This window comes from Ectopseudomonas alcaliphila, from assembly GCF_900101755.1.
In the GTDB taxonomy this organism is placed as follows: Bacteria; Pseudomonadota; Gammaproteobacteria; order Pseudomonadales; family Pseudomonadaceae; genus Aquipseudomonas; species Aquipseudomonas alcaliphila.
In genome coordinates, this window is record NZ_FNAE01000007.1 from 1 (window position 1) to 53,634 (window position 53,634).

Genomic DNA, 53,634 nt, shown 5'->3' on the forward strand with positions numbered 1-53,634 from the left:
AGGAGCAAAGGCAAAGGCCAGACGCCGCCAATTCCAATTCCGCAAAGATTACGCAAGCTCGCGACCTGGTCCCCTTCAGGAGGCCGAGTGGAGGTGTTGCGTAGGGGAGCGAGCCGCATGGATGCGGCGAGATACCGACGGCGGCCCCGCTTAAAGGGCCAGGGATGGCCCTTGTAAGCCGGCCCCGGAGCAGCACCGGAGCGAGGGAAGTTTCGCGTAGCGAAACCCGGATGTCGGGGTGCCCTTCTTTGGCACACCTTTCTTGGGCAAGCAAGAAAGGTGTGGCGCCCGTAAGGGGCGCAACCCAAACGCTCAGTACACGCGGTAATGGATAGTGCTAAGTCAGCAAGCGATGCGCACACAAACTTGCCAGTCCGGTGTCAACCCGCACTTTCCCCCAAAAATATGCGAAGAACCATAAAAAAACCGGCGCTCCTTACGGAGGCGCCGGCTTCTTCAGCCCACTACGTCGATCAGAATTCGTGATCGGCGGTGTCCGGGTTCAGATCGCTGATGCCCAGCTTGCCGGCAGCCTGCTCGATGGCGCCGGTCTGCTTGACCAGTGCGGCGATGGCGTCACGTACCAGTTGCTGGCCTTCGGCGTTGCCTTCCGCGATCAGCTGGTCGAAGTGCACGTTGTTCTTCTCGGCGCTGTCGACCAGTGCCTGCAGCTTGGCTTCGGTTTCCTGCAGGTCGGCCTTGAGCGTGGCATCGGCCTGGGCGTCGGCCTTGGCCACCAGCTCGGACAGGCTCGGGCCGGTCAGGGTGCTGCCGTCGACCTTCTTGTACTCGCCCAGGTAGACGTTGCGAATGCCTTTGCCGTTGTAGAAGTGCGAGTTGTGGGTGTTGTCGCTGAAGCAGTCGTGCTCATCTTCGGTGGAGTTGGCTTCCAGCGCGACCTTCATGCGCTCGCCAGCCAGTTCGCCGAGCGACAGGCTGCCCATGCCGAACAGCATCTTGCGCAGACCGTTCTCGGCCGACTCGGCAACCAGCTCGCTGCGGTAGTTGTCTTGCACGCCGTCCTTCCACTGTTCGACCATGTCATCCAGGTCGCTGACCAGCAGGTCGGTGGCCGCCTTGAGGAAGGCGCGGCGACGCTCGTTGTGGCCGCCGGTGGCGCCTTCGCCCACCACGTAGTCGGTGTAGGGACGCTCGCCGGCGCCCGGCTCGGTGCCGTTGAGGTCCTGGCCCCAGAGCAGGAATTCGATGGCGTGGTAGCCAGTGGCGACGTTGGCCTCGGAGCCGCCCAGCTCGTTCAGGCTGGCCAGCAGCTCGCCGGTGATTTCGCTGACGTCGATCTTGTCTTCACCGACCTGGATCTCGGTGTTGGCGATGATGTTGGCCTGCGCGCCCGGGTTGCCCAGTGCGTGCTGGTAGTCCTCGGCGACGTAGTCGATCAGGCCTTCGTCCAGCGGCCAGGCGTTGAGCTGACCTTCCCACTCGTCGACCACCGGGTTACCGAAGCGGAACACTTCGGTCTGCATGTAGGGCACGCGCGCGGCCAGCCAGGCTTCGCGGGCAGCGTTCAGGGTCGCTTCGCTGGGATCGGCGAGCAGCGCATCGATTGCGGTCTGCAGGGCCTTGCCGGTGCTGGCGGCATCGCTGAATACGGCCAGTGCCAGGTCGGCGTAATGGTTGACCACCGCCTTTGCCGCAGCCTCGTCGATTTTCGCCGCAGTAGCTGGGGCTGCGCTCTCGGTAGCGGCAGCAGGCGCTGCTGCCTGGGTAGCGGGGGCTTTGTCTTCGCCACAGCCAGCGAGGGAAATGGCGATGGCCAGCAGGCTGGCGGAGGCCAGAGGCATACGAATCATGGCGGGGTCCTTTGCATGTACGAAATGGGGACGGTACTCAGAGGTACCTGAAAAACTGCGACATAATGCAAATGTTTCGCATTATGTGTAAAGGCCATTATTCGGCACTGTGCGGGATATCGCTGCCGAGCCACCTCGATGCCGTTAGAATGCCAGCACCCGATTCGCAGTTCTGCATGGAGAAAACTGCATGAGCCTGACCGCCGTGATCATCATCGTTGTCCTCGTCCTGCTCTGCGCCTATGCGGTGTCGTTGTACAACGGCCTGGTACGCCTCAAGCATGGCGTGAGCAAGGCTTGGTCGAACATCGACGTGCTGCTCAAGCAACGGCACGACGAACTGCCCAAGCTGGTGGAAACCTGCAAGCAGTACATGCAGTACGAAGGCTCGACGCTGGAGCGAGTGATTGCAGCGCGCAGCGCCGTTGCCAGTGCTCGTGAGCAACATGATGTCGGCGCCCTGGGCAAAGCCGAGAGTGGTCTGCGCGCAGGCCTCGGTCAGCTCTTTGCCCTGGCGGAGAACTACCCTGAGCTGAAGGCCAACGACAGCTTCCAGCACCTGCAGCAGCGCATCAGTGGCCTGGAAAACGGCATCGCCGACCGCCGCGAGCTGTACAACGAAGCGGTCAACCTCAACAACGTGCGCATCGAGCAGTTCCCCGACGTGATCATCGCGCGCATGTTCAACTTCCAGGCTGCCGAGCTGCTGGTGTTCAGCGAGGCGGAGAAAGCCGACGTAGACATGAAATCACTGTTCAACTGAGAACCTGCCGATGATGCAGGTCGACCCCTTCGGCTTCTTCTTTACGCTCACGTTCACCCTCGGCGCATGCCTGGGCGGCGCCTGGTGGTGCCTGCGACGTTGGTCGCAGGCGCGTCATCTGCTCGACACGCCCACCTCGAAGATCCGCTCGGCGGCGCAGGGGTATGTCGAACTCTACGGTGTGCTCGAAGCGTTGCCGGACCTGCAGTTGCGCGGGCCGCTGACTGGCAAGCCCTGCCTGTGGTGGCGCTTTCGTATCGAGGAATATCGTTCCAGCGGCAAGAAGCGCAGCTGGCGGGTGATCGAGAGTGGCGCCAGTGACGCCTGGTTGCGCCTGGTCGATGGCACCGGCGAATGCCTGATCGACCCGCGTGGCGCCGAGATCCATACCGCGGTGCGTGAGGTTTGGGAGGGTAACTTGCGACACCCGCTGGGTCCGGCCAAGAGCGGATTGTTCGGCTTTCTCACCAGCGGCCAGCGCTATCGCTACAGCGAGGAACGCTTTCATGTCGGCCAGCCGTTGTACGCCATCGGTGATTTCCGTACCCGCGGCGCCGCGCAGCAGGGGTTCGACAGGCACGCCGCTCAGGGCGAAGTGATCCGTGAATGGAAGGGCGATTACGTTGGCCTGCTGCGGCGTTTCGACAGTGACGGCAACGGGGAGCTCGACGAGCAGGAATGGAATCGCGTGCGTCTCGCGGCGCAACTGGAAGCCGAAGATCGGCACCGGCAAACGGCGTCCGAACCGGCGCGGCATCAGATGGCCAAGCCCAGTGAGCGGCAGCCGTTCATTCTCTCCAACAGCGGAGAGGACGAATTGGCCCGCAACTTCTACTGGCAGGCCGCTGGTGGCGCTGTGCTGTGCGTGGTTGGTGCGCTGGCCACCGCCTGGCTGTTGGGGGTGCAGAACTGGTGAGCGGGTGTTCTGCGCTCGAACAAAAACGCCGCGTCGAATCGCGGCGTTTTTTTTGGGGGTGACGCTCAGAGTGTCGCGGCTGAGCTCAGTCGTCGCGACTGCTTGAGGAACAGGGTCAGCTCGCGTGCTGGCAGCGGCTTGCTGTACAGGTAGCCCTGACCCTCATGGCAGCCCTGGGCAATGATGTAGGCCTCCTGTTCGATGGTTTCCACGCCTTCGGCGATGACCTGCATGCCCAGGCTCTTGCCCAGCTGGATGATGGCGCGAACGATGGTGGCGTCGTCTTCGTCTTCGAGCAGGTCCTGCACGAAGCTCTTGTCGATTTTGATCTTGTCCAGTGGCAGGCTCTTCAGATAGCTCAGTGACGAATAGCCGGTACCGAAGTCGTCGATGGCGATCAGCGCGCCGGAGCGGCGCAGGCTGAGCAGGTGCTGGGCGGCGGTGCTGATGTCTTCCATCAGGCCGGTTTCGGTGACTTCCAGCTCCAGGCTTTTGGGCGGCAGGCGGTAGACCTGCATCAGGTTGTTGACCACGCGCGGCAGCTCGGCGTGGTGCAGCTGCACGGTGGACAGGTTGATGGCCATGCGCAGCTCGCTGAAGCCCTGATCGTGCCATTCACGCAGTTGGCGGCAGGTCTGGTCGAGAATCCATTCACCGATGGCAATGATGGTGCCGTTCTGCTCGGCCAGCGGGATGAACAGGTCCGGTGCTACCAAGCCATGTTGCGGATGCTGCCAGCGCAGCAGTGCCTCGACGCCGACCACCTGATGGTCGCGATAGTCTATCTGTGGCTGGTAGACCAGATGCAACTGGTTCTGTGCCAGGGCATCGCGCAGATCCTTTTCCAGCTCACGACGGCGACGCATCTCGCTGTCGACGCTGGCGATGTAGAACTGGTAGCGATTGCGCGAACGACTCTTGGCCAGGGTCATGGTCTGCTCGGCTTTCTGCAGCAGCTTCTCGGTGCTGTCGCCGTCTTCCGGGAACAGGGTGATGCCGATGGTGGCACGCAGGCGCACTTCATGCTGATCGAGCAGGAACGGCTGCTCCAGATCGTCGAGCACGCTCTGCGCCAGTTCGGCGGCTTCGTAAGGTTGTTCGATGTCGGCTTGAACCAGGGCAAACTGGTCGCCGCCCAGACGGGCCAGAGCGCCGAGACGGCCGCTATGGCTGCGCAGGCGGTCGGACAGCGCGAGCAGCAACTGGTCGCCGCTCTGGTAACTGAATTGTTCGTTGATGCCCTTGAAGTCATCCAGGCCGACGCAGAGTACGGCGACGCGGCGCTGCAGGCGGCCGGCATCTTCGAGAATCTGATCGAGTTGCTGTTGCAGTTGCTGGCGGTTGGGTAGGCCGGTGAGGAAGTCGTACTGAGCCATGCGCAGCAGGCTGTTTTCGGCTTCACGGCGTAGGTGGGTGTTGCGCTCGATGGAGGCCAGCAACTGGTTGGCGGTGTTGATCCACAGGCCCAGCTCGTTCTTCTCGTTGCCCTTGAGCATGGGCAGCTTGTGTTCGCTGGGGCGGTCGGGATTGATGTTGGTGAGGTGTTCGATGATCTTCGACAGCGGTTTGGTCAGCAGCCAGTGATAGACCAGATAGAGCACCAGACCCATGGCCATGGCGCGCAGCACACCTGAGATGAAGATGATCACCGAGTTGGTGACGAAACTCTCGCCGTAAGGTGCCGTATCGAGGGTGATGTTGAGGTCGCCGTAATACTCGCTGTAAGGGCCGCGGCCGACCAGTTTGGTGGCGAACAGCTGCTCCTGACCGAGGATCGGGTCGGTCAGCCAGCGAGTGGGCATCTGCGCCAGATCGCGTGTTCGCTCGGCCAGCATGGGTTCGTTGGGGTGACCGATGGAGGCGTAGCGCACCGACTCGTGCTGGAACAGGCCCTCGATCACCTGCATGCCCATCTCGCGGTCCAGGCTGTATACCGCCTGAGTCGACGGGTCACGGAACATACCGAGGATGCGATGGGCATCGTTGGCTACCGCCTGACGTGTCTTGTAGGCGTCGAAGACGATCTGCGCACAACTCAATACCACCCCTACTACGAGTGCTGACAGCAGCACCACGCGGAGCAACTTGAGTGACAAGCTGTTTTTCAATTCCAGCTTCAAAGGCAATTCCTTATGTCGATGCATGCAGCGTCAGTCAGACGAGAGTATTGGCAATCTAGCCCTGGCCGTCAAAGGGCCATCATGCCTGGTGGCACTATTTATCCCACAAGGAACGCTCCTGGTGCGAATCGCCGCTTCGAAGCCGACTCGCTGCTCTGTGTCGGTGCGATTGCGCCGTACTTGAGCGCCTTTGGTCATATTGACCGTTCATCGTCGTTGCGCCTTGTGACGCGCCATCTGCTGTCCGTTTCACGGCTGGCACAAGAGTTGCGAAGGCCGGGCATCGACCAGGAGGGGACTCGTGATGAAAACGCTCATGCTGTTGCTCGTCGCTGTCAGCTTTGCCCCACAGGCCCATGCCGCCAGCGAGGAGGCCGCCAATACGGCCTGGCTGGTGTTGGCCAGCGTGCTGGTGTTCTTCATGCAGGCGGGTTTCGCTCTGTTGGAGAGCGGCATGTCGCGGGCCAAGAACGCCGTCAACGTGATGATGAAGAACTACATGGATTGCTGCGTTGGCGGCATCGTGTTCTGGCTGATCGGCTTTGGCCTGATGTTCGGCGCCAACGTCACTGGCTGGTTCGGCATGAGTCACTTCGCGCTGAACGACGGCGAGCCCTGGGATTACACCTTCCTGCTGTTCCAGATGATGTTCGCCGCCACCGCAGCGACCATCGCCAGTGGCGCCATGGCCGAACGCACGCGGTATGGCGCCTACCTGATTGGCGCGGTGCTGATCAGCGGTGTGATCTATCCGATATTCGGCAGCTGGGTGTGGGGCGGTCTGTATGGCGGCCAGGGCTGGTTGGCCAAACTCGGATTCATCGATTTCGCCGGCTCGACCGTGGTGCACAGCATCGGTGCTTGGTGTGCGTTGGCGGGGATTCTGGTGCTCGGCCCACGCCTCGGTCGCTTCGCCCCTGATGGCAAGGCGCGCCTGATTCCGGGGCACAACCTCGGCCTGGTGGCATTGGGCGGTTTCATTCTCTGGGTGGGCTGGTTCGGCTTCAACGCCGGCAGCAATCTGCAGGTCAGCAGCAGCCTCGGGCTGATTGCCTTGAATACTCATCTGGCGGCGGTCGCTGGCGCGCTCGGCGCTCTGTTGGCGCAACGCAGCACGGCCAGCCCGGTGCTGTTGACCACCACGGTGAACGGTTCGATTGGCGGGCTGGTCGGCATTACCGCCGGTTGCGCCAGCATGGCGCCGGGTTTCGCTCTGCTCAGCGGTCTTGTAGCCGGCTTCGTCGTGGTGTACGGCATGCGTCTGCTCGATCGCCTGCAACTCGACGATGTGGTCGGTGCGATTCCAGTACATGGTTTTGCCGGCATCTGGGGCACCTTGGCGGCGGGGCTGTTCTATCAGGGCGACCTGTTCAACTGGGAGCGTGTCGCCGTGCAGGCATTGGGTGCTGCGGCGGCCTTTCTCTGGGCCTTTCCGGTTGCCCTGGTGTTCTACTTCCTGCTGGCCAAGACCATCGGGCTGCGGGTTTCGACCCAGCATGAGCAGCGCGGGCTGGATTTCGCCGAACATGCCGAGGTCGGTTATCCGGAGTTCAACTCGACGCAGACCTTCGACAGCGAGCAATGGTCGAGGAGGGGCTGAGAATGAGATTGAGCTTGCGTCGTCGCGCGATCTACACCGGCCTGGCCGGACATTTCTCGGACGAGGAGGTCTGGCCATTGCTGGCGCTGTGGGAGAACAAATACGCCGAGCAACCGCCGTTCGCTCTCAATGAATTTCTCGCCGAGGTGGTGCTGCGCACCGAGCGCAAGCTCGAACGCGCACGTCTGTATCGCGAGCTGGTCGGCGCCCTGACGGGGCCGCCCTCGCAGCTGTTGCCTGACCCGGAGGCGCAACTGGCTGCTTGGCGCCAGGGACGCAATGAGGCCGTAAGGCAAGTGGCGACCCCGGATAGTGCCGCGCAAACGACCTTCCTGGTCCTGAACCAGGCTTTGCTGGAGCAACTAGATGGCGCTCAGCAGGCGGCGCTGAGGCGTTTTGCCGCCGGCAACCTGTCCGGTATGGGCGTGAGTTCGGAACTGTCGACGCGCTTGCGCATCTGGCTCGAGCAGGGCGGGAGCGACGGTATCGCCAGCCTAGGACTGGAGCAACTGCGCAAGCTGCTGAACCTGCTCTATATCGGGCTCTGCGAGTTTCTCGGGCCGGTACGTGCCGACCGCGTGCTGAGCCAGGCGGTCAGCCGAGTTGAGCAACAGGGGGTGGAGTTTTCACCGCGCCGGCTGCTCTAGCTGGCTGTTGAAAAACTACCTCGGCTTTGGCCTCCTGCATCCATGCAGGCGTCGCCTGCGTTTTTCGACGGCCTGCTGAATGCCCGCGTCAGAAACGAAAAACCCGGCCATGAAGGCCGGGTTTTCGTATTACGGGGCTGTAATTCAGGCCGCGTAGTTCTGGGCGACGAAGTCCCAGTTCACCAGGTTCCAGAACGCCTCGACGTACTTCGGACGCAGGTTGCGGTAGTCGATGTAGTAGGCGTGTTCCCAGACGTCGCAGGTCAGCAGCGGGGTGTCGCCGGAAGTCAGCGGGCAGCCGGCGCCGATGGTGCTGGCCAGAGCCAGGGAGCCGTCAGCTTTCTTCACCAGCCAGCCCCAGCCGGAACCGAAGGTACCGATGGAAACCTTGCTGAACTCTTCCTTGAACTTGTCGAAGGAACCGAAGGCCGCGTTGATGGCGTCAGCCAGAGCGCCAGTGGGCTGGCCACCGCCGTTCGGCGACAGGCAGTTCCAGTAGAAGGTGTGGTTCCACACCTGAGCGGCGTTGTTGAAGATGCCGCCCGAGGAAGTCTTGACGATTTCTTCCAGGCTCTTGCCTTCGAACTCGGTGCCCGGCACCAGGTTGTTCAGGTTCACGACGTAGGTGTTGTGGTGCTTGTCGTGGTGGAATTCGAGGGTCTCGGCGGAAATGTGCGGCTCGAGGGCATTCTTTTCGTAAGGCAGCGGCGGCAATTCAAAAGCCATGGTCTATCTCCTACTCAGGTCGTGTGCGGTATGCGCAAGGCCGATCACGGGCGGCCTATAGGCGGCGTCGAGTTTGTACTCTTTGCGCCGCAGACTCGGGATCATAGCACCCGACCACGGCCATAACCACGCAACATCTGTGTGGGAAAGCCGGTGCCAGGGCCTTTGCAGCATTGGGTTCGACAGCCGCAGGCGCCAGCAGTTGCCTCTAAAGTGCGCCGGCTTTCTTCCAGGCCAGATAACTGCTCACCAGTTCCGGGCCCAGTTCGCCCGGGCGGGCATCGAGCACCGGCACTTCGTGAGCGGCCAGGCGTTCGTGCAGGTCGGCGCGGGCATTGAGGTAGTCCAGCGTGCCGCAGTAGGCCAGGGCCTGGTCGAATTGCTCAACGGGTGTCTGGCGCAGGCGGTCCAGCGCTTCCTCACGCAGGCTGGCGATCAGCACACGATGCTGGCGCGAAAGACGGCGCACGGCGGCGAGCAGGTCCTGATCGTCTTCGTCGCGCAGGTTGGTCACCAGCACCACCAGCGAGCGACGCCGCTGACGTGTCAGCAGCAGATCGGCGGCGGCGCTGAAGTCGGCAGGTTGCTGGCTGGTATCGAGGTCGTAAACGGCGTTGAGCAGCACGTTCAGCTGAGCGGGGCCTTTGACCGGTGCCAGGTAACGCGACTGGTTGCCGGCGAAGGTCGCCAGACCCACCGCATCGCCCTGGCGCAGCGCCACGTAGCTGAGCAGCAGGCAGGCGTTGAGGGCGTGGTCGAAGTGCGACAGCTCGTCGTCCTGGCTGCGCATGCGCCGGCCGCAGTCGAGCAGGAAGACGATCTGTTGGTCACGCTCGTCCTGATACTCGCGCGCGATGGGGGTGCGCTTGCGCGCGGTGGCCTTCCAGTCGATCTGGCGCAGGGTGTCGCCGTCACGAAACTCGCGTAACTGGTGAAACTCCAGACCCAGGCCGCGCCGCGGACGCTGGCGTACCCCCAGTTGACTGAGCCAGTCGTCCACCGCCTTGAGCTGCGCGCCATAGAGGCGAGCGAAGTCCGGGTAGACACGGCTTTCGCCAGCCAGCGGCAGCAGACGCTTGGCCTGCCACAGGCGTAACGGGCTGGGCAGTTTCAGTTCGCACAGGGCGAAGTGGAAATGTCCACGGATAAGCGGTTTAAGGCGATAGCTGACCTGGGTTTGCTGGCCTGGGTGCAGGGTGATGCGCTGCGGCAGGAAGTCGAAGGCCATGCCTTCGGGCACATGATCGAAGACCTCGATTTCCTGGGTATGGGCGAAATCGTGATGGGTGATCAGTTGCACCTCGCTCCAGCGCCCGAGCGGCAGATTGCCCGGCAACACGCGCTCCAGGCGCGGCGAGGGCTGGCGCCGCAGCCACAGGGCATCGACGACGGCGACCAGTGCCAACGCCAGCAACAGTCCCCAGGCCAGCGGCATCAGGCTGTCTGCCAGGCGAATGCCGAGCAGGGGCAGGGCGCCGAGCAACACGGCGGCGGCGAACAGGCCGCCGAGCAGCCCGATGAGCAGGCGCGAAGGTTTCATAGACGCGGAGCCGGCACCTGATCGAGCAACTGCTGCAGAACCTGATCCACCGACAGGCCTTCGATATCCAGCTCCGGCGCCAGGCGTACGCGATGGCGCAGCACCGCCAGGGCGCAGCTCTTGATGTCATCCGGCAGGACGAAGTCGCCGCCGCGCAGCAGCGCGCGAGCACGGGCACCGCGCACCAGGGCGATCGACGCGCGTGGTCCGGCGCCCATGGCCAGCCCCGGCCAACTGCGCGTGGCGCGGGCCAGGCGTACGGCGTAATCGAGCACCTGGTCATCCAGCGGCAGATCGCTGGCGATCTTCTGCAGCGCCAGCACGTCCCTGGCCTGCAGCAGGGTGCGCAGCGGGCTGACTTCGAGCATGTCGGCCTTGGCCGAGCGGGTCACCTGGCGCACCATGTTCAGCTCTTCGTCCTGCTGCGGATAATCCATGCGCAGCTTGAGCATGAAGCGGTCCAGCTCGGCTTCCGGCAGCGGGTAGGTGCCTTCCTGCTCGATCGGGTTCATGGTCGCCAGCACCATGAACGGCAGCTGCACCGGCAGGGCGCGGCCTTCCAGGGTCACCTGGCGTTCCTGCATCACTTCCAGCAGCGCGGCCTGGGTCTTGGCCGGCGCGCGGTTGATTTCGTCGGCCAGCAGCAGGTTGGTGAACACCGGGCCCTTGCGCAGTTTGAACTGCTCGCTCTGCATGTCGTACACGGCATGGCCGGTGACATCGCTGGGCATCAGGTCCGGAGTGAACTGGATACGTGCGAACTCGCCGCCGAAGCAACGCGCCAGGGCGCGTACCAGCAGCGTCTTGCCGAGTCCCGGTACACCCTCGACCAGCACGTGGCCACCGGCGATCAGTGCGGTGAGCACGTCGTCGATCACCGCGCTCTGGCCGATCACGGCCTTGCGCAGCTCGGCGCGCAGAGCCTGGGCCAACTGGCTGGCACGCTGGCGCTGCTGCGCTTGCGGGTTGCTCGGCGCGGCGGCCGGGGTTTCCTGCACCGGCAGGTTGTCGTTCTCGGGGATCTCGCTCATAGGGCATTCCTGAGGGTTTGCAGGTGGGCGACCTGGCGGGTGAAGTCACTGGCGGATAGGCGCTGCGGCGGCAATGGGCGCATGGCCTGGCTGATGTCCTTGGCGGGCAGGCGGGTCATGCGACCAAGGACCTGCCACTGCTCGGCGACGGCGAGCTTCTCGAAACCGGGGTGGCGGCGGCGCGCACGGCGATTGATATCCTGTTGCAGGCCTTTGAGCAGGCTGTGCTGGCCGCTGCGACGGAGCAGGAAGTCGGCGCCGCCACGCAGGTGTTCTTCGAGCTGGCGGCGGGCACGGCTGGCTGGCGCCTGCATGGGTCCGTGGCGCATGCCGACGTGCCACAGGGTGGCGATGATCAGCAGGGCCAGTACCAGCAGGGCCAGCGGGAAATGGCGCAGCAGCAGGCGGGCCAGGCCGTCGCTGTCGGCGTGGTAGAGCAGGGTCACGGCACTGTCCTGGCTCAGATACCAGAGCAGCCAGGCGTGGTCGTATTTGTCGATGGTGCGGTTCTGCCAGATCCACGGATCGCTCAGTACGGTGATCAGACCATCGCCGTGGTACAGCTGCAGCAAGTGCGTGGCGGCTTCGCTATTGGCCCAGACGTGCGCCCGATTCTGCGCATCGTACAGGTGGAAATCGGTGTCGAAGGCGATGTAGGCCGGCGCCTGCTCGTTTTCCAGATAGAGCTTGGTGAGTTGCGGATAGGCCTCGCTCTCCTCGTTCTCCTGCTCCGACTCGCTGCTCTCGTCGTCATCCAGTTCGTCGCTCATGTACTGCTGGACGCCGAGCAGATCGAGCAGCAGGTCGCCGCTCTTGCCTTCCTCTTCGTCCCACAGGCGTTCGGCGATGAACAGCAGATGGCCGCCGTTTGCCGTCCACTGCAGCACGCGTTCGACCTGGCGCGGCGTCATGTTGTTGCGGTCGGCCAGCAGCATCAGGGTCTGGCCCTCGCTGGGCAGGCCGTCCAGCACCTCCAGACCTTCGGCGCGGCGGGCGGCGATGCCCTGCTTGCGCAGGAAGTGCTCGGCGGCCAGGTAGGGGCTGCTGGCAACCTCGGGGGAAGGGCCGTGCTCGATCACGTCTTCATAAGGTTCGAGTTTGCCCAGCACATAACTGGCGAGCAGCCCCAGCACCAGCAACAGGGCCATGGCGAGGATGAAACCGGCGCGCCGACTCATGCCACACGCTCCTGGTCGAACAGGCTGCGCCAGCCCTGGCACAGGCCCTGACGCAGCGCTTCGGCAGGCAGGCGATGACCATAGGCCAATGCTTGCCAATGCAGCGTGAGTTGACGACTGTAGTCCTCCAGATTCTGCTGCCCGAGGCCGGCGACCAGGTGCAGCACCTCGCCTTCGGTGTGCGATTGCTTCAGGGGCAGGCGCTGTTCATGCAAAAGGCGGCTGAGCAATGCGCGGTAGAGCAAACCGAGTGCGGCGCGCGGTTGCTCGGCCCAGAGTCGCTCGGCTTCGCTGGCGACGTCGTCGGGCAGCGTCTCCGGTGCCAGTTCCAGACCGAACAGCTGTTGCGGTGCGACCTGCCGGCGTCGCGTTGGCAGGCCGATGCGTTCGCCAAAGGCCTGCAGCCACTCGCGGTAGCGCCACAGGACGAAGGCCAGCAGCGCGGCCAGCGCCCCCCACAGCAGCACTTCGAATATCTGCGCGACGACATCCAGGCTCTTCCACCACTCGCCGAGCTTGAGCAGGTTCTTGAGCATCTCGAGGAAGGCTTCGACGTCTTCCGGTTTGGGCTCCTCGGCAGGTTTTTCCTCGCCCAGGCGCCAGCGTGTAACGGTTTCGCGGTGCTGGAAGGGCGGCTCGTCGAGCAGGGCTTCGATGCTGGTGCGCGCGGCCTGGCTGGTCAGAGGCTGCTGGAGCAGGCGCGGTGCGTCGGGGCCTTGCGGGTCGGTCTGCTCGGCTTTCTCGCTGGCGGCTGGCGATGTGTCGGCCCAGGCATCGTTCGGCAGCTGCGTCAGCAGCAAGGCGCAACCGAGCAGCAGGGCATAGGCGCTGCCGCTCAGGCGCTGGCGCAGGCGGCGAAAGGTCAGTTCGATATCCCAGGCTTCCAGGGCGGTGCGGCGGTTGAGGTAGAGGGTGAAACCGCAGGCGACATAGACCGGCTCCCAGATGATCAGCAGCAACACATAAAGCAGGTTGGACAGATGCTCGAGCCACATCCATTGGCCGCTGCTGGCGGCGATCAGGCTTTCCCAGGTCCAGTTCAGTTCCACCTGCTGCGGCAACATCAGATAGAACAGGGCGACCAGGCCCATCCACAGGGCGATTTCCAGATGCATACCGACGAGCGTCAGCCAGGTGGCGGCGGCGCTGTCGCGCTGACCGAGTACCACCAGGCGCTGGCTACGCGCCTGTCCGGTCAGGCCTTCGAGTTGCAGTACCGGCAGATCGAAACTGCGCGTCGGGCTCAGTCGGCGCCAGGTCAGGCTGGCCAGCAATTGCGGTCGCAGCAGTCTCGGCAGTGCGCGCAGGGCCTGTTTCAGCGAGGGTGTGTTGCCGAACAATGCGTGCGACAGGATGTACAGCGGCAACCGTTCATAGGCCGGTTTGAGCCACCAGAACAGGAAGATGGCCCAGCCCGGATACTGCCAGAGCAAGGCGCAGAGCAGGGCGAACAGCGGCAGCGTGACCAGTGCCCAGCTGGCCATCAGCAGGCCGGCATGACGACGGGCGAGCAGCACGCCGAGGTCGATGGCTTCCCAGGCGCTGCGGGGGCGAATGGCGACGCTGGCTTCAGTCAGGCGCATGCTGCCTCCGACCGGCCAGCAGCAGATAACTCAGTACCAGCGCCCAAAGCCCGGTACCGACGGCGTATTTGATGTTCGGGCTGGCGAAGGTGGTGGAGGACCAGAACGCCTCGATGAAGGCGGCCAACAGGAGGAACAGGATCACCCCGGCCACCAGCTGTATCGCCTTGCCGGCAGCCAGACGCAAGGCCTCGCCACGGGGCAGGCGGCCGGGTGCGAGCAGTGCCCAGCCGAGCTTGAAACCAGCCGCGCCGGCCAGGGCGATGGCCGTCAGCTCGAAGGCACCATGACCGATGACGAAGGACCAGAAGGGCTCACCATAGCCGATGCGCGTCAGGTGACCCGCCACTGCGCCGATCATCAGACCGTTGAACAGCAGGAAGAACAGGCTGCCGAGACCGAGCAGCAGGCCGCTGGCGAAGGTCTGAAAGGCGATGCCGATGTTGTTCATGATGTAGAAGCCGAACATCACCCAATCTTCACCGGAGCCGCGTTCGCTGAAGCGGCCGAGACGGCGCGCGTCGGGATCGTACATGCCTTCCATTTCGCTGACCTGATCGGGGCTGACCAGGCTGAAAATCAGCTCGGGATAGAGGTAGGTCAGCAGCCCCATCAATGCCAGGCTGCCGAAGAACAGCAGGCTGGCCACGCATACGCTGCGCCACTCGCTGCGCACCAGGTGTGGGAAACCGCCGAACAGAAAGCGGATCATCTGCGCGCCAAGGTGGCTGCGATGGCGGTAGAACTGCTGGTGGCCGCGCATGGCCAGCTGTTGCAGCTGGTCAATGAGGTGGCTGCTGTAGCCGCGCGCCTGAGCCAGCGCCAGATGCTGGCAAAGCTGCCGGTAGCTGGCGGCAAAGCCCTGGCAGGTCTGCGCTTCGGGCTTGCCGCGCTCGAGGGCTTCGAGTTGGTTGTTGAAGGCGTCCCAGTCCGGCTGATGGCGACTTTCGAACAGGCTCTGTTTCAAGGTGCGCTCCCCAGCAGGCCGCGAGCGATGCCGTTGAGACGCGGTTCCGCCTGCTCGACAGGCACTTGCAGTGGCTCGGCCAGCAACGCCGCCAGCTCCGCTCTGCGGGCGGCAGACAGCTGGCCGCCACGTTCGGCAAAACCGAGGATGGCACGTTGCTCGTCAAGGCTGAGCGGGAAGGGCGCTGGCAACGGTTCGGCGTCGGCGAGCAGTGGTTTGCTCAAAGGCGCATCGCGATAGACCACCAGCGTGCCGGCGGCGATATCGCCGAGGCGCTTGAACGCCGGATGGTTCAGGCAACTGATGATGCCCAGGGTGTAGCCGAACGGCAGGATATCGACGAAGCGCAACAGGTTGCGGGTCAGCGAAGCGGCCCAGCCGATCGGCGTACCGTCATCGTGCACCACGCGCAGGCCGAGCATCTGCTTGCCGGGGGAGCGACCCTGGTTGAGGACTTCGAACAGCACCATGTACCACCAGGTCACGAGAAACAGCAGGATGGTGCCCAGGCCCATGCCGAACTGACCGAGCAGGCCGAGAACGATGAACGTTACCATCAGGATCAGGCCGCGAATGGCCAGGTCGATGGCGAACGCCAGGGCGCGTGGTACCAGCCCGGCTGGCCGCAGATGCAGATCGATACCTTCCGGCGTTTCGACCTCATAGCGAGTATCCAGGGGGTGCTGGTTGAGCGGAAGGCTTGCGCTTGAGCGTGAGGACATCGGCGGACTGCATCAAGGAAAGCCCGATGCTAGCGAGCAGCGGGCCACTAACGCAACCGGGCCAGTGAACTGGCCCGAGCTGCATCGGCTTATTGGCTGGCCTTATTGGGCGGCAGGCAGCACGCCAAAGATAGTGCGATACAGCACGCCCATGGCTACGACCATCAGCGGAATGCTCCACACCAGACCGATACCCAGCGGGATGGCGCTGACCATGACGATCAGGCCGAGCACCAGGAACAGGCCGAAGACCTTGAACCAGTGCTGGGTGATGGCCTTGCGCGAGGCTTCCAGGGCCTGCCAGGGCGACAGGCCGCGCTCGACCACCAGCGGGACGGCCAGCAGGTAGGCCACACTCAGGTAGATGCCGGGGATCAGCAGCAGGATGATGCCGAGGTAGATCAGCAGCATCATCACCACGGCGGTGATGATCAGCGGTACGGTGCGGCCGAAGTGGCTGAAAATCTCGTTGAAGCTCAGCGGCTGGTCGGCGGCGCGGCGAATGCCGACCATATTGATGCCGGCCATGAAGGGGTAGGCCAGGGCCGAGGCCAACAGCGAAATCAGGATCTCGCCGACGAATACCAGAAACAGGTTGTCGCTCAGGGCGCCAAAGATGCCGACCACGCCGCCGAGGATGAAGGTGGCGGCCAGCAGCACCACGTAGAACACCAGAAAGCCGCCGATGATGATGCCTTTGGTGCCCTTGACCTTGCTCCAGGACTCGCTCAGCAGTTCGCCGATGCTGAAGTCATAGCCGCGTGCCAGCGCTTCTTCGATGCTCGGTGTCTGGTTCGACGGCGTTTGTTGCAGATCGCTGCTGGGAGCAGCATAGGGATTGGGGGTGATCGCGTCACTCATGGTTGCATCCTTGTATGTAGAGTGGGGGGCTGCCAATGCTAGTGGTTACGGCGCTTGCTCCACAAGTGCAGCGCACCTGGCGCTGCAGCAGCTGTGCGCTGGTTCATGCTTTGGCCCGCAGCGGTGAGCCTGGAAGTGGATGATAGACTGCCGACAACTTTACGTCAGGTACGGAGCCGCCAATGACTTCCAGCATCTTCTGGTACGACTACGAGACCACCGGTATCAATCCGCGGTGTGACCGTCCGCTGCAGGTGGCGGGTATCCGTACCGATGAGGCGCTGAATGAGATCGGCGAACCGCTGAACATCTACTGCCGCCCCAGCGACGACATCCTGCCGCACCCCGCAGCCTGCCTGGTGACCGGCATCGATCCACAGCGCCTGCAGCAGTTGGGGCTGGATGAGGGCGAGTTCATGACCCGTGTGCATGCCGTGCTCTCGGCGCCCGGCACCTGTGGCGCCGGCTACAACAGCTTGCGCTTCGATGACGAGGTGACGCGCTACAGCCTCTATCGCAACTTCTTCGACCCTTATGCGCGCGAGTGGCAGGGCGGCAACAGTCGCTGGGACCTGATCGATCTGGTGCGCACCGCTTATGCGCTGCGGCCCGAGGGAATCGAGTGGCCCGAAGACGAAGGGCGCGTATCGCTCAAGCTGGAGCGGCTGACTCAGGCCAACGGCATCGACCACGGCCAGGCTCACGATGCACTGTCCGACGTACGCGCCACCATCGGTCTGGCGCGGCTGCTGCGCGACCGGCAGCCAAAGCTATACGACTTTCTTTACCAACTGCGTAGCAAGCAGCGAGTGCTGGATCAGATTCGCCTGTTACAACCGCTATTGCACATTTCCGGACGCTTCTCCGCTGCGCGCCACTATCTGGCGCCGGTGCTGCCGCTGGCCTGGCATCCGCGCAATCGCAATGCGCTGATCGTCTGCGATCTGCAGGCCGACCCGTCGCCCTTGCTGAATCTGGACGCCGATACGCTGCGTAGTCGTCTCTACACCCGCCGCGAGGACCTCGCCGAGGGCGAGTTGCCAGTGCCGCTGAAGCTGCTGCATATCAATCGCTGTCCGGTAGTGGCGCCGCTTGCGGTACTGCGCGAGGCGGATCGGCAACGCCTGCAACTGGACTGGTCGATCTGCGAGCGCAATGTCGAAGTGCTGAAGAATGAACAGCCGCTTTGGCGGGACAAATTAGCGGCCATTTACCGTGAAGAAGCCTTCGCAGGCAGTAACGACCCCGAACAACAGCTTTACGATGGTTTTATCGGTGATCGTGACCGTCGTTTGTGTGAGCAGGTGCGTAGCGCTCCACCCGAGGCATTGGCCAACGACAAAAAATGGCCATTCGATGATGCGCGACTGCCAGAGTTGTTGTTTCGTTATCGGGCGCGCAATTTCCCCGCCAGTCTGTCAGCGGCTGAATCTCAGCGTTGGGCAGAGTTCTGCCGGCAGCGTCTGAGCGACCCAGAGTTCGGTGCTCCCAATACCCTGGCGCAATTTCACGCGGCGTTGGAGCAGTTGCGCACGGACTGCAACCCAGGCCAATTGCAACTTCTGCAGCAGTGGCAGGCGTATGCGCAGGCGCTGCAGACGCGTTTTGCCGAGAGTCCCGCAGGCGTTTAAACCGGAGAGAGACAGCCAGGACAATGCGCAGGGGCGATGGTTCTCGTCAGCTTTGATAAGAAAAATGCAGGGGCCGGGAACTTTTCGCCCGCTTAGCGTTGTTGCTGATGCCAACAATTGCCCAAAACTGTTACGTCTGAAAAAAACATAGGCAATAAAAAACGCCAGCATGGCTGGCGTTTTGGGTGTCGCTCAGGAGTTAGCCCAGCAGAGTGGCCCAACCTTCGACGACATCGGCGCCCCACTTGGCTTTCCACTCTTTCAGGGTCTTGTGGTTGCCGCCTTTGGTTTCGATCACTTCGCCGCTGTGCGGGTTCTTGTACTGCTTGACCTTGCGCGCACGCTTGGCAGCAGCAGGCTTGCTGGCGCGTACGCCTTTGCCGGTTTTGGCTTCAGGGTCGAGCAGGGCGATGATGTCGCGCAGCGACTTCTGATATTCGCCCATCAGGGTGCGCAGCTTGCCTTCGAATTCCAGTTCTTTCTTCAGCTTGTCGTCTTGCGACATGTTCTTCAGACGCTCTTGGAGCTCTTTGATGCTTTCTTCGATGTTGCGGTATTCGTTGATCAGCGACATGGGCATTACCTTGGCGTGAATAAGTCTGTGGTAGTCAACAGTGGCCTAATAATAGTCACGCACTTATAACAAGTAAACAGCAGGCCACAAAATAACCGCAATGCAATGCAACCCTTTGTGTCGCTCAGGCTTAATTAAATCGGCTACTGCAACGAGGTCATGAAGTTGTCGGTGCGCTCAAATAGTGCGCGTTCTGAGCACTCGGCCGCAGGCTTTTGCAGGCGCATGGCTGCTGCAGTTTTGCCAGCATATCGTTAGAATGGCCGACTTTGCGCCGCCATTGGGGTTTTAGTTATGCGCACGTTCAGATTAGTCATCTCCTGCCCTGACCGCGTCGGCATCGTTGCCAAAGTCAGTAATTTTCTAGCGACCTATAACGGCTGGATTACCGAAGCCAGTCACCACTCCGATACACAGAGTGGCTGGTTCTTCATGCGTCACGAAATCCGTGCCGACTCGCTGCCGTTCGATCTGGATGGCTTCAAGCAGGCGTTCTCGCCCATTGCCCGCGAGTTCTCCATGGAGTGGCGTATCACCGATTCGGCGCAGAAGAAGCGCGTGGTGCTGATGGCCAGTCGCGAGTCGCACTGCCTGGCCGATCTGTTGCACCGTTGGCACAGCAATGAACTCGATTGCGAGATTCCCTGCGTGATCGCCAACCATGACGACCTGCGCAGCATGGTCGAGTGGCATGGCATTCCGTACTTCCACGTTCCGGTCGACCCCAGGGACAAGGCTCCGGCCTTCGCCGAGGTCGAGCGTCTGGTCAAGGAGCATCGGGCCGATGTCATCGTCCTGGCGCGCTACATGCAGATCCTGCCGCCCGCGCTGTGCGCCGAATTCGCCCAGCGTGTGATCAACATCCATCACAGCTTCCTGCCGTCGTTCGTTGGCGCCAAGCCCTATCACCAGGCCTCGCTGCGCGGTGTCAAGCTGATCGGCGCCACTTCGCACTACGTCACCGAGGAGCTGGACGCCGGCCCGATCATCGAGCAGGACGTGGTGCGCGTGACCCATCGCGACGATATCGAGGAAATGGTGCGCCTGGGCAAGGATGTGGAGAAGATGGTGCTGGCGCGTGGGCTACGCTATCACTTGGAAGACCGAGTGCTGGTGCACGACAACAAGACGGTGGTGTTCGACTGATCTTGCTGCGTGGGCCGGCCCGATGTACGTCAGAGGAGAACGCTCATGCTCAAGTCCATCAAGGTGCGCGACTACATGACTCGCCATCTGGTGACCTTCAGGTCGGACACCGATCTGTTCACCGCCATCAACCGACTGCTGGAACACCGGATTTCCGGGGCGCCGGTGGTCGACTCCCAGGGCCATCTGATCGGTCTGCTGTCGGAGGGCGATTGTCTGCGTGGCATTCTCTCCGGGGCCTATTACGAGGCGACGGGCGGGACGGTCAGCACTTACATGACCACCGAGGTGGAAACGGTGACGCCCGAGGCCGACATCATCGAGTTGTCCGAGCGTTTTCTGCGGGGGCGGCGGCGGCGCTTGCCGGTGATCGAGCACGGTCGTCTGGTGGGGCAGATCAGTCGTTGCGACGTGTTGCGCGCCGTCAAGGAGTTTGCCCAGCACGAGCAGGGCTCCCTGGAAGTCAGCTGATGGAGGCTCGAACGGCATGACCGATCCACTGGAAAAGGCCACCTCAAAGGCGCCGCCGACCCTAGGCGAAGGATGCGTACGGCGATACGATCCCGATGCCCTGAGCGAAGAGGATGGGACCGAGTTCGCCGAGGCGGCCGAACTGTGGCGTCAGCTGCAGGAGCAGGCCGAAGACAAACCTGAGCATGAGCGATAACCAGAAAGGGCGCCGCGGCGCCCTTTCTGTGACTGGCTGTTTCAGATTCGGAAACTGTCGACCATCTGCTTGAGGCGTGCGGCCTGCTGTTCCAGATCGCCACAGGCGCGCAGGGTGGCCTGCAGGTTTTCCACGCCCTCCTGGTTGAGGGTGTTGATCTCGATGATGTCCATGTTCAGGGACTCGATCACCGAGGTCTGCTCCTCGGTGGCGGTGGCCACCGACTGGTTCATCCCATCGATCTCGCCGATGCGGGCGGTCACCGTGCCCAGCCGTTCCCCAGCCTGATTGGCGATTTCCACGCTTTCTTCGCTGTAGCGCTGGCTTTCGGTCATGGTGGTGACCGATTCTCGCGAACCGACCTGCAGTTCCTCGATCATTTTCTCGATTTCCTGCGCCGACTCCTGAGTGCGATGCGCCAGGTTGCGCACCTCGTCGGCGACCACGGCGAAACCGCGTCCCGCCTCGCCGGCACGAGCTGCCTCGATGGCGGCGTTGAGCGCCAGCAGGTTGGTCTGCTGGGAGATGCTCTTGATCACTTCGAGAATCTGGCCGATATCAACGGTCTTGCTGTTGAGCATCTCGATCTTGGCGCAGGCGTCGCTGATCTTGTCCGACAGCTCGCTCATCGAGCGGATTGCCTGCTGTACCACCTTGCCGCCGTCTTCTGCCTGATGACGCGCATCCGATGCTTGATTCGAGGCATCGGCGGCGTTGCGGGCAATTTCCTGTGCGGCGGCGCCGAGCTGGTTGATGGCCGCTGCCACGCTGTTGGTGCGGCTGGCCTGTTCGTCGGAGTTGGCCATCGACGAGTTGGAGGCGTTGACCACCAGCTTGGCCACTTCGTTGACCTGGACGGTGGCCGATGACACTTCACGGATGGAGCTGTGGATGCGTTCGACGAACTGATTGAACGAGCGCGCGAGGGCGCCGAATTCGTCATTGGACTGGATCGCCAGGCGCTTGGTCAGGTCGCCGTCACCTTGTGCGATATCTTGCATGGCCTTGCCCATGGCGGTCAGCGGCTGCATCAGCACACGGATCAGCAGGCCGAGCAGGGCGATGATCAGCACCACGGCAATCAGCGTGGCGATGATGGCCGAGGCGCGAAACTCGGTGAGCATGGAATAGGCCTTGGCCTTGTCGATCGACAGGCCGATATGCCAGTTGACCGAGGGCAGGCCCTTGACCTGCCTGAAGGTCAGGATGCGGGTGTTGCCGTCGAGCTGCGCCTCGCTGAATTCGCTGCTGATGCGTGGTGTGTTCTGCGGGTAGATGTCCTTGAGGTTCTTCATCACCAGATTCTTGTCCGGGTGCACCAGAACCTTGCCATCGGCGCTGACCAGAAAGGCATAGCCGATGCCGTCGAAGTCCAGCGCGTTGATGATGTTGACCAGGGTTTGCAGGCTCAGGTCGCCGCCGACCACGCCGGCCGGCCTGGCCGGCGTGGCGATGGTGATGATCAGCTCGCCGGTGGCGGCATCGACGTAAGGCTCGGTAAGGGTGGTGCCGCCAGCGGCCAGGGCGTCCTTGTACCAGGGGCGGCTGCGTGGGTCATAGTCGGCGGGCATCTGCTCGTCCGGGCGCATGGTGAAGCCGCCGCTTTCGGTGCCCAGGTAGGTGAAGGCGAAGGAGGAGGTCAGCGCCTTCTGCTCCAGCAGTTTGACCACGCGATCGGGCTCGCTGTCGTTGCTGATCGACTGCGCTGCACTTTCCACCAGCAGGATGCGTCCGGACAGCCAGTTCTGGATGTTGCTGGCGGTCACGTTGCCCATTTCATGCAGATAGCTTTCCAGGTCCTCGCGGATGGCGTTGCGTTGCAGGTAATCGTTGTACAGGGTGAACAGCGAGAAGGCGGCAATCACCACCAGGGAGGCTGCGAGCAGAATCTTGTGGCTGAACTGCAGGTTTTTGCTCATGTCGTCTTGCGTCCGGATGGCTCTGGAACCAGTCTTGTATTCCACGGCTGCGCTTGCAAGAGCGTTTTCGCGGGCTGTTGCGGCAGATGGAGTGGTGTTGCTCTGCTGTTTGTATCGGCATATCTGCAGTAAAGCTTTAACCCAGGGGATGGCAAGATGCCTTTGAATTCACAGTTCGTATTGGGTGCCGGCAGTGAGGGGCAGGCGGTTGGTCAGCCTTTGCGCCTGGCCAACCGTCACGGTCTTGTTGCGGGTGCCACCGGTACCGGCAAGACGGTGACCCTGCAACGGTTGATCGAGACGTTCAGCGACGCCGGGGTGGCGGTGTTCGCCGCTGATGTCAAAGGTGATCTCTGTGGTCTGGGCGCTGCCGGCGCGCCGCAAGGCAAGGTCGCTGAGCGCATCGCCAGCATGGCCTGGTTGAACCATCAGCCGCAGGCTTATCCGGTGACGCTGTGGGACGTGCATGGCCAGAGCGGCCACCCGCTGCGCACCACGCTCAGCGAAATGGGGCCGTTGCTGCTTGGCGCCCTGCTCGAGCTGACTGACAGCCAGCAGGCGGCGCTCTACGCAGCGTTCAAGGTGGCTGACCGCGAAGGTTTGTTGCTGCTCGACCTGAAAGACCTGAAGGCGCTGCTCGGCTACCTCAAGGACAATCCGCAAGTGCTGGGCGAGGACAGCGCACTGTTCACCAGCACCTCGGCGCAGGCGCTGTTGCGTCGTCTGGCAGGGCTGGAGCAGCAGGGCGCCGAGGCCCTGTTCGGTGAGCCGGCGTTGCAGCTCGAAGACCTGCTACACCCTGACCGCGATGGCCGCGGGCGCGTGCATCTGCTCGATGCCTCCCGCCTGATTCATGAGGCGCCCAAGGTGTATGCGACGTTCCTGCTGTGGCTCCTGGCCGAACTGTTCGAGCAACTGCCGGAGCGCGGTGATGCCGACAAACCGGTGCTGGCATTGTTCTTCGACGAGGCGCACCTGTTGTTTCAGGGGACGCCCAAGGCGCTGCAGGAACGCCTGGAACAGGTGGTGCGGCTGATTCGCTCCAAGGGCGTCGGGGTGTATTTCGTCACGCAGTCGCCGAGTGATCTGCCGGACGATGTCCTGGCTCAACTTGGCCTGCGTATCCAGCATGGCTTGCGCGCCTTCACGGCCAAAGAGCAGAAGGCCCTGCGTGCAGTGGCCGATGGTTTTCGACCGAACCCGGCGTTCAGCACGCTCAATGTACTTACCGAACTGGGGATTGGCGAAGCCCTGGTCGGCACGTTGGAGGAAAAGGGCACGCCGGCCACGGTACAGCGTGTGGCCATAGCACCACCGCAGTCGCGTATCGGCCCGCTGAATGAGTCCGAACGTGCGACGTTGGTGCGCCAGTCACCGTTAGCTGGCCGCTACGACAAGCCGGTCGATCGCGAATCGGCCTATGAGCTGCTCACCGCGCGTGCCGAACAGGCTCGCAGTGAGGCATCAGCCAAGGTGGCGGGACAGCAGAAGGCGGAGCCGGGGTTGGGCGACATGGCCAGCGACCTGATTGGCAGCGCGATGAAGAGCGCGCTGCGTCAGGCCGCCAACCAGATTGGCCGGCAACTGGTGCGGGGGCTTTTGGGTTCGCTGACGGGTGGCAAGAAGCGTTAGGCAAGCGCTGAAATCTTCGTCATTCCCGCACAGGCGGGAATCCATAACTTCAGCGTAATCGGACTCCCGCCTTAGCGGGAGTGACGGTAGAAAGCCTTTTTGCAGGGCGGGTGAATCTGGGGCGGCGTGTCGCTAGCTGGCAGCTTCGTCGGCAGCGTCCTGCTTGTCCTGGTGTTCTTTCTCGATTTTCTCGATTTCTTTCTCGAAGGCCTGGTCGAGCAGGCTGGGCTTCTTGCGCCAGGGTTTGCGGTCGGGGTCCGGTTGAGCGGCGTAGGTGATGACTTCTCCGCCGTACACATCCTTGTAACGCTGCGCCTGGCGCTCGAGTTCGGCGCGCAGTTCGTCTTTCGTCACTGTTTTTACCTGTAGGTTGTGATCGACCCACGCGACAGCTGAAACACCAGGTTTCGCTGTCGCGCTAAGGGATCAATCTAAAGTGCTTCGCCATGGTTGGCTGGGAGAACAGTTTGCAAAGTTTCACGCTTTGCATCTTTCTCCTTTCTCTTCAGTTACTTATCTATCTGTAACTTTTTTCCGAGAAAAGTTGCATTGGGCAACTGGCGCGTATTATCGCCAACGCCCCTTGAATGTCCAGTGATCAGCCGGCAAGCGCCTGGTAGTGCAGGCTGAAACTCATCTGCAAACTTTGCTCCGCTGCCAGTAATTTTAGCCCCGGGCGCCCCGCTAGATGATGGGCGTTGACCGGGTGAGTGACGGGCTCGAAACAGAAGAAGTTCTGCGCCTCTGGGCAGAACAGCAGAAACACATCGCTGCCCTGTGCTTCACAGACGAGCTGATACCCCGCGTCCGCTTGAATGATGCGAGCGCGCCCCGGCCATTGGGTAAAAGCATTATCGACAACTTGCTGCGGCAACACGGTGGGCTCGGCGAAGTTCCAGGCGTGCGGTAATTCGACCCACTGACTGGAAAGTTTGTCTTCGCTGCATAACCAGACGCCGCCTGCTTGTACCTGCAAGCGCGTGTGCGCAGTGCGCGGCAGATAAGGATGCAGGCCGAGTCCATACCAGCTGGGCTGCTCGCCAAGATGGGTGGCTTGTAACGTCAGGCGCAGATGGCCCTCAGTGAGCTGTACGTGGAGAGTGGCGTGATAGGGAAAAGGCGATTGGCTCTGCAGTTCCAGGCTGGCGCTGTCGGACGTCGCATTGACTATCTGCCAGGGTTGTTGCCAGGCACTGCCATGTATCGGCAGAGGTTCGTGTGCGGTGTTGGCGTCAAGCGCTTGCCAGCCGGTGGGCGTAGCGAAACCACCGCCGCCAATGCGGTTGGACCAGGGCAGCAACGGGTAGCAGGCCAGGCGTCTGGGATTGGCGGCAGTCAGCGCCTGCTCGTCGCTGTGGCGGAGCAGTGCTCGGCCATCGCTGAGGCGTACCCAATTGACCAGGCTTGCGCCCAGTTCCGGGGCGAGGGTCAACTGTGTCAGGCTATCGCTCAGGGTCAGCAGAGTCGTTGGCATTTGGCGCTCCTGGGGCGTTAATTGTCGGGAATTCATAGTGTCATCGTACAACTGCTGGGCTATCATTACGGCAAAGCCTCAAGTCTTAAGTCGAGAACTCGTCCACCATGGAAATGCAAAACGCTCAACCTCGTGCTCGTCGCAAGCACCGCAGCCTGGCCCAGGAGCTGGTCGCTGAGCTGTCGCAGCGCATTCGCGATGGGCTGATCAAGCGCGGTGAGAAGCTGCCGACGGAGTCGGCGATCATGGAAGAGCAGGGCGTCAGCCGTACGGTGGTGCGCGAGGCCTTGTCGCGCTTGCAGGCCGCAGGTCTGGTGGAGACTCGTCATGGCATCGGCACTTTCGTGCTGGATACGCCCAGTGCCAGTGGTTTTCGCATCGACCCGGCGACCATCGTCACGTTGCGCGACGTGCTGGCCATTCTTGAACTGCGTATCAGCCTCGAGGTGGAGTCTGCCGGAATGGCGGCTCAGCGTCGTAATGATGTGCAGCTGAAGGCCATTCGCGAGGCGCTGGATGCTATCAACGAGAGCGCGATGCATGCCAGCGACGCGGTTTCCTCGGACTTCCAGTTCCATCTGCGCATTGCCGAGGCCACCGGCAACCGCTACTTCACCGATATTCTCAGTCATCTGGGTACCAGCATCATCCCGCGCACCCGGGTCAATTCCGCCAGCCTGGCGCGTGACGATCAGACCCACTACATGGCGCGTCTGGAGCGTGAGCACGAGCAGATCTTCGAAGCCATCGCGCGCCAGGATGCCGAGGCGGCGCGGGCAGCGATGCGTCTGCACCTGACCAACAGCCGCGAGCGCCTGCGTCAGGCGCACGAAGCGGCCGAGGCCGAAGCGCTGCACGGCTGAGCAGCCGCTAGCGACGGTAAGCCAGCAAGACAATCCCGCCCACCACGATCAGCCCGCCGAGCACCTGCAGCGGGCCGAGCAACTGGCCGAGCACCAGCCAGCCCAGCAGCATGCCGGCCACCGGCTCCATGTTCATCACCGGCGCGTTGCGGGCAATGTCCAGGCGCGGCATCAGGATGAACAGCATCGAGAACGCCGTGCCATAGAGCAGCACCAGGCATGCCAGGGCGACCCAGCCGGCCGCCGCGTTGGGCAGGCCCAGGCCGCCGGGCAGCGCACCGCTGGCGCCGGCCAGGGCCGAGGCGCTGAATACCACCGCCATGGTCAGCATGCTGCGCACCCGCCCGGGCATGACCGACAGTCGATGCTCGGTAATCCACAGCGCAACGGCGAATACCCCCGCCGCAGTCAGGCTGAACAACACCCCTTCGATCCAGCGTGCGTCGAGCTGAGCCTCGCCGGACAGGCGCGCCGGCACGTCCAGCACCAGCACCAGACCGAACAGAATCAGGCCCATGATCATCGCGGCGCGGCCGCTTGGCGCCGCGCCACCGAGCGCCCAGGTGAGCAGCGCCAGGAGAATCGGCGAGAGGTTCACCACCAGCAGCGCCAGGCCTACCGGAATGCGTGCCACGGCCGAATAGATGCAGAAGCTCTGCACCGCGATCAACAGCCCCAGCACCAATTGCCAGATCCATGTGGCGCGGCTCAGGCGCAGCGAGTCGCGTTGCCACAGCACCAGAGCGGCGAGCACCAGCAGGGTGCCCCCGGAGCGGCAGAGCATGGCCATCAGCAGACCGGTGTCGTGGTCGAAGGCGATACGCGCGGCGATGTGGTTGCCGGCGAAGGAGCAGGCCAGGGTGGCGAGGATCAGCGCAGCGATATGCCGGGGGAACGGGGTTGCTGACATGGCAGGGCGATACGTCCTTATAAAGCGAGAGCCGCCAGGCGGCGGCTCGGGTTGGATGAGGTAGCCCCGCAAGCGGGGCGGCTAGTCAGCGCATGCGATCACTGAATCAGAGCACGACGCTGGGCAGCCACAGCGAAATGGCAGGGATGTAGGTAACGGCCATCAGCACGGCGAACAGCGCGATGTAGAACGGCAGCAGCGCCTTCACGGTGTTTTCGATGGTGACCTTGCCGATCGCGGCGCCAACGAAGAGTACCGCACCTACCGGTGGCGTGATCAGTCCAATACCGAGGTTGACCAGCATGATCATGCCGAAGTGCACCGGATCGACGCCGAAGGAGGTCACCACCGGCAGCAGAATCGGGGTGAGGATCAGGATCAGCGGCGCCATGTCCATCAGCGTGCCCAGCACCAGCAACATGAAGTTGACGCACATCAGGATCACGTAGCGGTTGTCCGAGAAGGTCAGGAACGCAGTGGTGATCTTCGACGGAATCTGCATCAGGGTCATGATGTAGCCGAAGCTGGCGGCGAAGGCGATGAGGATCATCACGATCGACAGTGTGCGCACCGTGCGGTGCAGCATCTTCGGCAGTTCACGCCACTTGTAGTCGCGGTAGATGAACATGGTCACGAAGAACGCCCAGACCACCGCGACAGCCGCCGATTCGGTGGCGGTGAACACGCCACTGAGGATGCCGCCGAGGATGATGAACATGGTCATCAGGCCCCACAGCGCTTCCACGCAGATCTTCAACGCCTGGCGTAGCGGAATCACTTCGCCCTTGGGGTAGTTGCGCTTCTTGGCGAACCACAGACACAGCGTGGCCAGGGTTACGCTCATCAGCAGACCCGGGCCGATACCGGCCACGAACAGCGCGGCGATGGATACGGTGCCACCGGCCGCCAGCGAGTAGATCACCGAGTTGTGGCTGGGCGGGGTGAGCAGCGCTTGTACCGAACCGGAGACGGTGACGGCGGTGGCGAACTCACGCGGATAGCCCTTCTTTTCCATTTCCGGGATCAGCACCGAGCCGACCGAAGCGGTATCAGCCAGGGATGAGCCGGAGATGGCGCCGAAGAAGGTCGAGGCGGTGATGTTGACCAGTGACAGGCCGCCGCGGACGAAGCCGATCAACACCCCAGCAAACGCCACCAGGCGCCGGGCCATGCCACCTTCGGCCATGATCGCGCCGGCCAGGACGAAGAACGGAATGGCCAGCAGGGAAAATTTGTTCACGCCACCGGCGATCTGGATCATCACCGCGTGCAAGGGGATATCGATCCACCAGGCGCCGATCAGTGCGGAAACGCCAAGCGAATAAGCAACGGGGACGCGTAGCAGGATAAGGACAATGAAACTGCCCAAAAGAATGGCGGCATCCATTTATGCGGCCTCCTTGGAATCTTCGCAGTTCTCGTAGTCGACGACGCGGCGCTTATGTTGATCGCCGTACAGCAGTTGTTCGATGACGAACAGGAGGGTGATGAAACCGCCCACCGGGATTGGCATGTAGCTGATGCCGACGCGTACCGAGGGCAGGGTGCTGAGGTACTGGTTCCAGGTCGCTACGCAGAGCTTGTAACCCCAAATCAGCATGAACAGTGCGATGCCGCCCATGATCAGGCGCACGAACAATGTGATCAGCGGTGCCAGTGCTTGTGGCAGGCGATCGGTCAGTGAGGTCACAGCCATGTGGGCACCCGCACGGTAGCCAGCAGCGGCACCGATGAAGGTGAACAGCACCATCAATAGCACTGAAATAGGCTCGGGCCAGCCCAGTCCTTGACCCAGCACGTAACGGCTGAATACGCCCCAGGGGATAATCAAAGCCATGATCACGATCGCCAGGCCGGCGGTCGCGATACAGGCACGGTAGATGGCGTCATTGACGCCCAGAACCAGGTTTTTCATGAGACTTCACCGGTTGCGCGGCGCAGGCGAGGTGCCGGCGCCGCGCGCTTGCGCGTGGATTACTGAACGGCTTCGATACGCTGAATTAGTTCAACGAACTGCGCGCCGTACTTCTCACGAACCGGGGCGGTGGCGTCGTAGAAGGGCTTGGTATCGACTTCGATGAATTCGACGCCTTCAGCCTTGAGTTTCTCTACGCTGCTGGCGCTTTTCTCGTCCCACAGTTGGCGCTCTTCCAGTTGCGCTTCCTTGGCCAGTTTCTTGACCAGTTCCTGCTGTTCTGGCGTCAGCTTGTTCCAGGTGGTCTTGGACATCAGCAACGGCTCGGGCAGGATCAGGTGGTGGGTCTGGGTGTAGTACTTGGCGGAGCGGAAATGGTTGTGCTCGAGCAGGGTGGGCGGATTGTTCTCGGCGCCGTCGATCACGCCGCTCTGCAGGGCGCTGAAGATTTCCCCGGTGTCCATGGCGATGCCGTTTGCACCCATGGCGTTGAGGGTGTCGATGAACAGCGGGTTGCCCATTACGCGGATCTTCATACCTTTTAGGTCTTCGATGCTGCGTATCGGCTTCTTGGTGTAGAGGCTGCGGCTGCCGCCGTCCATCCATGCCAGACCGACCATGTTGAAGTCGGAGTTGGTGATGGCGTCGAGGATTTCCTGGCCGATCTCACCGTCGATGATCTTGCGCATGTGGTCGACGTCGCGGAACACGAATGGCATGTTGAAGACGTTGGTGGCCGGAACCACCGAACCGACCGAACCGAGGCTGACGCGGGTCAGCTGCACGGCGCCGATCTGGGTCTGCTCGATGACTTCCTTCTCGGAACCGAGCACACCACCGGCGAACATGCGGGATTTGATCTCGCCGTTGGTGGCCGCTTCCAGCTTCTTGCCGAGGTTTTCCATGGCGACTACGGTCGGGTAGCCAGCGGGATGGATTTCGGCGATTTTCAGGGTCGTCTCGGCCTGTACGAAGGAGGACAGACCGAGCGCTAGCGGAAGTGTGGCGAGAAGCAACTTGCGTTTGAGGTTCATGCGGAAAACTCCGTCTTGTTGTTGTTGGTGAACAGCAGTGCAGTCCGGTACCGCGAGCGGCCCGGGGTGAGTCGGATCAGGGTTGGAACGCGGGCTCCTCGATCCCGCACACGCCGGCCTGCAGGGCGAACACGCCGCCGGCCAGTGGCTGCTCGGAGAGATCGCCGCCGGGGCGGATCGAGGTGACGAACAGGGTGTCCAGATTGGCCCCGCCGAAGGCGCACATGGCAGGCTTCTTGACCGGTACGGCGAGCGAGCGATCCAGGCGACCGTCGGGGGTGAAACGGTGGATCAGCCCTTCGTCGTTGCCGCAGATCCAGTAGCAGCCGTCGACGTCCATGGCCGCGCCGTCCGGGCGACCCGGGTGCTGCTTCATGTCGATGAACAGGCGACGATTGTGCGGCGTGCCGCTATCGATGTCGTAGTCGAAGGCCCAGACGCTTTGTACGCTCGGGTGCGAGTCGGAGAGGTACAGGGTGCGGCCATCGGGGCTGAAGGCCAGGCCGTTGGGCACGATGAAATCGTCGAGCACTTGCTGCAACTGGCCGTCGTAGCGATACAGCGCACCGACGCGAGCGCCTTGGGCCATGTCCAGCAGCATGGTGCCGGCCCAGAAGCGGCCCTGGCGGTCACAGCGACCATCGTTGAAACGCATTTGCGGGCGGGCATGTTCGACCGGCGCAAGGCGCTCGCTCTGTACGCTGCCATCGTCTTGCGGGCGCAAGTGGAAGATGCCGCTCTGCATGCCGGCGATCCAGCCGCCGGCGGGATGCATGGCGATGCAGGCGAGCATCTCGTCGGTCTGCCAGCTCTGCGTCTGGCCATCGGCCGCGGACCAGCGGTGCAGGCGGGCGGCAGGGATGTCGGCCCAGTAAAGAGCCTGTTCGGCAGCGTTCCACACCGGGCTTTCACCCGTGGCGTTGCGCGCATCGACAATCAGTTCGGCTGTCATGGCAGTGGCGCTCTACTTGTTGTTATGGCTTGGGGTGGTCGCGGTGCGGTATTCAGTCGTCGCCGAACGGGCCGGCGGCAACGAAGGCGCCGCCCTGGTAGATGCGTGCCGGGTCGTCGGCGGCCGGCATGGGCTGCGCTTCGATCTTGTCGCGGAAGACTTCCGAACTGTCCTTGGGCTTGAAGCCCAGGTGCGCGGCCTTGCTGTTGTCCCACCACACATCGCGGTTATCCGACATGCCGTAGACCACGGTGTGGCCGACGTTCGGGGTGTACAGGCAGCGTTCGAGCAGGTGGGTAAGGTCGTCGTAGCTCAGCCAGGTGCTCATCATGCGGCGGTTGGCCGGCTCGGGGAACGAAGAGCCGATGCGGATGCTGACGGTCTCGATGCCGTAGCGATCGAAGTAGAAGCTGGCCATGTCCTCACCGTAGGACTTGGACAGACCGTAGTAGCCATCCGGGCGACGCAGGCAGTTGGCGTCGAGGTGCTCGTCCTGCTTGTAGAAACCGATGACGTGGTTGGAGCTGGCGAACACCACGCGTTTCACGCCGTGGCGGCGGGCCGCTTCGTAGACATGGAACACACCACAGATGTTGGCGCCGAGGATTTCTTCGAACGGGCGCTCGACCGAGACACTACCGAAGTGCAGGATGGCATCGACGCCTTCGATCAGTTGATGCACGGCGGCCTTGTCTGCCAGATCGCAGCGCACCACTTCTTCGTGGGGGCCGGCAGCAGGGGCCATCTCGCCGATGTCGGACAGGCGCAGGATGTTGGCATAGGGGCGCAGGCGTTCGCGCAGTACCTTGCCCAGTCCGCCGGCAGCGCCGGTCAGCAGCAGGCGATTGAAGGGGCGCAGTTCGCTGGAGATCGTGGTCATGGCGGGGCCTGGACTCTTGTTGCTTGTTGTTATTGGTTTGTCATACGTTGTCGTATGACTTGCATCGATTATCAGCAGCAACCCAGGCAATGTCAACGTGACAGTGGTGGGAAATTGAGCCCTGTCCTGTGCATGCCACTGAGCTGGTGCAGCCTGTTAAGTGTCCACAGCTGGTCAGTGAAACTCCAGCTCGGTAGGCTCTACTCCGGTAATTTCTGGTGTTCGCACAGCGTATTCGGAAAATGCGCTGCTGGCTTCAGGCAGGTACTGCGCCGGCATTCTCGAGGCGTATGTGACTAAAGTTGTATGACAACGTATCTCGATCAAGGTGAAGTGCCTCCTTGTGCAAGGCACTCGAGTGACTGGAGGCGTGACATGGGCAGGAAACCTGCGGGAATCCGCAGCAGTGCGGCCCCGACCCTGATCGATGTCGCCAGGGTGGCGGGGGTGTCGCCGATCACCGTATCGCGGGCACTGGGTCGCCCCGAAGTGGTCACCGATGCCACACGCAAGCGCGTGCTGGAGGCGGTACGGGCGACCGGCTACGTGCCCAACCTCGCAGCGGGCTCTCTGGCGTCCAGTCGCAGTCGATTGGTGGCGATCTTCCTGCCGACCATTGCCAACTCGATTTTCGCCGACACCGTGCAGGCGCTGACCGACCGGCTGGCAGCTGCTGGCTACCAGACCCTGCTGGGTCTCACCGGTTACAGCCCCGAGTAGGAGGAAGCCTTGCTCGAGGCGGTGCTGGGCCGCCGGCCGGACGGCATCGTGCTGACCGGCACCGAGCACACTCGGGCTAGCCGTGAGCGCCTGGCGCGGGTCGGTATCCCGCTGGTCGAGGCCTGGGATCTGTGCGAGCACCCGGTGGACATGCTGGTCGGCTTTTCGCACGAGGCCGTGGGCCAGGCGGTGGCGCGCTATCTGATCGGCAAGGGCTATCGCCGGGTCTCGGCGGTGGGCATCGATGACCCGCGTGGTATGCGCCGTTATCGCAGTCTGGTCGGCGCGCTGCAGGGGCACGTGACGGCGCCGGTTGCAGCGCAGATTCTGCCTGCGCCGGCGACCTTGGCGGTCGGCCGCGAAGGCCTGGCGCGTCTGCTGCAGGAGGATGCGGCCGGCGAAGTGGTGGTCTGCAGCTCCGATACGGTGGCGCAGGGGGTGATAGCCGAGGCGCTCAGCCGTGGCCTGCGCATTCCTGAAGAGCTGGCGGTGATGGGCTTCGGCGACCTTTCCAGCGCGGCGCATACCCATCCGCCGCTTTCCACCGTACGGGTGGACGGAGCGCGTATCGGCTGCGCCATTGCCGAAGCGCTGCTGGCGCGTATTGCTGAACCAGCGGCTGCGCGTCAGCCGCTGCGAATGGACGTGGGCTTCGAGCTGATCGAGCGCAGTAGCGCCTGATTGTCGAGAGGTGCAGCACCTCAATTGCCCGCCGATACGCCGCGATCAATGGCCAGGTCTGCCCCGGTGATGGACCGCGCAGCGGGTTGGCAGAGGAAGTGCACCAGCTCGGCGACTTCGGCGGGCTGGATTAATGCTGCGCGCTCGCCTTGAGGGTACTTGGCGAGCAGGTCTCGGTAGTACGCCTCGGGATCACCGCCACCATAGTGCTCAGCCTGGAAGCGCAGCATGGGCGTATCGATGTCGCCGGGCGATACCGTGTTGCAGCGCACGCCGAAGGGCGCGAGATCCAGCGCCAGCGCCTTGCTCATCAGCGTGACGCCACCCTTGCTCGCGCAATAGGCCGCCGCGTTGCGGTTGCCCTGGCGGCCGGCATCGCTGGAGATGTTGACGATCGAGCCTTGTGCAGCCTTGAGAGGGGGAATGGCCGCCGCGCACATGAAGAAGCTGCCTTTGAGGTTGACGTCCAGCACGATGTCGAAATCTTCTTCGCTGAAGTCCTCGACCTGTCCCTCGCGCCAGACGCCAGCGGCATTGACCAGTGCGTCGATGCGGCCGAGCGTCTGCACGGCTTCAGCCACTATGCGCTGGCAATCGGCCGGTCGGCGTATGTCGCCGGGGCAATAGCCCGCCAAGTGTTCCGCGTCACCCAGAGCGCGCAGTGCCTCGCCGTCCAGATCGGTGGCGAATACGCGCCAGCCCGACGCTCTGAAACGCCGCACCAGAGCCTGACCCACTCCGCCGCACGCGCCGGTTATCAATACGACTGGTTCGATCATCGATGTTGTCCTTTATTGCAGGCCGGGCGTAGTCGGTCGCATCGCTGGTGTAGATGGATGAAGCCCCGTCGAGCGGCAGAGCGTTTGCTGCAGCTCAGGGTGTCTTGTTCTCCATGAGGCAATTACCGCCATCGACCACCAGCACTTCGCCGGTCACGTAGCTCGCTTCCGGCGAGGCCAGAAAGGCTACTGCGGCGGCGACTTCCGCCGGATGGCCCGAGCGGCCGATTGGTGTGTAGCCGCCAGCGATGCGCTCATCCTCGGTAGAGGACTCGGTGGCGATCCAGCCGGGGGCCACGCTGTTGACTGTGATGCCATCGCGCGCGACCTCGAGTGCCAGGCCCATGTTCAGCCCCACCATTGCGGCCTTGGCTGCACTGTAGGCGGCTTCACCGCGATTGCTGCCACGGGTGCCGGTCGTGGAGCTGATCTGTACCACCCGCCCATAGCCTCTGGCGCGCATGCCGGGCAGCACGGCGCGGGTCAGCAGGAAGGCCGTGGTCAGGTTGCGGTTCAGCGCCAGGTTCCATGTGGCCAGGTCGGTATCCACCACCTCGGAGAAGGGCTCCGGGCTGCCCTGCATGGACATGCCGGCGTTGTTGACCAGGATATCGATCCGCCCCCAGAGCGCTTCGGCCCATGCCACCAGGGTGTTTACCTGGCTTTCATCGGTGAGGTCGGCGATGCGCCCTTCGGCCTCGAATCCTTCGCCGCGCAGTTGCGCCACGCGGTCGAACAGGCGCGCGCTGCTGGCGCTGATGATGAGTTTCACCCCGTTCTGGCCGAGCCTGCGGGCGATGGCCATGCCGATGCCGTGTTCGCTGCCGGCACCACTGATCAATGCCACCTGGCCCTGCCACTGTGCATTCGTCATCACGATCTCCTTCGATCCATTGGATGCGAGCCAGATTAAGGCGCACCCAGATGATCGTAAAAGACAGCTATCGTCAGATTTTCTGATAACGTCCTTCGGCTCGTTTCGGTGATCAGCAGCTGGGCCGGGCGGATTTTCTGTCGCTCGCCTATGTTGGCGAAAAATCACATCAGGAATTCTGAAAGCCATGGCGTTTTCCAGCGATTCTCTCGCGATCTTCCTTGCCGTGCTGGATGGCGGTTCCTTTTCTGCCGCCGCGCGCAGGCTTGGCCGTGTGCCCTCCGCTGTCAGCATGGCGATCGCCCAGCTGGAGGCGGAGCTGGATCTGCTCCTGTTCGACCGCACCACGCGCAAGGCATTGCCTACCGCCGCCGCGCTGGCGCTCGAACCACAGGCTCGCCAGGTGATCTGCCAATTGAATCTGCTGGATGCTCAGGCGCTGCAATTGCACAAGGGGCTCGAGCAACGCTTGAGCATCGCGATTGCCCCGGAGTTGCTGACGGGGCGCTGGAGCTTGCCCTTGGCCACGCTAGCCGAGGAGTTTCCGGGGTTGGAGGTCGAAGTGCGTTCGGCTACCCAGACCGACGCAGTACGCATGCTCCACGAAGGTACTGTGCAGTTGGCGGTGATGTTCGAGCGGCCAGGCAACGATGAGCGTGAATCTTTTCTCGAGGCGGGCAGCCAACTGCTGTTGGCGGTTGTTTCACCACAGCATGCGCTGGCTCAGGAACGCAATCTGTCCGTGCGTGAAGAGCTGTTGGCGGAGCAGCGGCAGATCATGGTCGCCTCGGGCCGGCCTGACGGTGCGGACCCGCGCATGCTGCTGTCGCGACGGATCTGGCTGACCGACAGCTATCTGGCCACCCTGGACTTCGTCCAGGCCGGTCTGGGCTGGGCCTATCTGCCACAGCCCCTGGCGCAGCCGCTCATCGTTGCCGGTGCCATCACCGAAGTGCGCTTCAACAATATGACGAGCCGGCTGCGGCTGTGGGTGGACGTGATCTGGATGAAATCTCGACCGCTCGGCCTGGGAGCGCGGCGTTATCTCGAGCTGATGCGCCAGGTGTTCAGGGATGAGCCACCCAGAGCCTGATAATCCTGCCTCAGGCCAGGCGCAGATGGTTGTCCCACAGGCCGGCCGGTAGCTGCAGGGCGTGGGTGGTGATGCGCTCGCCGCGGCAATCGTACAGGCGGCAACGGCCCTGGCCGGAGGTGACGACGAAGCCGTCGGCCACCGCACCGACGCCTGCGCAGTCGGCCAGCGGCACGTCGAGGCGCACGTCGGCGCTGTCCAGATCCCAGATGAAGAAGCGGTTGCCGCGTGGTGCGGTCATCGCCAGCAGGCGCAGCTCGTCGTGGATCGCCACGCTGGCGGTGTACTGATTCATCGCCACGCGTTGCGTCTCGCCCAGGGCGAAAGGCTGGAACGGCTGGCCGGGGCGTTTGATCGCCAGTAGCGGAACCTGATCATGCATGTCGCCCATGTACTGCTGGCCGCTGACTACCGTGCCGTCACTGGCCACGGCCAGGTGGCGGATGCTGTTGCGCTGGTCGGCCAGATACTCCTGGCTGACCAGGCTGCCGTCGCGCTTCATCAGCACCAGGCTGGACTGCATGGCGTCGAGATTCATCTCCACGCGGCTTTCCGCTTCGGTACGGATGCCGCCATTGGCCACCACCAGGGTTTCGCCATCGGGCATCCACAGCAACTGGTGCGGGCCGACGCCGTGTGTGCTGTGTTCAGCGTCGCGTTGCAGCCGCTCACCGTCCAGGCGATAGACGCCAAGCACGCCGCGACCGGGTTCGGTGGTGTCGTTCTCGGTGGCGTACAGCCACTCGCCGCCCTTGTGGAACACCGCGTGGCCGTTGAAGTGGCGCCCGGCCGGCGAGCTGAGCGTTTGTAGCAGGCGGCCATCGCGGGTGTCTATCAGGTAGCTTTCGGTACTCGGCCGGCGACCGACGAACAGGGCCATCGGCAGGGCAGGATGCGGCACCACATCGTGGCAGCGCTCGTTCACCGCAGTGGCGAAGGCACGCTGGCCATCGAGGCGATAACCGACCGCGTAGTGTTTGCCATCGCCGTCGTCACGGGCCGACAAGAGCAACGGCTGGCCGGATGGGCCGAACAGCGTCCAGCCGCCGAAAGCGCCCGCCGCCGCCAGGCTGGCAGCGGCGGCGCTGAGGCCGAGGAAGGCTCTGCGTTGCATGCTCAGTCCCCGTCGTGGGCGTTGAAGCCGATCTGCACGCTGAGTGCTTTGGCCAGCTCGCTTTCCTGCAGGCGGTGCAGGCGATTGAGGCTGTCGTACAGCTCGTTCAGGGCGGTGCGACCGGCTTCATCTTCCAGCAACTCACCTAGCGGGCTGTCGAGTGCGGCCAGGCGTTGGCGGGTGTCCTGGTAAGCGGCGTCGATACGTTTTGCCAGGTCAGCCTGATCGTCGCCCAGCAGCGACTGAATACCGTCACGGTTGCTGCCGTGCCACAGCAGTTCGGCACTGGCCAGTGCGGCGCCCTGGTTGGCCAGGCTGCCCGCGCTGCGCCAGGCTTCGGCCTGGTACGGCTGCGGGATGCCCTTGCTCTGCCTGCCCATCGGTGCGCCGAGTTTCTTCTTCAGGCCATCCAGGGCGCTGACCTGCACACGCAGCAGTTCGGCGATGGCTTCGTTGGCGTCGGCGTAGCGCTCATTGGGGAAGGTCTTCAACTGCTCGGCCATGCCCGGTTTGGCTTGCCATTCGCCGACGATCTCCGCCGCCAGTGCCTGCTGGTGTTTGCCGATCGCTTGCAACAGCGGGCAATAGCGCGCTTTCTGTTCAGCCTGGGCGAGGTCCAGGTTGGCGTCGAAAAGAATGTATTCGTAGGCGGTCAGGCCCTGAACCACCACGCTGGCATTGGACAGGTCATCCACGCTCAGCTGTGGCTTGTTCTTCAGCAAGGCTTCGACCTGACGCTGCACCAGGTTCTTCTTGTCCGGCCAGAACTGGATCTGCCAGGCGCGATTGCCTTCGGCCAGCGGCCCTACCAGCAAGGGTTGCAGGCCGGCCCAGGCGCTCTGCGCGCCGACAAAGGCCTGACGAGCCGCGCTCAGATCGGCGCTGCCTGCGCAGAAGGCTTCGGCAGTTGCCGCCAGTTGACGATCAGCTTCCTGCCAACTGCTGTAAGCCGGCAACAGCACGCCATCGGTCAGCGCGGCGCTGACCTTGGCTTGCGGGTCCTGCTGGCCACAGCCGACCAGGGCCAGGCCGAGCAGGGAGGCAATCAGGGTTTTGTGCAACATTGCAGGCTCCTCAAAGAGAATTCAGGAATGCGAGCAGCGCTGCTCGCTCGTCGGCATCGAATTTCAGTACGTGCTGCTTGGCCGCCTCGGCCTCGCCGCCGTGCCAGAGAATGGCTTCCAGCAGGTTGCGCGCACGGCCGTCATGCAGGAACTGAGTGTGGCCGTTGACCGCTTGCGTCAGGCCAATACCCCACAACGGTGCCGTGCGCCATTCACGACCGCTGGCGAGAAATTCCTCGCGGCCATCGGCCAACCCATCGCCCATGTCGTGCAGCAGCATGTTCGTATAAGGACGGATCAACTGGTTGGCCAGTTCCGGCTCCGCCGCGTCGGCCGACGTGGTGAAGCTGGGGGTATGGCATTTCTGGCAGCCAGCCTGATGGAACAGGCTCTTGCCCTTGAGCACGTCGGGGGCGTCGACGTTACGCCGCGCCGGCACGCCCAGATTGCGACTGTAGAACAGGACGCTGGCCAGGATGTTGTCACTGACCTCCGGTTCGCCGCCATGGGGCGCGGCCAGGCAATCGGCTTGCAACGGGGTGCAGTTGTCGTGAGGGATCAGCGAGCTGGTCAGGCCCATGTCATTGGCGAAGGCATCGGCATTCTGCTGATTGAGATTGGGTTGGCCAGCCTTCCAGCCGAAACGGCCGAGCACACTGCGCTGCTGCTGGCGGTCCCAGACCCGATTGGGGCGACCGGAAATACCGTCGCCATCGGCGTCGTCCGGGTCGGCGCCTGCGAGGATGTCCTCTTCAGCGATGGCTTCGAGCAGGCCGAGGCCGATCATCGGCGGGGCGATACGAACCGAAAACAGGGTGTCAGGGTGCATGTCGCCATAACCGAGCTGGCTGATGTTCAACTGTGGTTTGCGCAACTCCACCAGCGTGCCATCGGCAAAACGCACCGGCACGCTGCTGTAAGTCACGCGTACCTTGCCTTCGGGAGCCACGCCGGGGTTGGCCATGTCCTGCAGTTGGGTGCCGTAGGTAGGCTCGGCGACCACGCCCTGGCGCACCAGCAACTCGGCATGCTCGGGGCCGGCTGGCAGTGACAGACGCACCAGCATCGAGGCGGCGCTGACGGCCTCCGGGCCGGGCGGATGACCACGGCCATCCTTGAGGTGGCAGTTCTGGCAGGCGTTGGTATTGAACAGCGGGCCCAGGCCATCACGTGCGGTGGTGGTGGCTGGCGCCGTGACCCAGGGATTGCGGAAGAAGCTGTTGCCCACTGCGAAATCCAGGCGACGGCTTGGCGCCAGGTTGGCCGAGGGCAGGGAGAAGGCGTTGTGGTCGAACTTGCGTACCGTGGCTGCTCCGGCTGAAAGAGCTTCGCCGGGTTCTGCTGCGGTGAAGTGCGGTTGCTGCTCGCAAGCGATCAGAGTCAGGGCCATGAAGGGCAGCAGGCAGCGCTGGAGCGGTGACATCGAGGAACAATCCGAACGGGCAAGAAAGCGGGGCGCCAAGATTAGCAGGCTAACGGAATTTAAATAAGATGGATTAGCGTTAACTGTGCGCGACCAGCGGTCGCGGCTGCATCATCCTCATCGAGATGACACAGACGCATGTTGGCACGGGACGCTACGCGCCGGGCCTGTTCACTTCGATGTACCACTTCGGCTGCATGGCGCCGAAGTCGGTGCGGATGTTCGAGGGCAGGTAGCTGGCTGAATCCAATACGTGCATCTGACCTGCCGAGCGTTCGAAGACCACCCAGTGCCAGAAGTCGCGGCCGTTTTCCTGGTGGTGCTTGATGGCCAGCAGCGCCAGATCCGGCAGGCTCTCCCAGGACGTGAAGGGCGCCTCGCCTGTTGCGGCTGCCGCGCCGCCCGTGGCCAACAGACGCCTGACGTATCGGGTGTCGGACCACAATGATTCGTCCTCGGCGTGAATGCCCATGGCGTTGGCGATCGCCTTCATCTCGGCGTAGGTCTTGCCGAGAATGTTGGCGGATGCGGCAATACCGCAGCCGCTGACTTCTTCCTGCACGACACAGTGGGGCGCGTGTTCGACGAGATTGGCCTGTGGCACCCAGCCTGATTCCCTGCCGTCCTCGCGTGTACACCAATGCCAGCCATTGAGGCTGCGCGACGCGATCAGTCGCTCGCCGACCTGTACATCGAGCTCGCGGGCGGTATAGGCCTCGCGTGCGCGGGCGCGCAGATCATCGAGCCGTTCGATGACCTGGCCTGGGACCCAGCCGGCCTCCTGACCAGGTGTGCTGCAGAAGAACCAGTTATCCCAGCCTTCGTCGCCCTGATACTGCTCGCCAACCGTGAGCGGTGCGCCCTCGATGAAGGTGATCGGGTTGGGAAATTCGCTGATGTGGGCGGTGGTGACGATGAAGATTCGCGGGGTCATATGCATCCTGCTTGAAGTGATCCTGGTGGGGGACGTCACACCATAGGAGAGATGCACTCGCTGGCCCAGTCTCTTTTCATTCAGAGCAAGAACGTTCAAGACCTGCCTGGGCAGTCTGGTTAAGCTCGGCTGCTCAAGGAGGTTCCATGTCTCGTCATCAAGAATTCACTCAGGGCGCCCGCGATATGCTGCCGATGCTGCTCGGCGCCATTCCTTTCGGCATCATCTTCGGCAGCCTGGCAGGCTCCGCCGGGCTCGATCCCTGGCAGACACAGGGTATGTCCTTGCTGGTATTCGCCGGCTCGGCGCAGTTCATCGCCATCAGTCTGCTGACTGGCGGCGCGGGTATTGCCGTGGTGCTGCTGACCACCTTCGTGGTCAACCTGCGCCATGCACTGTATAGCGCCAGCATGCAGCCTCATGTACGTCACCTGCCCAAGCGCTGGCGCGTACCGCTGGCCTTCGGTTTGACCGATGAGGCTTACGCGGTGGTGGTGCAGCGCTATGCACGTGGCGACAAGGGTACTTATCGCCATTGGTATTTCCTCGGTGCGGCATTGGCCATGTACTGCAACTGGCAGCTGTGCACGCTGGTTGGCGTGCTGTTCGGCCAGGCGGTGCCGAACATCGGCGAATGGGGGCTGGATTTCGCCATGTTGGCGACCTTCATCGGCATCGTCGTGCCCATGCTGCGCAGCCAGCCGCAGGTGGCCGCAGCCCTGGTCGCGGGGGCTGTGGCGCTGGCTTGTCATGAATTGCCGTACAAACTCGGCCTGATGGCTGCCGCAGCCAGTGGCATAGTCGTCGGCGTATTGCTCGAGCGGCGTCAGCCGGTGCTGCAGGAGGAGTCGATCTGATGGATATCTGGTTGCTGATCCTGGGCATGCTGGCGATCACCTTCGTCACCCGCTACAGCCTGTTCGCTTTCCCTGACCTGCGTTTTCCGCCGTTGATCAGGCAGGGGCTGCATTACGTGCCGACGGCGGTGCTTACGGCCATCGTGGTGCCTGGCATGCTCATACCGGATGGGCAGAGCTGGGCGCTGAGCTGGAACAATGCCTATCTGCTGGCGGGCCTGGCTGCCATTGCCATCGCCGCTTGCACGCGGCACCTGCTGGCGACCATCGGCGGTGGTTTATTGGTGTTCTTCCTGCTGCGCTGGGCGTTCGGGCAATTGCCCATCTGAGTGGCGTGGGCCTGCTGCGCACCCTACCAGGGCGGGCAGGTGGAAACCTCTACACCAGCGCGCTGACCTTCAGGTCGCGCTGGCTCAGGCGCAGGTAATGGTCGTCGGCCTTGAGCAGCAGCGCCTGGTCGTCGACGCTCAGTTCCTCATCAGCCCGCCCTTCGGCCTGGCTGCGGTAGAGGCTTTCACCGGGACGACGGTGCAGGCATTGGTAGCGCTGCTGGCGTGATTCCACCTTGAGGCTGAGGATGTCGATATAGGCGACCTGCATCTCGTCACTCTGCCCGGTTTCCAGCGCGCTGCGCTGCAGGGCAGGCGTGTGGGTGAAGGGCGAAGCCGAGAGCATGACATGTTGGCATTGCAGCAGATCAGGGCGCGGTTCGCCATTGAGCAGCCAGTTGCCGCGCAGATCGCGCTGTAGACAGATGTTGCGCTGGCCCTGGTTGTCGACCTTGAGCCAGAGGCGGCGGAAGCGCCAGCTTGGATCGCAATCGATCATGTAGTTGGCAACGATACTGTCGCCCTTGATGACCAGCATGAGATGGCTGTTGGCTTGAATGCCATTGGCATCCTGGCTCAGGCGCAGGGTTTCCACGCCAGGGGTGTACCAGGGTTTCCATACCAGGGTTTGCTGCATCGGGCGACTCCATGCCGAGCGCGAAACAGGAGGGAAGGGCGCTGGTGCGCAGAACACGTTCCCTCGTGTTCCATGTTGTTATGGCGCGCAGCATAAAGCGATAGCGATGTGATGTCTGTCAGCTTTTGCTGACAGTTGCGCAGGTTTTTGCGCTATGCCGCTCAGATCTTGCGCTTGAGCGGTTGCTGTTCGAACGTCACGCCGCCCAGGCCATGGCTCATCAGCGCGCGGATATTGCCGTGATCACTGCCTTGCGGCGTGGCCAGCACGCTGCGGTAGTGTTCGCCGAAGGCGCGCAGTGCTTCGTCCTCGCTCAAGCCTTCCAGCAGGGCCAGGCCCAGGGTCTTGCAGGAGCCCTCGTTCTGGCCGGCGGCGTTGTCCACGTCACCGTTGCGAAAGGCGCTGGGTTGATAGTCGTAGTGCTCGGCGACGAAGGCCAGGGTTTCACTGAAGGCGTAATCGTCCTGCTGCAGACGGCTGCGCAGCTCGTTGAGAGCGGTCATTCATGCTTTCCTTTTGCAAATGCGGCTTTCTGCTCGGCCGAGGCTTCTTTCTGATACTTGGCCTTCCAATCGGCATAGGGCATGCCATACACGGTCTCACGGGCCTGTTCGGCGCTGACCTCGACGCCGAGGTCGTCGGCAGCGGCCTTGTACCATTTCGACAGGCAGTTGCGGCAGAAACCGGCCAGGTTCATCAGGTCGATGTTCTGCACGTCAGGACGAGTGCGCAGGTGCTGTACCAGGGCGCGAAAGGCTGCAGCTTCCAGTTCGAGGCGTTCTTGCTCGGTCATGGTGGGCTCTCCGGGGATGGGTGGCGGCGATGATAAGAGCCTCGCCGGAGAGCGGCAAGCCGCTGCAAGCGGCTATCAGCGATGACCGGCGAGGGTGATGGATACCGACTCGGCGAAACGCAGGGCGTGCGGTTTGTCCACTTCCACTTCGGCGTAACGCACGGCCTGATGAGTCATGACCAGGTCGAGGATTTCCTGGGTCAGGCGTTCGAGTAGGGCGAAGCGATTGCCTTCGACATGGGCGATGATCGCCTTGGTGATGGTGCGGTAGTTCAGCGCATGCTCGATATCGTTGACCTCTACCGCATCGACGGCGGGGTAGAGGATGGTCAGGTTGATCAACACGTCCTGCTTGTTGTTGATCTCTTCTTCCTTGATGCCGATGTAGGTGCGCAGGCGCAGGTCCTTGACGCGGATGCGCGCCATTCCAGGTTCCAGTCGCGGCATTAGTTGTTCCGTCCGATCAATTGCAGAAATTCGTGGCGAGTGTTGCAGGACTCGCGGAAGGCGCCAAGCATCACCGAGCTGCTCATCACCGAATTCTGCTTCTCCACGCCGCGCATCATCATGCACATGTGCTTGGCTTCGATCACCACAGCCACGCCGGCGGCGTTGGTCACGCGCTGTATCGCATCGGCGATCTGCTTGGTGAGGTTTTCCTGGATCTGCAGGCGACGCGCGTACATGTCGACGATACGCGCCACCTTGGACAGCCCGAGCACCTTGCCGGTAGGAATGTAGGCGACATGCGCCTTGCCGATGAAGGGCAGCAGGTGGTGCTCGCACAGCGAGTACAGCTCGATGTCCTTGACGATCACCATCTCGTCGTTATCGGACTCGAACAGCGCACCGTTGACGATCTCCTCCAGCGACTGCTGATAACCATGGCAGAGGTACTGCATGGCTTTGGCAGCGCGTTTGGGGGTGTCTAGCAGACCCTCGCGCTCCGGGTTCTCACCGAGGCCTACGAGTATCTCGCGGTATTGCTGGGAAAGGGGTTGGCTCATGGCAGTGTCCTGAGCAGTCGCCTCACTTGAGGTGGCGGCCGCCGTTGAGGGTAAGGGTCGTTCCGGTTATGTAGGGGTTGTCCAGCAGGTAGCGCAAAGTCTGGTAGAAGGCCTGCGGACCGGGTTCTATGCCCAGCGCCGATTTGGCCAAGGTCCTGGTGCGGTAGGCGTCGTCATCGCCTTCGTTGAACATCAGCAGCGCCGGCGCGATGCTGTTGACCTTGATGTGCGGCGCCAAGCGAGCAGCGAATGAGAGCGTCAGACTTTCCAGGCCCGCCTTGCTGGCGCAGTAGGCGGGGCGATTGGCGCTGCCCTTGCGCACCACATCGTCACTGACGTGCACGATGTCGGCGTGTTCCGACTGCAATAGCAGCTCGCTGCAATGCAGGTTGATCAGGTAAGGCGCGAGCATGTGAACGCTGAACAGCTGACGGAAGACTTGCGCTTCTTCGCCCGGCGTTTCCGCCAGCCACTGCGAGGCGTTGTGCACGATTGCGCGCAGGCCACTGCAGTGCGCCTTGATCTGCTCGATGAATGCCAGAATCCCGGCCTCGCCGCTGAAATCGGCCTGCAAAGCGATGGCGCCGCGCTCACGCAGCCGTGAAACGCTGTCGCGCTCCTGGCGGTAGCTGATGATCACCTGCTGGCCTTCGTCAAGCAGGCGCTCGGCGCAGTAAAGGCCGACCCTTTGGCCGGCACCGGTGATCAGGATGGGGAAGCTGGCAGCGCTCATGTGCGACTCGAGAGAATGAGATGAAGGCCTGGCTCGTACCGCCTCGGGATACCTGACCAGTGGCAGGCGGTACTCACCAGACCGTGGATAAAGTTATACCAGAGCTGCAGGTTGTACAACCATGTGCGGCATGTGGTTTTGCTGTCAGACTGAGTGGATTTGCCTATTTCTCTGAGTTTTAAGGGTTTTTACTGAAGGTCTTGAGAGGGAACTTTTGTACTTTACCTGTACGGGTTGTTATTTCTGTACAGATATTAGTTGTTTGTACAACGAAATCGGCCAGCACGAGGCTGGCCGATTGGTAGAGAAGGATGCTTTCAGGACTTGCCGACGCTGGCGGTTCGCCTGTTCAGGCGCTGCGGGTAGTTGCCCTGTAGCCAAGGCTCCAGCAGGCGGGTGGAAAGTGGGATGAACCAGTACGTCATCAGTGGCGTCAGGGCCAGCGTCGACAGCAGCACACGGGTGACCAGCGACAGGTCGGCAAGCCACGGGCCGAACAGCAGGTTGAAGGCCAGGGAGACCGGAAAGAACGCCAGCCAGATCGCCACGCTCTGCTTCCAGCGCGGAGGCTGTCGATGGACACTGCCGAACCAGGCATCGAGGCCGATCGCGCGCTTTTCCTGTGGTTGGGCAAAAAGACCCGCACCACGCTGCAGCCAGGCCTGGCGTGAGGCCGAGTGCTCCCAGGAGGCCATGGTCTGTTCGTCGCTGAAACGGAAAACGATCTGGAATTCATCGTCACCGGCAGGCGGTGCCAGTACGCCGGAGCCGAGATAGCCAGGGAAGTCGGTGGCCAGGTGCTCACCTTCACGCAGCCAGGCGATGAAGTCGTGATAGCGGCCAGTGGCAACGCGGCGCGCCACCATCAGGGTAACGGGGGACATTGTGTATCTCCTCGAGTGTTGCCGTCAGCCGGGGTATGGCGTTTGGCGCGGTCGAGCACGGGGTGATGTGCTCGACGAAAAATACAGCAAGGATTATTCCCGTTTTGTGGAAATTAGCCAGCCCCGCCTGATGGCGGGCGCTGGATGGAGCAGGCGTTGTCCTTATGGCAGCGTGCTGCACCGTCAGGGTGCGGAAGACGTGCCAAATGGGGGCGTAGCCGGCAGAACAGCCGATAGCCCCATTCCAGCACGGGGCGCAGTGGTCGCCAGCGTAGCGGCGCCACCCAGCGTCCAAGGCCGGCGGCCTCCCAGCTCCAGAGGCTGGCATCAAGCCCCAGCAGCCACTGGTCATCGGCCCAGCGCGCGTGCAAGCGCTCCTGCATCGCCGTCAGGGACACGCCCAGTGGCGTTGGGTCGAAGTCCTTGGCAGAAATGTCCACCAGCAGCAGTCGCTGCGGCGAGGCATGCCGGCTGAGCATGCGAATCTCGCGCGCGCAGAGTGGGCAGTCGCCGTCGAAATAAAGGGTCAGTGGCCAAGCAGGGTTGTGCATGAGGTTGCCTTGTATAATCCTTGCACAATGTAAGCCTGCCTTAGCTGGGTTACAATGCCCCTACATTCGTTGCCGTGATGCCCGAAGCCATGCCCGAACTTGCCTCCGTCACATCGCTCGCGTCCAGCGCTTTGAAACAGGAAGAGCTGTTCCCCATCCGCGAGGTTTCTCGTCTTACCGGCGTCAATCCGGTCACCCTGCGTGCCTGGGAGCGGCGTTACGGCCTGATTCAGCCAACGCGGACCGACAGCGGTCATCGTCTTTATTCGCAGGCCGATATCGATGCGGTACGTAGCATCCTGGCCTGGATCGAGCGCGGTGTAGCGGTCAGCAAGGTCGGCTCGATCCTGGCCAAGAGCGCCAGCAGTCGCAGCGTCGCCACGCCGGCCTACAACGACGTCAGCAGTGACGACTGGAATCAGTGGCAGGGCCAGGTACGCAGCGCGCTGCAGGACTTCGATGAGTCCCGCCTCGAGCGTCTGTACGGGCAGATTTTCTCCTGCTATCCGCTGCCGGTGGTTTTTCAGGACATCTTCATGCCCGTCTGGCAGGAGCTGCTGCTGCGCCAGGACGAAGTCGGACAGCGTGGCGAGTGGCTGATGCTCGACGGCTTCCTGCGTGGGCGCTGCTGGCAGCGTCTGCAGTTAGGGCGCGATGACTCGCGTGATCGTGTGCTGCTGGTGGCACTACCCAGCCACTGCCGGGAGCTGGAGTTGCTGGTTGCCGCTTTGCTGCTGGGCAATCAGGACATCGAAGTCACGGTGATGGGCCCTGGTGTACCAATGACCGATCTGGCCCTGGTCTGTGAGCGTATGCAGCCGCAGGCACTGGTGGTCTTCAGCAACCAGCCGCCAGGCGAGGAGTTCCCGAAGCAGCTGGCGCGCCTGGCACTTGGCCTGGAATGTCCGATGCTGCTGGCGGGTGACAGTGCCGATCTGGCGGAGGAGAGTCTGGCTGGCTCGCCCATCGCCTGTCTGGGTAACGAGGGGCGCCTGATGCAGCGTCGTCTGCAACAGTTCCTGGCTGGCCATCTCGACACCTGAGGCGGCCCGGACTATCGAGGTCTCAGCTGACTGCTGCAGTCTGCGACTGTTGTTCGCTGTGCTGGTCGAACAGGTACTGACGCAGGGTCTGTTCATCTTCCGCATGTAGCGTTTGCAGGCTGTAGGCATAGCGCCTCTGGCTGACGCGTCTCGCCAGCCGCGCGCGCAGTTGAACACGGCGCTCCTGGGGCAAAATCAGCTGCAGCAACTGATCCTTGGCCGGCATGCCTGGCTTGCTGTACTCCACCAGGATGCCATTGTTCGATAGCTCCAGTGCCTTCAGGCCACTGGGGCGGTCGCTGCCGTCCAGCAGTACCAACGCCTCGGGCAGAACAAGACGCCATGGGCGTTCGCTTACCCCTTGTTCGAAGATCAGCGGTGCGCCCAGCTCCAGGCGCGACTGGCTGTGGTCATCCTGAATAAGGCGCAGGGGGAAGCTCAGGTGTTGATTGTCGCTATGGGTGTCCAGGCTCAGCTGTTTTTCATCGCCCAACTGCTTCAACAGCTCACGAAGTTGTTCGCCCAACGCCAATTGTGGCGCAGCACTGTGCTGCCGCGTTTGCGGAGGTTTGAAGAGGATCTTCTGGAGGAAATCCAGCTCGTCCTGAGTCAGCAGCGGGTCGCTTTGCATGGGATGAGACTGCCTGGGGTCAAGCTCATGTGACTGCGCTTGTGAACGATAGTTTTATCCGTTCGTCAGCTTTTCAAGCGCGCCAGCTCGGCCTTCAGTCCGGCTACCTCAGCCTCCAGCTCACGTACCCGCTGTTTGGCTTCGACCTGTTCGGTGACATCCTTCTGGATACCGATGTAGTAGGTCAACTGATCGCTTTCGTTGAGCACCGGGGTGATCGATAGCTCGTTCCAGAACGCGCTGCCATCTTTGCGGTAGTTACGAATGATCTGCCGGCAGGGCTTGTTCGCCTTGACCGCCTCGCGAATGGCCTGCAGGCCGAGCTGTGCTCGGTCACTGCCCTGCAGGAAACGGCAGTCCTGGTAGAGGATGTCATCGCAGGGGTAGCCGGTCAGGCGCTCGAATGCCGCGTTGGCGTAGATCAGAATGTTGTCTTCGCCCTCCTGCTCGGCCACCACGATGCCATCGTTGGAGGCGTCGACTACCAGTTGCAGCAGTTTGGCATTGATCATGGGTCCGGTTCCGCGATGGGTATGCGCTGCATTCTAAAACATCGGGTCGGGCTGTCCACTTGCGGCATAATGCGCGGCGTTTTTCCTGTTTCTGGAGTTGTCATGAAAATCGCCATTCTCTCGGGCTCGGTCTACGGTACGGCCGAGGAAGTCGCTCGCCACGCCGAGCGCCAGCTCAAGGCCGCAGGGTTGGATGCCTGGCACAAAGCGAACATGAGCCTTGAGGAATTGCTGGCCTTCGCGCCGGACGCGTTCCTCACCGTGACGTCCACCACCGGCATGGGTGAGCTGCCGGATAACCTGCTGCCGCTGTATAGCGAAATCCGCGACCGTTTGCCGGCGTGGAGTGGCCGCCCGGCCGCAGTGCTGGCGCTGGGTGACTCCAGCTATGACACCTTCTGTGGCGGCGGTGAGCTGATGCGCGAGCTGTATGCCGAGCTGGGCCTGCGCGAGGTGGTCGAGATGTTGCGTCTGGACTCCAGCGAAACCGTCACTCCGGAAACCGATGCCGAGCCCTGGCTGCAGGCTTTCGCGGCGGCGCTGAAGGCCTGACATGCACCCTCGCGCTCGCCAGTTGATCGACAGTCTCGGGCTTGTCGCGCATCCCGAGGGTGGCTACTACCGTCGTCTGTTCGTTTCGGCGCGGCGCGATACCGAGGGGCGAGCGTCCTCCAGCGCCATTCTGTTCCTTTTGCCAGGTGCTGCGGTCAGCCGCTGGCATCGGGTCGATGCCGACGAGCTGTGGCACTTTCACGAAGGCGACCCTTTGCAGTTGTTGGTCGCCGAAACGCCCGACGCGGTGCGTTGCGAGCTGCTCGGGCCAGTGGGCGAGGGGCAGATGCCGCAGTGTGCGGTAGCGGCCCATGCCTGGCAGGCGGCGCGCTCGACGGGCGCCTACACGCTGGTCGGCTGCACCGTGGCACCGGAGTTTCAGTTCGAGGGCTTTCGCCTGCTGGCCGATGACGCCGAGGCTCAGGCGCACTGGCCGCTTCTTCTGCGCGATTACCCCGAGCTGGTTTGACCGGCGATAAGGGCGGCGAATATGCCCTTATCGCACTGCGCTACCCCGGCATTGTGACCCGCAAAGCCATCAAGATGGCTGCCAGGGCGACTACCGCCAGGCAAGCGTATGGCTAGACTGCGGACACCACCGACCAACAAGAATATCGAGGTGACCGCCGTGAACGCTCCGCTGAAACTCCCTGCCGTGAAGAATCTGGTGTCCGAGGCCGAATGGCGCGCACGCGTCGACCTCGCCGCCTGCTACCGGCTGATCGCCCTCTATGGTTGGGATGACCTGATCTTCACCCATATCTCTGCCAAGGTGCCGGGCACCGAGGATTTCCTCATCAACCCCTATGGCCTGATGTTCCACGAAATCACGGCATCGAGCCTGGTCAAGGTCGATCTGGCGGGCACCAAGCTGATGGACAGCCCCTTCGACATCAACCCGGCCGGCTACACCATCCACAGCGCGGTGCACGAGGTGCGCCACGATGTGGGTTGCGTGCTGCATATCCACACGCCTGCCGGTATCGCCGTGTCGGCGCAGAAGCAGGGCTTGCTGCCACTGTCGCAGCAGTCGCTGTTCGTCCTCGCCAGCCTGGCCTACCACGGTTATGAAGGCGTGGCGCTGAATCATGACGAGAAAGCGCGGCTGCAGGCGGATCTGGGCGACAAGAACTTCATGATCCTGCCCAACCACGGGTTGCTCACCGCTTTCGGCAGCATTGCCGACGCCTTCCTCGGCATGTTCACCCTGCAGCGTGCCTGCGAGATCCAGGTCATGGCGCAGAGCGGCGGCGCCGAGCTGATCCACATCCCGCAGCAGATTCTCGACGGCGCTCGGGCGATGATCGCCGGGGTGATGAAGACGCAGCAGGGCATGGGCGGCGCGCTGCCGTGGCCGGCGCTGCTGCGCAAGCTGGATCAGCAGATGCCGGGTTACGACCAGTGACTGACCTGCCAGGGATCGCGCTGGATGACTGGCGGGCGAGGGCGCTGACGCTGGACTTCGCTGGCCAGCAGATTCGTTACTGGCTGGCCGGTGATGCTCAGGCCGAGCCGCTGCTGCTGATTCACGGCTTTCCCAGCGCCAGTTGGGACTGGCATCGCCTGTGGGGGCCGCTGGCCGAACGTTACCGGGTGATCGCCTGTGACATGCTCGGCTTCGGCTATTCGGCCAAACCGCGCGGACATGCCTACAGCCTGCTGGAACAGGCTGATCTGCAGCAGGCACTGCTGGCCCATATCGGCGAACAGCGCCCTTTGCACGTGCTGGCCCACGATTACGGCGACAGCGTTGCCCAGGAACTGATTGCGCGGCATCAGGAAGGGCAGCTGCAGCTGGCCAGTTGCGTGTTCCTCAATGGTGGGCTGTTCCCCGAAACGCATCATCCGGTGCGGGTGCAAAAACTCTTGCTCGGGCCACTCGGGCCGCTGATCGGGCGCCTGTTCTCACGGCGCAAACTGGCGCAGAGTTTTGCCCGCATATTCGGCCCGCACACCCAGGCGAGCGAGGCCGAGCTGGATGCCCTGTGGCAACTGGTGGCGCACAACAACGGCCCGACAGTGATGCATCGCCTGATTCGCTACATGCCCGAGCGCCGCCAGCAACGGCAGCGCTGGGTGACGGCGATGCAGGCCACGACACTGCCGATGCGGGTGATCGATGGCGCCTTCGACCCGATTTCCGGCGCACATATGGTGGCGCGCTACCGTGAGCTGATCGCTGACGCCGACACGGTTCTGCTCGAAGGCATCGGTCACTATCCGCAACTGGAAGCCCCGGCTGCGGTGCTCGATCATTACCTGCAGTTTCGCGATGCGAAGGACTCACATGCGTAGACGTACCCTGTTGAAAGGCGCAGTGCTGACTGGAGGCGCCGCACTCGGCGCCGGCTACTGGGCCTTGCCTGCTGGTCCGCGGCCGGCGGCTGTCAGCCTGGAGGGCGCACGCCAGGTGCTGGCGGACCTACAGGGCAAGACGCTGCAGAGCATTCGTGGCTGGAGCCCGAGTGAAGTGTTCAACCACTGCGCGCAGAGCATCGACTATTCCATCGACGGTTATCCCGAGCTGAAAGCCGCCTGGTTTCGCCATAGCCTCGGGCCCGCAGCGTTCGCCGTGTTCAGCGCGCGCGGTGCCATGCGTCACCCGCTGGATGAGGCGATTCCCGGTGCCGCTGCGCTGACCGAACCAGCCGATCAGGCCTCGGCCTTGCAGCGACTGCAGATGGCGTTCCAGCGCTTCGCCGAGTACCGGGGCAGGTTACAGCCGCACTTCGCCTATGGTGCGCTGGAGCACGGCGAATACGCCGAGGCGCACGTGTTGCACCTGTACAACCACCTCAGCCTGATCCGCATCGCCTGATGCACAGGTGAATCTGAACGAGTTGGGGTTGAAATAATTTTTGTCGAACCTCCGGCGCCGTGAGCGACTCAGTAACTGTGTCACTCACAGGAAAGCCGAGGTTACTCATGAACAACATGAACAAGAAATTATCTGCACTGCTGCTGAGCGGGATTCTGGGCGCGATGGCGCTGCCTGCCTTTGCCGAAACCGAGTCTGATGGCACCAGTTCCCCGGGCCCTACCATGCCCTCTGCTCCAGGGGATGCGCCCATGAATCCGGCTGATGACGGCGACGGCATCCCGCCCGTACAGGGGCCGAACACCGATGGCAATCCCGGTGGTGACGGTGCAGGCTCGGATGGCACCGGCACCGGCACCGGCGGTAGCGGCACTGGTGGCAGTGGTTCCGGCGCCAGCAACTGAGTCACATAAGGTCGTATTATCGGCCGTCATTCAGGGGCCCCGCGCGCCTTGTGAAGCACGCGGGGCTGCCTGACACTCGGGGCCATTCACAATCTGCCCGAGGAAGCTGTCGATGAGCGATGTCATCCGTTTCGAAGATCAAGTGGTCATAGTCACCGGTGCTGGCGGAGGCCTGGGCCGCGCTCACGCACTGCTGTTTGCCCATCACGGTGCCAGGGTGGTGGTCAACGATCTGGGCGGTAGCACCCACGGTGAAGGGGCCAACGCTTCGGCTGCCGACAAGGTGGTGGAAGAGATTCGCGCCTTTGGCGGTACTGCGGTGGCCAATCATGATTCGGTCACCGATGGCGACAGGATCGTGCAGACTGCGCTCGATCATTTCGGCCGCATCGACGTTCTGGTCAACAACGCCGGCATCCTGCGCGACAAGAGTTTCCACAAGATGGAAGACGCCGACTGGGACCTGGTCTACAAGGTCCATGTCGAAGGTGCCTACAAGACTACCCATGCGGCCTGGCCCTACTTGCGCGAGCAGAACTTCGGTCGGGTAATCTTCACTTCGTCCACTTCCGGTATCTACGGCAATTTCGGCCAGAGCAATTACGGCATGGCCAAGCTCGGCCTGTATGGTCTGACGCGTACTCTGGCCATCGAAGGGCGCAAGAACAACATTCTGGTCAACGCCATCGCACCGACCGGTGCCACGCGCATGACCGAAGGACTGATCCCGTCGCAGGTGTTCGAGCAACTCAAACCCGAGCTGGTCAGCCCGCTGGTGGTTTATCTCGGTAGCGCTGCTTGCCAGGACACCGGTGGCCTGTTCGAGGTCGGCGGTGGTTGGGTTGGCAAGGTACGCTGGGAGCGCAGCCTGGGCGCCGGTTTCGACCCCAAGGCCGGCTTCAGCCCCGAGGATGTTGCGGCGCAGTGGCAACGCATCTGCGATTTCGAAGGCGCTGCGCACCCGGCTGACAACGTCGAGGCGCTCAAGGAAATGATGGCGAACCTGCAGAAGTACGCGCTCTAAGCGACATGCGATCAACGAGAGGCCGGCAGCGATGCCGGCCTTTTTTCGTTGCTCATCCGCAGAATGACACCGCTCGCGTCTATGCGGCATCACCTCGTCGAAAGCGGCCGCAGCG

General features: G+C 62.8%; 57 protein-coding genes and 1 pseudogene. 22 read left to right on the forward strand and 36 right to left on the reverse strand.

The features are described from left to right. Positions 1 to 473 precede the first annotated feature (473 nt). Positions 474 to 1,811 carry an imelysin family protein gene (locus tag BLR77_RS19075; RefSeq protein WP_074680762.1) on the reverse strand — a complete coding sequence of 446 codons (1,338 nt, stop codon included), beginning with the start codon at positions 1,809 to 1,811 and terminating at the stop codon, positions 474 to 476. Between the two features lie 190 nt (positions 1,812 to 2,001). Between BLR77_RS19075 and BLR77_RS19080 the strand changes: the two genes are divergently transcribed. Both BLR77_RS19080 and BLR77_RS19085 read left to right on the forward strand, forming a co-directional pair. Further along, positions 2,002 to 2,574 (forward strand): LemA family protein, encoded by a 573-nt coding sequence (locus BLR77_RS19080; RefSeq protein ID WP_074680764.1) that lies wholly within the window; start codon positions 2,002 to 2,004, stop codon positions 2,572 to 2,574. 10 nt (positions 2,575 to 2,584) lie between these two features. Next, positions 2,585 to 3,490 (forward strand): GIDE domain-containing protein, encoded by a 906-nt coding sequence (locus BLR77_RS19085; protein ID WP_074680766.1) that lies wholly within the window; start codon positions 2,585 to 2,587, stop codon positions 3,488 to 3,490. A 65-nt stretch (positions 3,491 to 3,555) separates the two neighbouring features. Here the strand turns inward: BLR77_RS19085 and BLR77_RS19090 are convergent, their stop codons facing one another. Then, positions 3,556 to 5,610: a putative bifunctional diguanylate cyclase/phosphodiesterase gene (locus tag BLR77_RS19090; protein WP_074680768.1), complete on the reverse strand. Its 2,055-nt coding sequence runs from the start codon at positions 5,608 to 5,610 to the stop codon at positions 3,556 to 3,558. 304 nt (positions 5,611 to 5,914) lie between these two features. On the opposite strand from BLR77_RS19090, the gene BLR77_RS19095 reads away from it, so the two are divergent. Beyond that, positions 5,915 to 7,210: an ammonium transporter gene (locus BLR77_RS19095; RefSeq protein WP_074680770.1), complete on the forward strand. Its 1,296-nt coding sequence runs from the start codon at positions 5,915 to 5,917 to the stop codon at positions 7,208 to 7,210. A 2-nt stretch (positions 7,211 to 7,212) separates the two neighbouring features. Beyond that, positions 7,213 to 7,857: a hypothetical protein gene (locus tag BLR77_RS19100; protein ID WP_074680772.1), complete on the forward strand. Its 645-nt coding sequence runs from the start codon at positions 7,213 to 7,215 to the stop codon at positions 7,855 to 7,857. Between the two features lie 144 nt (positions 7,858 to 8,001). On the opposite strand, the gene BLR77_RS19105 is transcribed toward BLR77_RS19100, so the two are convergent. From BLR77_RS19105 to BLR77_RS19140, 8 genes are all read right to left on the reverse strand, one after another. Then, a complete protein-coding gene (locus tag BLR77_RS19105; protein WP_003462535.1) occupies positions 8,002 to 8,583 on the reverse strand; it encodes a superoxide dismutase in 582 nt (193 codons plus the stop codon). 208 nt (positions 8,584 to 8,791) lie between these two features. After that, positions 8,792 to 10,123 carry a DUF58 domain-containing protein gene (locus tag BLR77_RS19110; protein ID WP_074680773.1) on the reverse strand — a complete coding sequence of 444 codons (1,332 nt, stop codon included), beginning with the start codon at positions 10,121 to 10,123 and terminating at the stop codon, positions 8,792 to 8,794. Further along, positions 10,120 to 11,154 (reverse strand): AAA family ATPase, encoded by a 1,035-nt coding sequence (locus tag BLR77_RS19115; protein ID WP_074680775.1) that lies wholly within the window; start codon positions 11,152 to 11,154, stop codon positions 10,120 to 10,122. Before BLR77_RS19115 ends, BLR77_RS19110 begins: the two co-directional genes overlap by 4 nt. After that, positions 11,151 to 12,332, reverse strand: a complete 1,182-nt coding sequence (locus tag BLR77_RS19120; RefSeq protein ID WP_074680777.1) for a DUF4350 domain-containing protein — start codon at positions 12,330 to 12,332, stop codon at positions 11,151 to 11,153. Before BLR77_RS19120 ends, BLR77_RS19115 begins: the two co-directional genes overlap by 4 nt. After that, on the reverse strand, positions 12,329 to 13,915 hold the full coding sequence (locus BLR77_RS19125) for a DUF4129 domain-containing protein (protein WP_074680779.1): 1,587 nt from the start codon (positions 13,913 to 13,915) through the stop codon (positions 12,329 to 12,331). Before BLR77_RS19125 ends, BLR77_RS19120 begins: the two co-directional genes overlap by 4 nt. Then, on the reverse strand, positions 13,902 to 14,882 hold the full coding sequence (locus tag BLR77_RS19130; protein WP_074680781.1) for a stage II sporulation protein M: 981 nt from the start codon (positions 14,880 to 14,882) through the stop codon (positions 13,902 to 13,904). Before BLR77_RS19130 ends, BLR77_RS19125 begins: the two co-directional genes overlap by 14 nt. Beyond that, positions 14,879 to 15,604, reverse strand: coding sequence for an RDD family protein (locus BLR77_RS19135; RefSeq protein ID WP_074680783.1), 726 nt, complete (start codon positions 15,602 to 15,604; stop codon positions 14,879 to 14,881). Before BLR77_RS19135 ends, BLR77_RS19130 begins: the two co-directional genes overlap by 4 nt. A gap of 102 nt (positions 15,605 to 15,706) precedes the next feature. Further along, entirely contained in the window at positions 15,707 to 16,465 is a 759-nt protein-coding gene (locus BLR77_RS19140; RefSeq protein WP_074680785.1) for a DUF975 family protein, read from the reverse strand. 182 nt (positions 16,466 to 16,647) lie between these two features. On the opposite strand from BLR77_RS19140, the gene sbcB reads away from it, so the two are divergent. Next, the gene (sbcB, locus tag BLR77_RS19145; RefSeq protein WP_074680787.1) at positions 16,648 to 18,096 is read left to right on the forward strand and encodes an exodeoxyribonuclease I; all 1,449 of its coding nucleotides are present in this window, start codon (positions 16,648 to 16,650) and stop codon (positions 18,094 to 18,096) included. A gap of 199 nt (positions 18,097 to 18,295) precedes the next feature. Here the strand turns inward: sbcB and mvaT are convergent, their stop codons facing one another. After that, positions 18,296 to 18,670 (reverse strand): histone-like nucleoid-structuring protein MvaT, encoded by a 375-nt coding sequence (mvaT, locus tag BLR77_RS19150; protein ID WP_074680789.1) that lies wholly within the window; start codon positions 18,668 to 18,670, stop codon positions 18,296 to 18,298. 294 nt (positions 18,671 to 18,964) lie between these two features. On the opposite strand from mvaT, the gene purU reads away from it, so the two are divergent. The 3 genes from purU to BLR77_RS19165 are packed head-to-tail and all read left to right on the forward strand — an operon-like array spanning position 18,965 to position 20,483. After that, complete coding sequence (gene purU, locus BLR77_RS19155) at positions 18,965 to 19,816, forward strand: formyltetrahydrofolate deformylase (RefSeq protein ID WP_074680791.1); 852 nt, start codon at positions 18,965 to 18,967, stop codon at positions 19,814 to 19,816. A 45-nt stretch (positions 19,817 to 19,861) separates the two neighbouring features. Beyond that, the gene (locus tag BLR77_RS19160; protein ID WP_074680794.1) at positions 19,862 to 20,287 is read left to right on the forward strand and encodes a CBS domain-containing protein; all 426 of its coding nucleotides are present in this window, start codon (positions 19,862 to 19,864) and stop codon (positions 20,285 to 20,287) included. 16 nt (positions 20,288 to 20,303) lie between these two features. Further along, positions 20,304 to 20,483, forward strand: coding sequence for a hypothetical protein (locus BLR77_RS19165; RefSeq protein WP_074680796.1), 180 nt, complete (start codon positions 20,304 to 20,306; stop codon positions 20,481 to 20,483). 41 nt (positions 20,484 to 20,524) lie between these two features. Here the strand turns inward: BLR77_RS19165 and BLR77_RS19170 are convergent, their stop codons facing one another. Beyond that, positions 20,525 to 22,402, reverse strand: a complete 1,878-nt coding sequence (locus BLR77_RS19170; protein ID WP_074680798.1) for a methyl-accepting chemotaxis protein — start codon at positions 22,400 to 22,402, stop codon at positions 20,525 to 20,527. A gap of 156 nt (positions 22,403 to 22,558) precedes the next feature. Here BLR77_RS19170 and BLR77_RS19175 point away from each other — a divergent pair, with 156 nt between their 5' ends. Then, positions 22,559 to 24,034 carry a helicase HerA-like domain-containing protein gene (locus BLR77_RS19175; protein WP_074680800.1) on the forward strand — a complete coding sequence of 492 codons (1,476 nt, stop codon included), beginning with the start codon at positions 22,559 to 22,561 and terminating at the stop codon, positions 24,032 to 24,034. 132 nt (positions 24,035 to 24,166) lie between these two features. On the opposite strand, the gene BLR77_RS19180 is transcribed toward BLR77_RS19175, so the two are convergent. Next, positions 24,167 to 24,388 carry a hypothetical protein gene (locus BLR77_RS19180; protein ID WP_074680802.1) on the reverse strand — a complete coding sequence of 74 codons (222 nt, stop codon included), beginning with the start codon at positions 24,386 to 24,388 and terminating at the stop codon, positions 24,167 to 24,169. A gap of 244 nt (positions 24,389 to 24,632) precedes the next feature. Beyond that, positions 24,633 to 25,508: an aldose 1-epimerase gene (locus BLR77_RS19185; RefSeq protein WP_074680804.1), complete on the reverse strand. Its 876-nt coding sequence runs from the start codon at positions 25,506 to 25,508 to the stop codon at positions 24,633 to 24,635. A 107-nt stretch (positions 25,509 to 25,615) separates the two neighbouring features. Here BLR77_RS19185 and BLR77_RS19190 point away from each other — a divergent pair, with 107 nt between their 5' ends. Then, positions 25,616 to 26,371, forward strand: a complete 756-nt coding sequence (locus BLR77_RS19190) for a FadR/GntR family transcriptional regulator (RefSeq protein WP_074680806.1) — start codon at positions 25,616 to 25,618, stop codon at positions 26,369 to 26,371. A 7-nt stretch (positions 26,372 to 26,378) separates the two neighbouring features. Here the strand turns inward: BLR77_RS19190 and BLR77_RS19195 are convergent, their stop codons facing one another. The 6 genes from BLR77_RS19195 to BLR77_RS19220 all read right to left on the reverse strand — a co-directional run bounded on the left by BLR77_RS19195 (position 26,379) and on the right by BLR77_RS19220 (position 32,062). Further along, on the reverse strand, positions 26,379 to 27,281 hold the full coding sequence (locus BLR77_RS19195) for an EamA family transporter (RefSeq protein ID WP_074680808.1): 903 nt from the start codon (positions 27,279 to 27,281) through the stop codon (positions 26,379 to 26,381). 106 nt (positions 27,282 to 27,387) lie between these two features. Further along, the gene (locus BLR77_RS19200; RefSeq protein WP_074680810.1) at positions 27,388 to 28,668 is read right to left on the reverse strand and encodes a TRAP transporter large permease; all 1,281 of its coding nucleotides are present in this window, start codon (positions 28,666 to 28,668) and stop codon (positions 27,388 to 27,390) included. Then, positions 28,669 to 29,196 carry a TRAP transporter small permease gene (locus BLR77_RS19205; protein ID WP_074680812.1) on the reverse strand — a complete coding sequence of 176 codons (528 nt, stop codon included), beginning with the start codon at positions 29,194 to 29,196 and terminating at the stop codon, positions 28,669 to 28,671. A gap of 59 nt (positions 29,197 to 29,255) precedes the next feature. Beyond that, the gene (locus BLR77_RS19210; RefSeq protein WP_074680814.1) at positions 29,256 to 30,230 is read right to left on the reverse strand and encodes a TRAP transporter substrate-binding protein; all 975 of its coding nucleotides are present in this window, start codon (positions 30,228 to 30,230) and stop codon (positions 29,256 to 29,258) included. 76 nt (positions 30,231 to 30,306) lie between these two features. Beyond that, positions 30,307 to 31,182 carry an SMP-30/gluconolactonase/LRE family protein gene (locus tag BLR77_RS19215; RefSeq protein ID WP_074680816.1) on the reverse strand — a complete coding sequence of 292 codons (876 nt, stop codon included), beginning with the start codon at positions 31,180 to 31,182 and terminating at the stop codon, positions 30,307 to 30,309. Between the two features lie 52 nt (positions 31,183 to 31,234). Continuing rightward, the gene (locus BLR77_RS19220; protein ID WP_074680818.1) at positions 31,235 to 32,062 is read right to left on the reverse strand and encodes an NAD-dependent epimerase/dehydratase family protein; all 828 of its coding nucleotides are present in this window, start codon (positions 32,060 to 32,062) and stop codon (positions 31,235 to 31,237) included. Between the two features lie 375 nt (positions 32,063 to 32,437). Here BLR77_RS19220 and BLR77_RS19225 point away from each other — a divergent pair. Then, positions 32,438 to 33,463, forward strand: a pseudogene (locus BLR77_RS19225) (LacI family DNA-binding transcriptional regulator). Between the two features lie 20 nt (positions 33,464 to 33,483). On the opposite strand, the gene BLR77_RS19230 reads toward BLR77_RS19225, so the two are convergent. After that, positions 33,484 to 34,242, reverse strand: coding sequence for an SDR family NAD(P)-dependent oxidoreductase (locus tag BLR77_RS19230; RefSeq protein WP_074680820.1), 759 nt, complete (start codon positions 34,240 to 34,242; stop codon positions 33,484 to 33,486). A gap of 94 nt (positions 34,243 to 34,336) precedes the next feature. After that, positions 34,337 to 35,116 (reverse strand): SDR family NAD(P)-dependent oxidoreductase, encoded by a 780-nt coding sequence (locus BLR77_RS19235; protein WP_074680822.1) that lies wholly within the window; start codon positions 35,114 to 35,116, stop codon positions 34,337 to 34,339. A 187-nt stretch (positions 35,117 to 35,303) separates the two neighbouring features. Between BLR77_RS19235 and BLR77_RS19240 the strand changes: the two genes are divergently transcribed. After that, the gene (locus tag BLR77_RS19240; protein ID WP_074680824.1) at positions 35,304 to 36,209 is read left to right on the forward strand and encodes a LysR family transcriptional regulator; all 906 of its coding nucleotides are present in this window, start codon (positions 35,304 to 35,306) and stop codon (positions 36,207 to 36,209) included. Positions 36,210 to 36,219: 10 nt separating this feature from the next. Here the strand turns inward: BLR77_RS19240 and BLR77_RS19245 are convergent, their stop codons facing one another. From BLR77_RS19245 to BLR77_RS24885, 4 genes are all read right to left on the reverse strand, one after another. After that, positions 36,220 to 37,323 (reverse strand): DUF1513 domain-containing protein, encoded by a 1,104-nt coding sequence (locus tag BLR77_RS19245; RefSeq protein WP_074680826.1) that lies wholly within the window; start codon positions 37,321 to 37,323, stop codon positions 36,220 to 36,222. Between the two features lie 2 nt (positions 37,324 to 37,325). Then, positions 37,326 to 38,387 (reverse strand): imelysin family protein, encoded by a 1,062-nt coding sequence (locus tag BLR77_RS19250; protein ID WP_074680828.1) that lies wholly within the window; start codon positions 38,385 to 38,387, stop codon positions 37,326 to 37,328. Between the two features lie 10 nt (positions 38,388 to 38,397). After that, positions 38,398 to 39,810 (reverse strand): di-heme oxidoreductase family protein, encoded by a 1,413-nt coding sequence (locus tag BLR77_RS19255; protein ID WP_074680830.1) that lies wholly within the window; start codon positions 39,808 to 39,810, stop codon positions 38,398 to 38,400. A 154-nt stretch (positions 39,811 to 39,964) separates the two neighbouring features. After that, positions 39,965 to 40,744, reverse strand: a complete 780-nt coding sequence (locus tag BLR77_RS24885; protein WP_083366093.1) for an SH3 domain-containing protein — start codon at positions 40,742 to 40,744, stop codon at positions 39,965 to 39,967. Positions 40,745 to 40,890: 146 nt separating this feature from the next. Between BLR77_RS24885 and BLR77_RS19265 the strand changes: the two genes are divergently transcribed. Next, positions 40,891 to 41,601, forward strand: a complete 711-nt coding sequence (locus BLR77_RS19265) for an AzlC family ABC transporter permease (protein WP_074680832.1) — start codon at positions 40,891 to 40,893, stop codon at positions 41,599 to 41,601. Further along, entirely contained in the window at positions 41,601 to 41,930 is a 330-nt protein-coding gene (locus BLR77_RS19270) for an AzlD domain-containing protein (RefSeq protein WP_074680834.1), read from the forward strand. The genes BLR77_RS19265 and BLR77_RS19270 overlap by 1 nt, the downstream gene beginning before the upstream one ends. A gap of 49 nt (positions 41,931 to 41,979) precedes the next feature. Here the strand turns inward: BLR77_RS19270 and BLR77_RS19275 are convergent, their stop codons facing one another. From BLR77_RS19275 to BLR77_RS19310, 8 genes are all read right to left on the reverse strand, one after another. Continuing rightward, a complete protein-coding gene (locus tag BLR77_RS19275) occupies positions 41,980 to 42,567 on the reverse strand; it encodes a putative glycolipid-binding domain-containing protein (RefSeq protein WP_074680836.1) in 588 nt (195 codons plus the stop codon). 161 nt (positions 42,568 to 42,728) lie between these two features. Then, on the reverse strand, positions 42,729 to 43,070 hold the full coding sequence (locus tag BLR77_RS19280; RefSeq protein ID WP_074680838.1) for a HopJ type III effector protein: 342 nt from the start codon (positions 43,068 to 43,070) through the stop codon (positions 42,729 to 42,731). Then, positions 43,067 to 43,360, reverse strand: coding sequence for a DUF1244 domain-containing protein (locus tag BLR77_RS19285; RefSeq protein ID WP_074680840.1), 294 nt, complete (start codon positions 43,358 to 43,360; stop codon positions 43,067 to 43,069). The genes BLR77_RS19280 and BLR77_RS19285 overlap by 4 nt, the downstream gene beginning before the upstream one ends. A 75-nt stretch (positions 43,361 to 43,435) precedes the next feature. Next, the gene (folX, locus tag BLR77_RS19290; protein ID WP_003462464.1) at positions 43,436 to 43,807 is read right to left on the reverse strand and encodes a dihydroneopterin triphosphate 2'-epimerase; all 372 of its coding nucleotides are present in this window, start codon (positions 43,805 to 43,807) and stop codon (positions 43,436 to 43,438) included. Further along, a complete protein-coding gene (gene folE, locus BLR77_RS19295) occupies positions 43,807 to 44,367 on the reverse strand; it encodes a GTP cyclohydrolase I FolE (protein ID WP_074680842.1) in 561 nt (186 codons plus the stop codon). The genes folX and folE overlap by 1 nt, the downstream gene beginning before the upstream one ends. 22 nt (positions 44,368 to 44,389) lie before the next feature. Next, positions 44,390 to 45,100: a dihydromonapterin reductase gene (gene folM / locus BLR77_RS19300; RefSeq protein ID WP_074680844.1), complete on the reverse strand. Its 711-nt coding sequence runs from the start codon at positions 45,098 to 45,100 to the stop codon at positions 44,390 to 44,392. Between the two features lie 317 nt (positions 45,101 to 45,417). Continuing rightward, entirely contained in the window at positions 45,418 to 45,984 is a 567-nt protein-coding gene (locus tag BLR77_RS19305; protein WP_074680846.1) for an antibiotic biosynthesis monooxygenase, read from the reverse strand. Between the two features lie 113 nt (positions 45,985 to 46,097). Further along, positions 46,098 to 46,535: a thiol-disulfide oxidoreductase DCC family protein gene (locus BLR77_RS19310; RefSeq protein WP_074680848.1), complete on the reverse strand. Its 438-nt coding sequence runs from the start codon at positions 46,533 to 46,535 to the stop codon at positions 46,098 to 46,100. 89 nt (positions 46,536 to 46,624) lie between these two features. Here BLR77_RS19310 and BLR77_RS19315 point away from each other — a divergent pair, with 89 nt between their 5' ends. After that, positions 46,625 to 47,578, forward strand: a complete 954-nt coding sequence (locus BLR77_RS19315; protein ID WP_074681167.1) for a MerR family transcriptional regulator — start codon at positions 46,625 to 46,627, stop codon at positions 47,576 to 47,578. 22 nt (positions 47,579 to 47,600) lie between these two features. Here BLR77_RS19315 and BLR77_RS19320 read toward each other — a convergent pair whose 3' ends face one another. Next, positions 47,601 to 48,209 carry a hypothetical protein gene (locus tag BLR77_RS19320; protein ID WP_074680850.1) on the reverse strand — a complete coding sequence of 203 codons (609 nt, stop codon included), beginning with the start codon at positions 48,207 to 48,209 and terminating at the stop codon, positions 47,601 to 47,603. Between the two features lie 65 nt (positions 48,210 to 48,274). After that, the gene (locus BLR77_RS19325) at positions 48,275 to 48,721 is read right to left on the reverse strand and encodes a PAS domain-containing protein (RefSeq protein WP_074680852.1); all 447 of its coding nucleotides are present in this window, start codon (positions 48,719 to 48,721) and stop codon (positions 48,275 to 48,277) included. A 102-nt stretch (positions 48,722 to 48,823) separates the two neighbouring features. Between BLR77_RS19325 and BLR77_RS19330 the strand changes: the two genes are divergently transcribed. The 7 genes from BLR77_RS19330 to BLR77_RS19360 all read left to right on the forward strand — a co-directional run bounded on the left by BLR77_RS19330 (position 48,824) and on the right by BLR77_RS19360 (position 53,519). Continuing rightward, positions 48,824 to 49,273 carry a flavodoxin gene (locus BLR77_RS19330; RefSeq protein WP_074680854.1) on the forward strand — a complete coding sequence of 150 codons (450 nt, stop codon included), beginning with the start codon at positions 48,824 to 48,826 and terminating at the stop codon, positions 49,271 to 49,273. A gap of 1 nt (position 49,274) precedes the next feature. Beyond that, positions 49,275 to 49,742 (forward strand): cupin domain-containing protein, encoded by a 468-nt coding sequence (locus BLR77_RS19335; protein ID WP_074680856.1) that lies wholly within the window; start codon positions 49,275 to 49,277, stop codon positions 49,740 to 49,742. 108 nt (positions 49,743 to 49,850) lie between these two features. Beyond that, positions 49,851 to 50,678 (forward strand): class II aldolase/adducin family protein, encoded by an 828-nt coding sequence (locus BLR77_RS19340; RefSeq protein ID WP_394328064.1) that lies wholly within the window; start codon positions 49,851 to 49,853, stop codon positions 50,676 to 50,678. Continuing rightward, positions 50,675 to 51,568, forward strand: coding sequence for an alpha/beta fold hydrolase (locus tag BLR77_RS19345; protein ID WP_074680860.1), 894 nt, complete (start codon positions 50,675 to 50,677; stop codon positions 51,566 to 51,568). Before BLR77_RS19340 ends, BLR77_RS19345 begins: the two co-directional genes overlap by 4 nt. Next, positions 51,561 to 52,091: a DUF1569 domain-containing protein gene (locus tag BLR77_RS19350; protein WP_074680862.1), complete on the forward strand. Its 531-nt coding sequence runs from the start codon at positions 51,561 to 51,563 to the stop codon at positions 52,089 to 52,091. Before BLR77_RS19345 ends, BLR77_RS19350 begins: the two co-directional genes overlap by 8 nt. A gap of 107 nt (positions 52,092 to 52,198) precedes the next feature. Further along, positions 52,199 to 52,495, forward strand: a complete 297-nt coding sequence (locus BLR77_RS19355; RefSeq protein WP_074680864.1) for a hypothetical protein — start codon at positions 52,199 to 52,201, stop codon at positions 52,493 to 52,495. Between the two features lie 112 nt (positions 52,496 to 52,607). Then, complete coding sequence (locus BLR77_RS19360) at positions 52,608 to 53,519, forward strand: SDR family oxidoreductase (protein WP_074680866.1); 912 nt, start codon at positions 52,608 to 52,610, stop codon at positions 53,517 to 53,519. The last annotated feature ends 115 nt before the right edge of the window (positions 53,520 to 53,634 follow it).

Excerpts from the sequence above, each read along its gene's own strand:
- BLR77_RS19075 (WP_074680762.1), bottom strand. The coding sequence starts at position 1,811 with ATGATTCGTATGCCTCTGGCCTCCGCCAGCCTGCTGGCCATCGCCATT.
- BLR77_RS19080 (WP_074680764.1), top strand. The coding sequence starts at position 2,002 with ATGAGCCTGACCGCCGTGATCATCATCGTTGTCCTCGTCCTGCTCTGC.
- BLR77_RS19085 (WP_074680766.1), top strand. The coding sequence starts at position 2,585 with ATGATGCAGGTCGACCCCTTCGGCTTCTTCTTTACGCTCACGTTCACC.
- BLR77_RS19095 (WP_074680770.1), top strand. The coding sequence starts at position 5,915 with ATGAAAACGCTCATGCTGTTGCTCGTCGCTGTCAGCTTTGCCCCACAG.
- BLR77_RS19100 (WP_074680772.1), top strand. The coding sequence starts at position 7,213 with ATGAGATTGAGCTTGCGTCGTCGCGCGATCTACACCGGCCTGGCCGGA.
- BLR77_RS19105 (WP_003462535.1), bottom strand. The coding sequence starts at position 8,583 with ATGGCTTTTGAATTGCCGCCGCTGCCTTACGAAAAGAATGCCCTCGAG.
- BLR77_RS19110 (WP_074680773.1), bottom strand. The coding sequence starts at position 10,123 with ATGAAACCTTCGCGCCTGCTCATCGGGCTGCTCGGCGGCCTGTTCGCC.
- BLR77_RS19115 (WP_074680775.1), bottom strand. The coding sequence starts at position 11,154 with ATGAGCGAGATCCCCGAGAACGACAACCTGCCGGTGCAGGAAACCCCG.
- BLR77_RS19120 (WP_074680777.1), bottom strand. The coding sequence starts at position 12,332 with ATGAGTCGGCGCGCCGGTTTCATCCTCGCCATGGCCCTGTTGCTGGTG.
- BLR77_RS19125 (WP_074680779.1), bottom strand. The coding sequence starts at position 13,915 with ATGCGCCTGACTGAAGCCAGCGTCGCCATTCGCCCCCGCAGCGCCTGG.
- BLR77_RS19135 (WP_074680783.1), bottom strand. The coding sequence starts at position 15,604 with ATGTCCTCACGCTCAAGCGCAAGCCTTCCGCTCAACCAGCACCCCCTG.
- BLR77_RS19140 (WP_074680785.1), bottom strand. The coding sequence starts at position 16,465 with ATGAGTGACGCGATCACCCCCAATCCCTATGCTGCTCCCAGCAGCGAT.
- sbcB (WP_074680787.1), top strand. The coding sequence starts at position 16,648 with ATGACTTCCAGCATCTTCTGGTACGACTACGAGACCACCGGTATCAAT.
- mvaT (WP_074680789.1), bottom strand. The coding sequence starts at position 18,670 with ATGTCGCTGATCAACGAATACCGCAACATCGAAGAAAGCATCAAAGAG.
- purU (WP_074680791.1), top strand. The coding sequence starts at position 18,965 with ATGCGCACGTTCAGATTAGTCATCTCCTGCCCTGACCGCGTCGGCATC.
- BLR77_RS19160 (WP_074680794.1), top strand. The coding sequence starts at position 19,862 with ATGCTCAAGTCCATCAAGGTGCGCGACTACATGACTCGCCATCTGGTG.
- BLR77_RS19165 (WP_074680796.1), top strand. The coding sequence starts at position 20,304 with ATGACCGATCCACTGGAAAAGGCCACCTCAAAGGCGCCGCCGACCCTA.
- BLR77_RS19170 (WP_074680798.1), bottom strand. The coding sequence starts at position 22,402 with ATGAGCAAAAACCTGCAGTTCAGCCACAAGATTCTGCTCGCAGCCTCC.
- BLR77_RS19175 (WP_074680800.1), top strand. The coding sequence starts at position 22,559 with ATGCCTTTGAATTCACAGTTCGTATTGGGTGCCGGCAGTGAGGGGCAG.
- BLR77_RS19185 (WP_074680804.1), bottom strand. The coding sequence starts at position 25,508 with ATGCCAACGACTCTGCTGACCCTGAGCGATAGCCTGACACAGTTGACC.
- BLR77_RS19190 (WP_074680806.1), top strand. The coding sequence starts at position 25,616 with ATGGAAATGCAAAACGCTCAACCTCGTGCTCGTCGCAAGCACCGCAGC.
- BLR77_RS19195 (WP_074680808.1), bottom strand. The coding sequence starts at position 27,281 with ATGTCAGCAACCCCGTTCCCCCGGCATATCGCTGCGCTGATCCTCGCC.
- BLR77_RS19200 (WP_074680810.1), bottom strand. The coding sequence starts at position 28,668 with ATGGATGCCGCCATTCTTTTGGGCAGTTTCATTGTCCTTATCCTGCTA.
- BLR77_RS19205 (WP_074680812.1), bottom strand. The coding sequence starts at position 29,196 with ATGAAAAACCTGGTTCTGGGCGTCAATGACGCCATCTACCGTGCCTGT.
- BLR77_RS19210 (WP_074680814.1), bottom strand. The coding sequence starts at position 30,230 with ATGAACCTCAAACGCAAGTTGCTTCTCGCCACACTTCCGCTAGCGCTC.
- BLR77_RS19215 (WP_074680816.1), bottom strand. The coding sequence starts at position 31,182 with ATGACAGCCGAACTGATTGTCGATGCGCGCAACGCCACGGGTGAAAGC.
- BLR77_RS19220 (WP_074680818.1), bottom strand. The coding sequence starts at position 32,062 with ATGACCACGATCTCCAGCGAACTGCGCCCCTTCAATCGCCTGCTGCTG.
- BLR77_RS19230 (WP_074680820.1), bottom strand. The coding sequence starts at position 34,242 with ATGATCGAACCAGTCGTATTGATAACCGGCGCGTGCGGCGGAGTGGGT.
- BLR77_RS19235 (WP_074680822.1), bottom strand. The coding sequence starts at position 35,116 with ATGACGAATGCACAGTGGCAGGGCCAGGTGGCATTGATCAGTGGTGCC.
- BLR77_RS19240 (WP_074680824.1), top strand. The coding sequence starts at position 35,304 with ATGGCGTTTTCCAGCGATTCTCTCGCGATCTTCCTTGCCGTGCTGGAT.
- BLR77_RS19245 (WP_074680826.1), bottom strand. The coding sequence starts at position 37,323 with ATGCAACGCAGAGCCTTCCTCGGCCTCAGCGCCGCCGCTGCCAGCCTG.
- BLR77_RS19250 (WP_074680828.1), bottom strand. The coding sequence starts at position 38,387 with ATGTTGCACAAAACCCTGATTGCCTCCCTGCTCGGCCTGGCCCTGGTC.
- BLR77_RS19255 (WP_074680830.1), bottom strand. The coding sequence starts at position 39,810 with ATGTCACCGCTCCAGCGCTGCCTGCTGCCCTTCATGGCCCTGACTCTG.
- BLR77_RS24885 (WP_083366093.1), bottom strand. The coding sequence starts at position 40,744 with ATGACCCCGCGAATCTTCATCGTCACCACCGCCCACATCAGCGAATTT.
- BLR77_RS19265 (WP_074680832.1), top strand. The coding sequence starts at position 40,891 with ATGTCTCGTCATCAAGAATTCACTCAGGGCGCCCGCGATATGCTGCCG.
- BLR77_RS19270 (WP_074680834.1), top strand. The coding sequence starts at position 41,601 with ATGGATATCTGGTTGCTGATCCTGGGCATGCTGGCGATCACCTTCGTC.
- BLR77_RS19275 (WP_074680836.1), bottom strand. The coding sequence starts at position 42,567 with ATGCAGCAAACCCTGGTATGGAAACCCTGGTACACCCCTGGCGTGGAA.
- BLR77_RS19280 (WP_074680838.1), bottom strand. The coding sequence starts at position 43,070 with ATGACCGCTCTCAACGAGCTGCGCAGCCGTCTGCAGCAGGACGATTAC.
- BLR77_RS19285 (WP_074680840.1), bottom strand. The coding sequence starts at position 43,360 with ATGACCGAGCAAGAACGCCTCGAACTGGAAGCTGCAGCCTTTCGCGCC.
- folX (WP_003462464.1), bottom strand. The coding sequence starts at position 43,807 with ATGCCGCGACTGGAACCTGGAATGGCGCGCATCCGCGTCAAGGACCTG.
- folE (WP_074680842.1), bottom strand. The coding sequence starts at position 44,367 with ATGAGCCAACCCCTTTCCCAGCAATACCGCGAGATACTCGTAGGCCTC.
- folM (WP_074680844.1), bottom strand. The coding sequence starts at position 45,100 with ATGAGCGCTGCCAGCTTCCCCATCCTGATCACCGGTGCCGGCCAAAGG.
- BLR77_RS19305 (WP_074680846.1), bottom strand. The coding sequence starts at position 45,984 with ATGTCCCCCGTTACCCTGATGGTGGCGCGCCGCGTTGCCACTGGCCGC.
- BLR77_RS19310 (WP_074680848.1), bottom strand. The coding sequence starts at position 46,535 with ATGCACAACCCTGCTTGGCCACTGACCCTTTATTTCGACGGCGACTGC.
- BLR77_RS19315 (WP_074681167.1), top strand. The coding sequence starts at position 46,625 with ATGCCCGAACTTGCCTCCGTCACATCGCTCGCGTCCAGCGCTTTGAAA.
- BLR77_RS19320 (WP_074680850.1), bottom strand. The coding sequence starts at position 48,209 with ATGCAAAGCGACCCGCTGCTGACTCAGGACGAGCTGGATTTCCTCCAG.
- BLR77_RS19325 (WP_074680852.1), bottom strand. The coding sequence starts at position 48,721 with ATGATCAATGCCAAACTGCTGCAACTGGTAGTCGACGCCTCCAACGAT.
- BLR77_RS19330 (WP_074680854.1), top strand. The coding sequence starts at position 48,824 with ATGAAAATCGCCATTCTCTCGGGCTCGGTCTACGGTACGGCCGAGGAA.
- BLR77_RS19335 (WP_074680856.1), top strand. The coding sequence starts at position 49,275 with ATGCACCCTCGCGCTCGCCAGTTGATCGACAGTCTCGGGCTTGTCGCG.
- BLR77_RS19340 (WP_394328064.1), top strand. The coding sequence starts at position 49,851 with ATGGCTAGACTGCGGACACCACCGACCAACAAGAATATCGAGGTGACC.
- BLR77_RS19350 (WP_074680862.1), top strand. The coding sequence starts at position 51,561 with ATGCGTAGACGTACCCTGTTGAAAGGCGCAGTGCTGACTGGAGGCGCC.
- BLR77_RS19355 (WP_074680864.1), top strand. The coding sequence starts at position 52,199 with ATGAACAACATGAACAAGAAATTATCTGCACTGCTGCTGAGCGGGATT.
- BLR77_RS19360 (WP_074680866.1), top strand. The coding sequence starts at position 52,608 with ATGAGCGATGTCATCCGTTTCGAAGATCAAGTGGTCATAGTCACCGGT.